This window comes from Micromonospora sp. NPDC050686 (genome assembly GCF_040654475.1).
Lineage (GTDB): Bacteria > Actinomycetota > Actinomycetes > Mycobacteriales > Micromonosporaceae > Micromonospora.
Genome location: NZ_JBFAID010000029.1, coordinates 1 through 57,671, shown reverse-complemented (window position 1 = coordinate 57,671; position 57,671 = coordinate 1). Strand labels below are relative to the sequence as shown.

Below are 57,671 nucleotides of genomic sequence, written 5' to 3'. Positions count from 1 at the left end.
ACCAGCTTCGGCGACAACCCGGGCCGGATGCGCACGCACATCTAAGTGCCGGACTCCCGCCCGGCCCGGCCGGCCACCGTGGTCGCCATGCACGGCTGCGGCGGGTCGGGCCCCGGCTTCTATTCCGGTAGCGAGTTCGCCAGCCTGGCCGACCGGTACGGGTTCATCGTGATCTACCCGACCGCGACCCAGCAGGCCGGCTTCGGCAACTGCTTCGACGTCTGGTCCGACGCCGCCAAGCGCCGCGGCGGCGGCAGCGACCCGGTGTCCATCATCTCCATGGTCCGCTACCGGAATGCGGGCCAGTGCTCCGCCCTTGAGCTTGAGGGCGGGGGTGAAGGCCCGCGCTGGGAGGGCCGCCAAGGCCCGAGCAGTGCCTTAATCCGGTGCATTCTCTCTTTGCTCGGCCACGGGAACCGGCACGATGGCGGCGACCCGGCGGCCGTTACGGGTCACGTAATAGGTCCGTGCGTGGACGGCGGTGTCGTTCAGGATCTCGGCCAGGTTCTTACGCAGGTCAGCGACGCGGATCTCGTGCGTGTCGGTCATGACGGAGATCGTACATTGCTGTACGCTGGTGTACGTGCAGCTCCGATACAACTTCCGCGTCTACCCGGCGCCTGGCCAGCAGGAAGCGCTGGCGCGGGCGTTCGGGTGCGCGCGGGTGGTGTTCAACGATGGGCTGCGCGTGCGCCAGACGGCGCGGGAGAGCGGTCTGCCGTACGTGCCGGACGGCGACCTGTCCAAACAGGTCATCACGGAGGCGAAGAAGACCGAGGCCCGCGCCTGGCTGGGCGAGGTGTCGGCGGTGGCCGTTGCAGCAGGCCCTCGCGGACCTGAACACCGCGTACCGCAACTACTTCGCCTCGATCTCGGGCAAGCGCAAAGGCCGCAAGGTGGCCTCGCCCCGGTTCCGGTCCCGCAAGGACAACCGGCAGGCGATCCGGTTCACCGCCAACGTCCGGTTCAAGGTGCTCGACAACGGCCGGCTCAGGTTGCCGAAGATCGGCGACCTGGACGTGCGCTGGTCCCGCGACCTGCCCTCAGCCCCGTCAAGCGTGACGATCATCAAGGATGCGGCGGGCCGGTACTTCGCCTCGTTCGTCGTGCAGACCAGCCAGGACGAGACGCTGCCGCCGGTCGAGCGGGAGGTGGGCATCGACCTGGGCCTGACGCACTTCGCGGTGCTGTCGGACGGCACGAAGCTGGCCGCGCCGAAGTTCCTGCGCCGGGCCGCGCGCAAGCTCAAGCGGTTGCAGCAAGACCTGTCCCGCAAGCAGCGGGGCAGCAACAACCGGAAGAAGGCCGTCGTGAAGGTCGCCAGGGCGCACGCCCGGGTGGCCGACACCCGACGGGACTGGCAGCACAAGCTCTCCACACGGATCATCCGCGACAACCAAGCGGTGTACGTCGAGGACCTGTGCGTGACCGGTCTCAGCCGGACCCGGCTCGCCAAGAGCGTCCACGACGCCGGGTGGGCCAGTTTCACCGCCATGCTGAAATACAAGGCCGCCCGGCACGGGCGAACCTTCGCAAAGATCGACCGGTTCGCGCCCACGTCCCAGACGTGCTCGGTGTGCGGCCGGATCGACGGACCGAAGCCGCTTTCCGTCCGGTCGTGGACCTGCCCGTGCGGGGCCGTCCACGACCGGGACGTCAACGCGGCCATCAACGTGCGCGCGGCGGGACGCGCCGAGAGCCTAAACGCCTGTGGAGCGCAGGTAAGACCGGCACTCGTGCCGGCACCGCGCCGTGAAGCAGGAATCCGCCCAGGCGTTGTGCGCTGTCCCGCGCGCAGCGCGGAGGGAACCTCCGTCCTCTAGGGCGGAGAGATCGTCAAGCCCAGCAGCAGTACGGCGTGGGGCGACGCGGTCCGCCAGGCGTACCCCGGGCTACGCCGGTCCCCGGCCGCGGGTGCAGTTGTGGCACGGCACCAACGACACGCTCGTGCCGTACTCGCTGCTGCAGGAGACGATCGAGCAGTGGACCAACGTGTTCGGGCTCAGCCAGACCCCGACCTACAGCGACACGCCGCAGGCCAACTGGAACCGCCGCCGGTACGCCGACTCCGGCGGCACCGTCCAGGTGGAGGCGTACAGCATCCAGGGCGCCGGACACAGCCTGCCCGCTGGAGGCATGGCCGCAGCCGCCGTGCAGTTCTTCGGCCTGACCAGCCCGCCGAGCACCTCGCCCAGCCGGACCATCTCGCCCAGCACGAGCACGCCGCCCGGCTCCGGCGGCTGCCCGGTGACCGTCACCGTCAACGCCTGGAACACCGGGTTGACCGAGGACATCACCGTCACCAACACCGGCGCCGCCATCAACGGGTGGTCCCTGGTCTTCACCCTGCCCGCCGGGCAGACGATCACCTCGGGGTGGAACGCCACCTACCCCCCAACCTCCGGGCAGGTGACGGCCAGGAACGTCGGCTACAACGCGACGATCCCCGCCAACGGGTCGGTCTCCATCGGCTTCCAGGCCACCCACACCGGTAACACCGCCCGACCGAGCGCGTTCACCCTCAATGGCGCGTCCTGCACGATCGCCTGACGACAGCGGGCTCCGGGGGCCGGCACACCCGCGATCCCCGGAGTGCCGCGCCGGTCAGCGCAGCCCGGCGAACAGATCGTCCTCGGGCGTCGGCGCACCGGTGCTGTCCCGGACCCGGACGAACGTCTCCATCCCCATCAGGTCGGTGAACCGCTCCCGGCCGAGCTGCAGGAAGAAAATGTTCTCGGCCTGGCTGGCGTGTGCGGCCAGCGACTCGAACTTCTGCCCGCCGTAGGCGCTGGTGTCCACCCAGGTGGTGATCTCGTCGTCGGGCAGGCCGAGCTCCGGCATCTCGTCCGACGGCCCGTCGGGCTCCGGGAACTCGACGCCGATCTCCTTCATCACCCGGCCGAACTCCTCAAACGCGCTGCGCGGCACGGTGGTCCAGTAGACCTTCGCGGGGATGCCCGTGCGCTCGACGGCGGCCATGGTGACCCGGTGCGCCTGGATGTGATCCGGGTGGCCGTAGAAGCCGTTCTCGTCGTAGGTGACGACGACGTCCGGGCGGTAGCGCCGGATCAGCTCGGCCAGCCGGTCGGCCGCCTCCCCCACCGGGGTGTTCCAGAACGCGCCCGGCGCGTCGTTGGTCGCCCAGCCCATCATGCCGGAGTCGGCGTAGTCGAGCGTCTCCAGGTGGGTGACCTTCAACGCCGCGCAACTGGCCGTCAACTCGGCCTGGCGTAACGCCACCACGGCCTGCGGGTCGTGGCCGGGATCGCCCGGCTTCAGCCCACCGGGCCCGTCGCCGCACCGCCCGTCGGTGCAGGTCACGAGCACCGTCGTGACCCCCTCCGCCGCATATCGGGCCAGCACACCGCCCGTGCTCGTCGCCTCGTCGTCGGGGTGGGCGTGCACCGCCATCAACGTCAGACCTCGCTCAGCCACGTCCCCACCCTACGACGAAGGTCCGACACGCCGGCGTTGCCTCGATCGCACACGAACGAGCCCCGGTCGATCAGCGATCGACCGGGGCTCGTCGGTTCGGCCGGATCAGGCCAGGTCGAACCGGTCGAGCTCCATCACCTTGGTCCAGGCGGCGACGAAGTCGCGGACGAACTTGTCGCGCGCGTCCTGGCTGGCGTAGACCTCCGCGAGGGCCCGCAACTGGGAGTTGGAGCCGAAGATGAGGTCGACCGCGGTGGCGGTCCACTTCACCTCGTCGGTGGCCACGTCCCGGATCTCGTACACGTGCTCCTCGGACTCCGACGCCCTCCACCGGGTGCCCGGGGAGAGCAGGTTGGCGAAGAAGTCGTTGGTGAGCACGCCGGGCCGGTCGGTGAGCACGCCGTGCGACGTGCCGCCGACGTTGTTGCCGAGGGCACGCAGGCCGCCGATGAGGACGGTCATCTCGGGCGCGGTCAGGTCGAGCATGTAGGCCCGGTCGACGAGCAGCACCTCCGGCTGGGTCTTCTCACCCGGCCGCAGGTAGTTGCGGAAGCCGTCGGCGCGCGGCTCCATGACCCGGAACGACTCGACGTCGGTCTGCTCCTGGGTGGCGTCGGTGCGGCCGGGGTGGAACGGCACGGTCACCTCGACGCCGGCGTCCCCGGCCGCCTTCTCCACAGCGGCCGAGCCGACCAGCACGATCAGGTCCGCGAGCGAGATCTGGGCGCCGCCGGCGGCGTTGAACTCCCGCTGGATGCCCTCCAGAGTGGCCAGGACCGTGGCGAGCTGCTCGGGCTGGTTGACCTCCCAGTTACGCTGCGGCTCGAGTCGGATCCGGGCGCCGTTGGCGCCGCCGCGCTTGTCGGTGGAGCGGAAGCTCGCGGCCGAGGCCCAGGCGGTGGAGACCAGCTGGGCGGTGCTGAGGCCGGAGTCGAGGACCTTCGCCTTGAGCGCGGCGACGTCGGCGTCACTGACCAGCGCGTGGTCGACGACCGGCACCGGGTCCTGCCAGAGCTGGGGCTCCGGGACCCACGGCCCGAGGAAACGGCTGACCGGGCCCATGTCGCGGTGCAGCAGCTTGTACCAGGCCTTGGCGAACGCCAGCGCGAACTCGTCCGGGTGCTCCAGGAAGCGGCGGGAGATCTTCTCGTACGCCGGGTCGACCCGCAGCGACAGGTCGGTGGTGAGCATCGTCGGCTTGTGCTTCTTGGCCGGGTCGTGGGCGTCCGGAATGATCGCCTCGGCGTCCTTGGCGACCCACTGCTTGGCGCCGCCGGGGCTGGTGGTGAGCTCCCACTCGTAGCCGAAGAGGATCTCGAAGAAGCGGTTGCTCCACTGCGTCGGCCGGTCGGTCCAGGTCACCTCGAGGCCGCTGGTGATCGTGTCGCCGCCCTTGCCGCTGCCGTGGGTGCTCAGCCAGCCCAGGCCCTGCGCCTCCAGCGGGGCGCCCTCCGGCTCCGGGCCGACGTGGTCGTCGGCCACGCCGGCGCCGTGGGTCTTGCCGAAGGTGTGGCCACCGGCGATGAGGGCGACGGTCTCCTCGTCGTTCATCGCCATCCGGCGGAAGGTCTCGCGGATGAAGTTCGCCGCCGCGGCCGGGTCGGCGTTGCCGCGGGGACCCTCCGGGTTGACGTAGATGAGTCCCATCTCGGTCGCGCCGACGCCGGCCGTCATCTCCTTTTCGGAGGCGTAGCGCTCGTCGCCGAGCCAGGCGTCCTCCGGGCCCCAGAAGATCTCCTCGGGCTCCCAGACGTCCTCCCGGCCGAAGCCGAAGCCGAAGGTCTTGAAGCCCATCGACTCCAGGGCGACGTTGCCGGCGAGCACCAGCAGGTCGGCCCAGGAGATCTGCTGGCCGTACTTCTGCTTGACCGGCCAGAGCAGCCGGCGGGCCTTGTCCAGGTTGGCGTTGTCCGGCCAGCTGTTCAGCGGGGCGAAGCGCTGGCCGCCGTCGCCGGCGCCACCGCGGCCGTCCTCGATGCGGTAGGTGCCCGCGGCGTGCCAGCTCATCCGGATCATCAGGCCGCCGTAGTGGCCGAAGTCGGCCGGCCACCAGTCCTGCGAGGTGGTGAGGGCGCCGGTGATGTCCCGCTTGAGGGCCTCGACGTCGAGCTTGGCGAACTCCTTGGCGTAGCTGAAGTCCGGCCCCAGGGGGTTGCCCTTGGGCGACTGGGCGTGCAGCACCGAGAGGTCCAGCTGGTTGGGCCACCAGTCCCGGTTGGTGCGCGGCCGGCCGCCGGTCTTCGGGGTCGGCGAGTCGATCGCCGGGTTCTCGCTCTCGCTGCCGTGCGCGGTCACCGAGTCGTGCGCGACCGGGCAGCCGGCCGCCGCCTTCTGGTCCACGCCCTGCGCACTGGACGGGGCGTTGTCCTGGGTGTCGCTCATGTGTTTCCTTCCGAGCTGGCGGATCACTGGGACGTGCGGGCGGTCGCGCAGTCGGGGCAGGTGCCCCAGTAGACGACCTCCGCCTCGTCGACCACGAAGCCGTGGTCGTCGGAGGCGGTGAGACAGGGTGCATGGCCGACGGCGCAGTCGACGTCGGCGATCGCGCCGCAGCGGCGGCACACGACGTGGTGGTGGTTGTCGCCCACCCGCAGCTCGTACCGCGCGGTGGCCCGGGCGGGCTGGATGCGCCGCACCAGCCCGGCGTCGGTGAGCGCGCGCAGCACGTCGTACACCGCCTGGTGGGATACCGTGGGATGATTCGCCCGTACCAGGGCGATCACCGCGTCGGTGTCGGCGTGCGGGTGGTCGCGCAGCGCGGCGAGCACCGCCAACCGGGGCCGGGTCACGCGCAACGAGACCGCCCGGAGCTGGGTCTCGAAGCCGGACGTCATGCCACGAACATAGCCCACTCTTTTGGAATCGATCAAGTTTTCGGCGGATCTCGGCGGGTCCGGACCCTCGTCGCACCGGCGCGACCGCACACCGGATGCCGCCGTATCCTCCTGGCGTGGGACTATGCTTCGCGACCCGCCCGTCCGACTCCGCCTGGGTCGACAGGGTGTGGACCTGCACCAGCGACCGGGTCGCGGAGATGACCTCCGTCGCGACGGCATGCTGGGGCCTGGTGTTCTGGTGGCGCGAGGGCCGGGCGTACGCGGCGGTCTCCGGCCCGGAGACCAGGACCCGCACGGCACCGGTGCCGGAGGGCGCGACCTTCGTCGGCATCGAGTTCGTGGTGGGCACGTCGCCGCGGGCCGTTCCCACGCCGCACCTGGTCGACGCCGGCACCGAACTCCCCGACGTCACGCGCCGGACCTTCGGGCTGGGCGGGGACCGCTGGGAGACGCCCGGCGCCGACGACGTCGAGGCCCTGGTCGACCGGCTCGTCCGGGCCGGCGCGGTGGTCCGTGACCCGCTGGTCGCCGAGCTCCGCCGGGGCCACCGGCCCGCGGTATCGACGCGTACCCTCGAACGCCGGTTCCGCGCGGCGACCGGCCTGACCCAGGGCGCGGTACGGCAGATCGAACGCGCCCGCGGCGCGTCGGCGCTGCTGGCCGCCGGGGTCCCGGTCGCCGACGTCGTCGCCCGGCTGGGGTACTTCGACGAACCGCACCTGGCCCGCGCGCTGCAGCGGTATGTCGGACGTACGGCGGGGCAACTGCGCGCGGGCGACGGCGGTGCGCTCGGCCTGGACCTGGGTCAGCCGACCACGTCGTAGATCAGCTTGACGATGCCGTTCGGGTAGGCCGCGGACTCCCGCAGGCTCAGCATCTGCTTGTCCTTGTCCGCGTCGCTGAACAGGCCCTTGCCCGCGCCGAGCAGGACGGGGAAGACGAGCAGGTGGTACCGGCTGATCAGGCCGGCGTCGGCCAGCCGGCGGGCGAGCTCCGCGCTGCCGTGAATGAAGATCGCCCCACCCGCGCTCTTGCGGAGCGCGACGACGTCGTCGATCGAGCGCAGGATCCTCGTCGGCCCCCATCCGTCGACCAGGGCGTCCTCGGGCAGGGTGCGCGAGACCACGTACTTGGGCAGTTCCTTGTAGTCGGCGTGGTCCGCCGAGTCGCGCCAGATCGGGGCGAACGCCTCGTAGCTGCGGCGGCCGAACATCAGCGCCGTGGTCTCCGCGAGCTCCTCCCCCTTGAGCGCGAAGGCCTCGGGCAGGAACTCGACGTCCTTGACCACCCAGCCGCCGCTGCGATGCTCCTCGCCCGGCCCACCGCCCGGCGAGTCCACCACGCCGTCGAGCGACATGAACCCGGTGTAGACCAGATCACGCATATCTGTTGTTCTCCTCCATGCCAGGCGACAGGGTTCGCCGAGGTTGATCGACAAGCCGGCCGGCACGCCACGAGGCCCACCCGTGGCGGTGTCCGGGCCGATGCCGATGCTAGGGATCGCCCGGCCCCGCCGTCTTGTACGGAAACGACGGCGGCCCTTCGTCTCGCCGTCCCCCTCAGGGCAGGGGAACCACGTAGGAGTCGACGCGGGCGATGCGTCCGGCGCGGAAGGTGAACAGGTCGTTGAAGGCGAAGCGGAACGGCCCGTGGTCGACGCTGGCCCCACGGCCCTCGCCCGTGGCGACGACGACGCGGCCGTCCTCGTGGACGCGCGCGCCGCACCGCCACGTACGGGCGAGGCGGCCGGTCGGCCTGCCCCCGCCCGATCCACTGCCAGCTGGGGTAGACGACATGCCGCATTCCGTCGCCGGGGTGGCGCCCGGAGTTCACGGTTTGCGGGCGACGACCCCGACGAAGGTGTGGTAGGTGTCGGTCTGCTCCGGAGCGGCCGTGCCCGGCTCCGGGCGCCACTCGGCCAGAGGCACCAGCCCGGGCTCCACCGGCGTCAGGCCGTCAACAAAGGCGAGGATCTCCTCGTCGGTGCGCCAGCGGCCGGTGCCGAGCGACTCGTTGAAGATCCGCTCGACCTCGCGTGCCTTCCGGGAACCATCCGGGTCCCGCGCACCCGGGTCCCGGAAGTGGGAGATCGCCACGTAGCTGCCGGACGGCAGGGCGTCGATCAAGGATGCGGCCACCGCTCGCGGGTCCTCGTCGTCACCGACGTGGTGCAGGATCGCGAAGAGCAGCAACCCGACCGGCCGGTCGAAGTCGAGGAACCGGCGTACGTCCGGGTGGTTCAGAATCTCCTGTGGTGACCGGATGTCCGCCTGGATCACCGTCGCGATGCCGTCCGTGGCGAGCAGGGCCCGCCCATGCGCCAGGACGATCGGGTCGTTGTCCACATACACCACCCGGGCCTTCGGGTTGTGCTCGGTGGCGACCTCGTGCACGTTGCCCTGGGTGGGCAGCCCCGACCCGATGTCGAGGAACTGGTCGATGCCTGCCTCGGTGACGAGGAACCGGATCACCCGACGCAGGAAGGCCCGGTTCGCCTGGCCTGCTGCCGGCCCGTCCGGTGTGATCCGCAAGGCGTGCTCGGCGACCTTGCGGTCGATCTCGAAGTTGTCCTTGCCGCCCAGAAAGTAGTCGTACACCCGGGCGACGCTGGGGACGCTGGGGTCGATGCCGGGCGGTGCCGCCTTGTCACGGGTCACAGGGCGTCTCCATTCAGGTCGGTCGGCGCCCGTCGGAACCTGCGGACGGTTCCGGCGGTGCGGGCAGTGTATCCATCTCCGCCGCTCCGTTGGCACCGCTCCCAGCCGGCCTCGGTGACCACGGCAGTTGCCGACCGGTACGCCGATCCGCCGACGCGACGGCGGCGACAACCGACGGGGGCGGCTGTTGCCGCCCCCGTCGGCGGTGCGGTTACCGGGCCGCGCAGGTGAGGGTGGGTGTGGAGTTGGTGCCGCTCCAGGCGCCGTTGAAGCCGAAGCTGGTGCTGGCGTTGGCGCTCAGGGCGCCGTTGTAGCTGACGTTCGAGGCGGTCACCGACGATCCACTCGAGGTTATCGACGCGTTCCAGGAACTGGTGATGCTCTGGCCGTTGGGCCAGGTCCAGTTCACCGTCCAACCGGAGATGGCGGCGTTACCGGCCCGCACGGTGACCTCGGCGCCGAAGCCACCGGACCACTCGTTGGTCTTGCGGTAGGTGGCGGTGCAGGCCCCGTTGCCGGCCGGCGGCGGGGTGGTCGGCGGTGCAGTCGTGGGGGGCGGAGTGGTCGGCGGCGGAGTGGTCGGCGGCGGAGTCGTGGGCGGCGGAGTGGTGGGCGGCGGGGTGCTGCCACCACCGAAGATAACGTCGCTGCACAGGTAGTACGACTGGTCGAGGTGGGACGCCTGCCAGATCGTGTAGACGACGTGCCGCCCGGTGCGGTTGCCCGCGTTGACCTGGGCCTCGTACAGCCCGGTCGTCGGGTAGCTGCCGGTGCGCAGCACCAGTTCCAGGCTGTTCCAGGTGAGCGGTTGGGTGGCCGGATCGAAGCCCTGCTTGGTGATGTAGATCAGCAGATAGTCGGCGCCGTGCTTGGCCCCGTCGGTCAGCGTCAGCTTGAAGTTGTTCGGCATCGGCTTCGCGGTCCACGCACCGACCGCGTCCAGCGAGCCGTACAGGCCGCCCTGGGTACGACCGCCGCTGCACAGCTGTCCGTCCGGGGTGGCTGCCTGGTGGTTGCCACCGACGCCCTCGCGGAACAGGCCGTTCCAGTTCCACATGGTGTTCGGGTTGGCCTGCCAGGCCTGCCAGCACATCGGATCGCTCTGGGCCATGGCGGGGTTGAGGTGGTCCGAGCCCCAACGTTCCCAGCAGCCGTAGTTGCGCGACGGCGGGTTGGTCACGGATCCGTGCGCCGAGGCCGGGCCGGCCTGGTTGACGACGACCATCGTGAGCGCGGCGACGAGCACGGTGACCGCGCCGAGCCCTAGACGGCGTACTGTTCGTGAGAGTGTCATAAATGCTCCAGCTGGTCCGCCGACGCCGGTTTCGCTCGCCGGGATGCCCAACCCGTCGAGGAGCCCACGCCGATCGGTTTCGGATGGAAAATGGCGGGTGGCACTGCTGTGCTGCCCGCGACGACCTGACGGCTCCCAGCCGCGATCGTACTCGATTGATCGGGATGCGTCGATATGGCCGAACCATCGGACGGTGCCGGCGTCGACCAACCGCGCGACGTGCCGGGCCGCCGACCGGCGGAGCCGCGGCCCGTGACCGGCCGCCGAGACGGAGGCCCGGTCCCGGCGTGCGCCAGTCCGAAGATCAGTTCCCGCACTTCCGGATCACCAGCAGGGTGGACGGTTTCTCAAGCCGATCATGGTCGTCCTCCGTCGCGTGCGGGCCGGCCGACGCCGGGCGACGTCAGCCAGGACCGGGCAGCGGCGCCGGACGTGACGGGCCCTTCCGGTCACGGACCACGCGCGGTGTCCGGGCTCAGACCCGGATGGGTACGGCGACTCAAACGGCGACGACGGGCCGCCAATACGTAGGCCCATGACTGAAGCCCTGGGCCGTGGCCGCGCACGGCTGCCGGAGACCCGACGCGGCGACCTCGACCGCAGCCTGATCGGAAACGGTCACACGCGGTTCGCCGGCCGCCACTGCCCGGGTCGGAAAGCTCCGCTCCGGAGGCACCGGTTTGCGCGCGCGGCATGGCGTTCCCATTCCGGTCACCGACGGCCGGTTCCGCTGGGGCCGGTCGGGATGGCGCCGGTCGCGCGAGAGACTTGTCGAATTCGGTTGGGGTGGCGCGGACCTGGCCTGGGCGCAGGACGTGCACGGCGAGATGGTCGGCGCCGGGCTGGCCGAGGTGGCCACGATCACCCACTCGCAGAGCTGGCCCGGTGGCTCCCCCGGGGCGTCGCTGTACGAGACGAACTCCCGCCGGCTGGAACCGCAACTGCTCGACGCGGGCCTGTCGCCGGGGCAGCTGGACGGGTTCCGCCGGCTGCAGCGGGACCCGGCGTTCGGCGTGATGTCGTACCAGTTCGTGTCGACACGGGGCCGGCGACCGGTGGCGTGGTCGTACCCGTGACGCGGGAGCACAAGGCACGGAGACGCGACCCGTGGGCCGCCGAGGTGCTGGTGTCGCATCGGCACCTCGGCGGCTGCGGGAGGCTCAGGCGCCGCCGGCGAGGTCGCGTCGGCGGAACGCCGTCGCGGCGACCTGGACCAGCAGCGCCGCGAGCAGCGTCAGCACCACGACCGCGACGGCGTTGATGTCCTCCAGCGGGTACGCGCCGATGTGCTCGAACGGTGAGAGGCGCAACGCGGCGTCGGGGATCTCCAGGATCGGAGCGAAGTAGCCGGCGATCAGCCCGTAGCCGGGGACCACCCAGATCACCGGCAGCGCCCTCGGTGCGACGGCGTAGAACAGCGCCGCGGCGGCGAGGACGAGCCAGACCGCCGGGGTGTGGGCGAGGTGGCCGAGCAGCAGTTGGCCGATCAGCCCCGCGTCGCCCGTACTCGCCGCCGCCCCGACGCCCATGCCGAGGCCGGCGGTCAGCAGCAGCCACGGCACGCCCAGGGCCGCCACGGCGACGTGGCTGCCGAGCCACGCCCGGCGGCTCACCGCCGTGGCGAGGACCGGCTCCACGCGGCCCTCGGTCTCCTCGCTGCGCAGCGCCTGCACGGCGAGCACCGCGTAGACCCCGACGGCGAGGGCCATGGTCAGCCCCATGGTGCCGAGGTAGCCGGCGAGCAGATTCGCCGAGCCGCCCATGACGGCGAGCAGGTCCTCGGGTGCGTCGGCGAAGCCGTCGAGCAGCGGCTGGGTGAACGAGCCGTAGGCGAGGCCGGCGACCAGCAGCGCCGCGCTCCAGCCGATCAGGCTGGCCCGGTGCAGCCGGAACGCCAGTGCGAGGGGGCTGGCCAGCCAGGCGGCGGCCCGGGGCGGGCCCGGGCGGGGCGGCACCAGACCGGCGCCGAAGTCCCGGCGGATCGACAGGGTGTAGCCGGCCGCGCTGGCCGCCACCGCGAACCCCAGCGAGATCGCCAGCGGCCACCAGCGGTTGTGGACGTACGGCGCGGTCTGCTGGGACCAGCCGATCGGGGACAGCCAGGACAGCCAGGACGGGCCACTGCCCTGCACCGCAGCCATGTCCCCCAGGCCGCGCAGCACGAAGGCCGCTCCGAGGGCGGCTCCGGCCGTCCCGGAGGCGGCCCGTGGATACTCCGACAGTTGAACGGTGACCGCGGCGATGCCCGCGAAGGCCAATGCCACCGCGGCCACGGAGACGCCGAAGAGCAGGGAACCCCGCACGCCGAAGCCCCGGCTGGCCATCATCGCGCCGATCAGGACCGCGACCAGCACCGCCATCACCGCGGTGAGCGTCAAGGCGGCGGTGAGCTGGGCGTGCCGGCCGACCACACTGGCCCGGATCAGCTCGGCTCGGCCGGACCGCTCCTCGACACGGGTGTGCCGCACCACGGTGAGCAGGCCCATCAGGCCGGCGCCGATCGCCACGTAGAGGCCGTACTGGCCGGCGAGGAAACGCTCGAGGGTCAGGTCGTCGAAGCCGAAGCCCGGTCCGCCGAACAGCGCTCCGGCCGGGCTGCCGGAGAACGCGGTCAGCCCTCGCAGATCCTCCGGGCTCTGCACGATGGCGTCCAACGCGCTGGCGAAGTACGTCATCAGCAGCGTCAGGCCCAGCGTCCACGCGGGAAAGCGAATCCGGTCGCGGCGCAGCATGAACCGCAGCAGGGTGCCGGTCCCGGTGACGGCCATTCCCCGGTCGGCGAGGGCGGGCTTCGGGCGGCTGATCGTCGTCGCGCTCATCACGCCACCTCCGCCGGGGCGTCGTGCGTCCGCTGGTTGCCGTAATGACGCAGCAACAACTGCTCCAGGGTCGGCGGCCGGACGGTCAGACCCTGCACGCCGAGGTCGCCGAGTTGGCGTACCACGGTGGCGAGGTGGTCGCCGTCGACCTCGAAGCGGACGTGGCCGTCCCCGGTGTGCAGGCCGTGCACGCCGGGCAGGCCCGCGAGGGCGTCGGCCGGGCGGTCGGTGATCGCATCCACCGAGGTCCGGGTCAGGTGCCGCAGGTCGGCCAGCGAGCCGGTCTCGACGATCCTGCCCTGGCGGATGATCGAGATCTGGTCGGCGAGCACCTCGACCTGGGCGAGGATGTGGCTGGACAGCAGCACGGTGCGGCCGGCGTCCTTGGCCTCGCGGATGCACTCCTGGAACACCGCCTCCATCAGCGGGTCCAGTCCGGCGGTCGGCTCGTCGAGCAGGAGCAGCTCGACGTCGCTGGCCAGCGCCGCGATCAGGGCCACCTTCTGCCGGTTGCCCTTGGAGTAGGTACGGCCCTTCTTGCTCGGGTCGAGGTCGAAGCGTTGGCACAGGTCGTCCCGGCGGACCGGGTCGGTGCCGCCGCGCAGCCGGGCGAACAGGTCGATCGCCTCGCCGCCGGTCAGGTTGGGCCACAGCTCCACATCGCCGGGCACGTAGGCGAGCCGGCGGTGCAGGGTGACCGCGTCCGCCCACGGGTCACCGCCGAGCAGCCGAACCTGGCCGGCGTCGGCACGCAGCAACCCGAGCAGGATCCGGACGGTGGTGGACTTGCCGGCACCGTTGGGGCCGAGGAAGCCGTGCACGGTGCCGGTGTCGACCCGCAGGTCCAGCCCGTCCAGCGCTCGTACCCGGCCGAAGGATTTGTCGACGTGTTGGATGTCGATGGCAGCAGTCATCGTCGTAGACCTCGTTCGAGGAAAGCCCAGCCCGGGGCTGGGGTCCGATGTCGTCGAATCGCGAAGGCTCGCGGAAGAGGAAGGGGCCACGCGGGGGCGTGGTGACTAGCGTGCGGCGTCGGCCGCGTCGTCACCCGGTGGCGGGTCCGGGACGTACATCAGGTACTCGTCGAGCATCGACCGGTCGACGAGCAGCCCCTCGGTGAACAGTTCCAGAGCCGGCAGCGCGAGGTCGTCGATGTAGCGGCGGAACAGGGCCGCAAACTCCTCCGGCGTGGCGTCGGCCCCGTGCAGGGTGAACCACAGCACCATGCTGCCGGTGGCCTGGTAGGCCAGGTAGCGCGTGCGGGCGGCCCGGTCACGGCTGGGCCGGAGCACCCCGGCCGCCTCACCGGCCGCCAGATACGCCTCGGCGTCGCTGATCATGTGCTCGACCAACGTGGCCGCCAGCTCGCCGCCGGCCTGCATGCTGCGCAACAGGTACTGCACCATCGGCGCGTACCGCTCGACCTGGGCCAGCTGTGCCAGCAGCGTCGTGCCGGTGCCGTCGGTCAGCGCCTTCGCCTTCTCCCCGCGGACCACCGCAAGCACGTGCTCGTCGCAGGCGCGCCGCAGCCCGTCCTTCGAGCCGAAGTGGTGCACGATCAGACCGGCGGTCACCCCGGCGTCGGCGGCGATGGTCCGCAACCCGACCCGAAAGCCGTCGCGGGCGAATCGGGTGATGGCGGCGTCCCGGATCCGGCCCACGGTGGCGAACTCGCCCCCGCGACCGACCGAAGCCACGCCTGCCGACGTCATGACACCAGATTAAACACTCGTTCAACCGGGGCGCAAGACGCGCGGATGCCGACGCCGGAGGAGCGGGCGCCGTGCGTGGGCCGGCCGGCCTGATCCTGGTGGTGCGCAACGTCGGAGACGTCCGGCGGCGACATCGCCGCGACAATGGCAGAAACGCCGACGAAAGGGCGACGTCAGGTGTCGCGGATGAAGGTTCCCTTTCTCGACCTGCGGGCGCCGTACGTCGAGCTGCGCACCGAGATCGACGCGGCCTACGCGCGGGTGATGCAGTCGGGCTGGCACGTGCTCGGGCCCGAGGTGGCAGCCTTCGAGGCCGAGTTCGCGGCCTACTGCGGGGCGGCCCACTGCGTCACGGTCGGCAACGGATGCGACGCGCTGGAGTTGACGCTGCGCGCCCTCGACATCGGACCGGGTGACGAGGTGCTCGTGCCGGCCCACACGTTCGTCGCGACGTGGTTCGCCGTGACGGCGGTCGGCGCCCGGCCGGTCCCGGTCGAGCCCGACGAGAAGACGTTCACCATCGACCCCGGGTGCGCCGAGGCGGCCGTCACCTCGCGAACCCGGGCGATCATCCCGGTGCACCTGTACGGCCAGCCGGCCGACCTGAGTTCGCTGCGCGCCGTCGCGGCCCGGCACGGCCTGGCGGTGGTCGAGGACGCCGCGCAGGCGGCAGGGGCCCGCCATCGGGGTGACCGGATCGGCGCCGGTTCGTCGGCGGTCGCCTTCAGCTTCTATCCGGCCAAGAACCTGGGGGCCGCCGGTGACAGCGGCGCGGTGGTCACCGACGACGCGGCGCTGGCCGACCGGCTCCGGCTGGTGCGCGGCTACGGCGCCCGGGAGAAGTACCGGCACGAGGTGATCGGCACGAACTCCCGGACCGACGAGCTGCAGGCGGCGATCCTGCGGGTCAAGCTGCGCCGCCTGGACGACTGGAACGCCCGTCGGGCCACGGTCGCGCAGCGCTATCTGGACGAGCTGGGCGGGGCCGGCGACCTGCTGCTGCCGGCCGTCGCCTCGTGGGCGGAGCACGCCTGGCACCTGTTCGTCGTGCGCACCGGCCGGCGGGATGAGCTGCGCGGCCGGCTCGCCGCGGCCGGCGTCGAAACGATCATCCATTACCCGACGGCGGTGCACCGCTGCGCGGCGTACGCCGAGCTGGGCTGGCCGCCGGGGGCCTTCCCGCTCGCCGAACGCCTGGCCGCCGAGGTGCTGAGCCTGCCGATCGGTCCGCACCTCTCCGGCGAGCAGGCCGGCGCCGTGATCTCCGCCGTCCGCCGGGCCTGCTGACACCCGGCGGACGGCGGTCGGCGCCCCGACTGCCGCCAGCGGTCCGGTGACTATCGCCAGACGCCGACGAACAGCCCTCGGCCCGACGGTCCGCCGTCGAGGTACTCCACGGTGCCGCCCGCGCGACGGAAGGCGGCCTCGTACTGCTCTCGGGTGAAGAGCGAGATGATCAGCTCCTCGGTGAAGTGGCGCAGCCCGGCCTCGGCGTCGGCGACGGTGAAGTGCGCCGAGACGCGGGACGCGGCGCCCTCGCGGCTGGAGTGGGACACCCGTCCGATCACCCGCCCGTCGGTGTGGATCACGTCGCCGGTGACGTAGCCGTCGGCGAAGGTCTCCGGGAACCACCACGGCTCGACGATCACCACCCCGCCGGGGTGCAGGTGAGCGGCGAAACAGGCCAGGGTGGCGTCCAGCTCGGCGGGGGTGCGGGCGTGGCCGATGGAGCTGAACAGGCAGGTGATCGCGTCGAAGCGGCGGTCGAGGTCGAAGGAGCGCATGTCGGCCTGGTGCATCGTGAGCCACGGTGACCTGCCGCGCCCCGCCGCGATCATGTCGCCGGACAGTTCCAGGCCCTCGACGTGATCGAAGAGGTCGTCGAAGTGGCGCAGATGTTCCCCGGTGCCGCAGGCGACGTCCAGCAGCGAGCCGGCGTCGGGGTGACGCTCGTGGATCAGCCGGGCCACGCCCTGCGCCTCGGCGGCGTAGTCCCGGCCTCGGCCCCGGTAGATGGTGTCCCAGATCTCGGCCACTTCACTGTCGTACATGTCGCGACTCCCGCTCGGCGTCACAGTTGCTCGAAGGTAATGGCGATTGCAGGATATCGATGACGGGACCCGTGGTATTCGGGTGCGGGCGGCATTCCGTGTACAGCGCATTCTGGGAGAAGGTCGCGCCGCAATCATGGAGATGTGCGGCCACGCCGGCCATGCCAGGCTCGGATGAGCTGACGTGTCAATTGCCGCCTTCGGCGGTCTCTCCACATTCCAGGAATCCTTGAGGGAGTCGACCGTGACAACCAGCCAGACACCGACGACAGGGGATCTCGTCCGCCGCGCCGCAGAGCTGGTTCCGCTGCTGCGGAAGCGGGCGAACTGGATGGAGGAGAACCGCCGGTTGGCGGACGACGTCCTGGAGGCGCTCGCGGACGCGGGTGTGTTCAAGATGCGCGTTCCCGTCCGCTACGGCGGCTACGAATCCGACGTGCGCACGGTCTCCCAGGTGGTCGCGGAACTCGCGCGCGGCGACGGTTCCGCCGCGTGGACCGTGGCCGTGTGGAACATCAGCACCTGGATCGCCGGCATGTTCCCGGACGCCACGCAGGACGAGATCTTCTCCGGCCCGGACGTTCGGGTGTGCGGCATCCTGAGCCCGACCGCCACCGCGGTGCCGGTCGACGGCGGCATCGTCGTCAACGGCAAGTGGGCCTTCAACTCCGGAGCCCAGCAGAGCCACTGGAACACCAACGCGGTGATCCTGCTCAAGCCCGACGGCCAGCCCGAGCCGATCATGACGGCCATCCCGATCAAGGAACTGGAGATCGTCGACGACTGGTACACCTCGGGCCTACGCGGCTCAGGCAGCGTCAGCACGGTCGCCAAGGACGTGTTCGTACCCCGGGAGCGGGTGCTGTCGATGGGCCCGGTGCTGCGCGAGCAGTACTCCTCCGAGCGCAACGCCGACTCCCCGATCTTCCGGGCGCCGTTGCTGCCCACCGCGTGCTCGACGGTCAGCGGCACCGCCCAGGGCCTGGCGAAGGCGGCCATCGAGGCGTTCCACGAGCGGCTGCCCGGCCGGAAGATCTCCTACACCGCCTACGCCGAGCAGCGCGAGGCGCCGCTGACCCACCTGCAGGTCGCCGAGGCCACCGTGAAGTCGGACGAGGCCGAGTTCCACGCCCAGCGCGCGGCGACGCTGGTGGACGTCAAGAGCCTCAACGGCGAGGAGTGGACCACGGAGGAGCGGGCCCGGGTCCGGTTGGACATGGGCGCGGCCTGCCAGCGCGCCAAGGAGGCGGTGGAGGTCCTCAACACCGCCAGCGGCGGGTCGTCGATCTACAGCCACGTCCCGATCCAGCGCATCCTGCGCGACGTGCAGGCCCTCAACCTGCACGGCGTGATGCACCCGAACACGAACTACGAGCTGTACGGCCGCGTCCTGTGCGGCCTGGAGCCCAACACCCACTACCTGTGATCGGCGCGTGAGCGACGCCCACTTCCCGGCAGCCGCCGTCCTCCGACTCTGCAGTGGAGCGACAGAATGCGTTTTCTTCCAGACGACGACCTGACCGTGGCGGTCGTCGGCTTCGGGTACGTCGGTTCGTGCCTGGCCGCCACGCTGGCCGACCGGGGTGTCGACGTCGTGGGCGTCGACACCAACGCCGGCCTGGTCGCCGAGCTCACCGCCGGGCACTGCCGGTACCGTGAGAACGGCCTCGCCGAGTTGCTCGCCCGCGGTCTCGCCGCTGGACGGCTGCGGATCACCACCAACTACGCCGCGATCCGTGCGGCGGACGTCGTGCTCGTGACGGTCGGGACGCCCGTGCTCGAGGACGGCTCGCTGGCCGACGGTCAGCTCCGCGCCGCCTGCACGGAGCTGAGCGGGCACATCCGCCCGGGCCAGCTCATCGTCTTCAAGAGCACCGTGCCGCCGGGCACCACCCGCACGATCGTCCGGCCGATCCTGGAGCGAGCCGGGATGACCGGCTCGGTGGACTTCGGGTTGGCCTTCTCACCGGAGCGCCTCTCCGAGGGCGTCGCGCTGCGGGAGCTCAACACCTTTCCCATCGTGGTGGGCGGCCTCGACCCGGACAGCGCCGCCGCCACCGCCGAGTTCTGGCACCGCACGCTGGGGGTGCGGGCCATCCCCATCGGGTCGTTGGAGGCCGCGGAGATCGTCAAGCTCGCGGACAACTGGTGGATCGACCTCAACATCGCGCTCGCCAACGAACTCGCCAAGTTCTGCGCGGTGCACGACGTGGACGTGCTCGAGGTGATCGACGCGGCCAACACCGTCCCCAAGGGCTCCAGCATGGTCAACATCCTGTTGCCCAGCGTGGGCGTCGGTGGCTCGTGCCTGACCAAGGACCCGTGGATGGTGTGGCGGTCGGCTCGGCAGCGCGGGCTGGAGATCCAGACGGTGCCGACCGGCCGCGAGATCAACGCCGGGATGCCCGATTACACCGCCCAACTCGCCCTGTCGGCCCTGGCCGAGCTCGGCAAGGATCCCGCCTCGGCCACGATCACCGTGCTCGGGCTGGCGTTCAAGAACAACACCGGGGACCTTCGGGCCACCCCGACCCAGGGCGCGATCGCGGCGTTCACCAAGGCGGGCGCCCAGGTCCGCATCTTCGATCCGCTCGTCGACCCCGGCGAGGCGGAGGAGATGTTCGGCCTGCCGCTGTCGCCGTCGCTGGAGGAGGCGGTGCGCGGCGCCGACTGTCTGGCCGTGTTCGCCCTGCACCGGGAGTTCGAGGACCTCGACTTCGCGGCGCTGCCGGTGGCCGCCGACTGCCTGGTGCTCGACGGCCGGGCCTACTACCCGAAGGAGAAGATCCAGGTGCTGCGCGACCTGGGCTACGTCTACCGCGGAATCGGGCGGTAGGCATGAGCCGTGTGCTGGTCACGGGCGGCTGCGGGTTCCTCGGCAGCCACCTCGCCGAACGCCTCGTCGAACGCGGCGACCGCGTCACCATCTTCGACACCGTGCCACCGCCGGCGGACCAGGCGACCGCCCGCGAACACGCCCGGTTCGTCGAGGGTGACATCCGCGACGCCGCCCGCCTCGCCGACGCCGCCGCCGAGCAGGACGTGATCTACCACCTGGCCGCGGTGGTCGGCGTCGATCGCTACCTGACGCGGCCGCTGGACGTGATCGACATCAACTTCTCGGGTACGAGGACGGTGCTGGAGGCCGCCCTGCGGGTGGGCGCCCGGGTGGTGCACGCCAGCACCAGCGAGGTGTTCGGCAAGAACCCCGCCGTACCGTGGCGCGAGAACGACGACCGGGTGCTCGGACCCACCTCCACCGACCGGTGGACGTACTCGTCGAGCAAGGCGCTGATCGAACACCTGGTGTTCGCCTTCGCGCGGCAGCACGGCCTGGCCGCCGCCGTCGTCCGCTACTTCAACGTCTACGGGCCGCGGCAACGCCCGGCCTTCCTGCTCAGCCGGTCGGTGCACCGGGCGCTCAACAACCGCCCCATCACCGTCTACGACCAGGGCCGGCAGACCCGCTGCCCCACCTTCGTCGACGACGCCATCGACGGCACCGTGCTCGCCGGAACCCACCCGGCGGCGGTCGGTGAGGTCTTCAACATCGGCAGCATGGCCGAGACCACCGTGCGCGAGGTCGTCGACCTTGTCGCCAAGCTCGCCGGCGGCGACGGGGTGCAGACCGTCGAGGTCGACACTAAGGTGGCGCTCGGCTCGCACTACGAGGACCTGGCCCGGCGCGTGCCGGACAGCACCAAGGCCCGGACGATGCTCGGCTGGTCCTGCCGTACGGAACTGGCCGACGGGCTGGCCCGGACGATTGAATGGGCTCGGGTCAATCCCTGGTGGCTCGCGCTGCCGGACAGCGGCGCGAGCTGACCGCCCGGACCAGAATTCGTGACGACGTCCTGGAGCCCTCAATGACCGAGCCTGTTGCCGACCCGGCCGCCCTGTTCGACGACGACTACCTCTACTTCTTCGAGGAGCGCCTGGAAGGGGTGAGCGACGCCGACACCGACCGGATCTGGAAGGTACTGGATCTCGCGCCCGGGATGGAGGTGCTCGATCTGGGCTGCGGTCACGGGCGCATCGCCAACCGGCTCGCCGAGCGCGGCTGCCGGGTCACCGGCCTGGACCTGTCCGGCACGTTCCTGGAGCGGGCCCGGGAGGTGGCCGCCGCCCGGGGAGTGACGGTGGAGTATCTCCACGAGGACATGCGGAACATGACCTGGAGCGGCCGATTCGACCGGGTCGTCAACTTCGGCAACGCCTTCGGCTTCTTCGACGACGCCGACGACCAGCAGGTGCTGGCCAAGGTGGCGGAGGCGCTGCGGCCCGGCGGCCGGTTCCTGCTGGAGACGATCAACTACCCCCGATACGTCCGCGACTGGCAGCCGTCCTCGGTGGAGGAACACCACGGGGATCTGGTGGCCGACGTGCACCGGCTGGACCCGCTGACCAACCGCAGCATCGCCACCCGGACCACCATCCGCGACGGCCGGATCCGCCGGGAACCGTCGTCGCACCGGCTGCACACCTACACGGAGCTGCGCGACTGGCTGCGCGGCGCCGGCTTCACCTCGATCGACGGCTTCGGTGAGGACGGCGCGCCGCTGACCGCCGAGCATCGCCGGCTGATGGTGGTGGCCGGGCGCTGACCACCGCCGGAACAACGCACGTCATGAGATGTGGCTGACCGACCTAGCCGGCGACACTACAGCGGGCGGGCGGCCGAACCAATCGGAACGGGCAGGAGCTGGACATGAGGATCCTCGTCACCGGTGGCGCTGGGTTCATCGGGTCGGAGTTCACGCGGGCAACGCTGCGCGACGAACTGCCGGGATCCGAGGGCGCGCAGGTCACCGTGCTGGACAAGCTCACCTACTCCGGCAACCTGGCCAACCTGGCACCGGTCGCCGACAACCCGAGGTACCGGTTCGTGCACGGCGACATCGCCGACCCCGAGCTGGTGGACGAGGTCGTCGCCGGGCACGACCTCATCGTGCACCTCGCCGCGGAGACGCACGTGGACCGCTCGATCCAGAGCGCCCGGGAGTTCGCGCACAGCAACGTGCTGGGCACGGTGACCCTGCTCGAGGCGGCGGTCCGGCACGGTGTCGGACGGTTCCTGTGCGTCTCCTCCGACGAGGTGTACGGCTCCATCCCGGAGGGCTCCTGGGACGAGGACTGCCCGGTGGATCCCAACATGCCGTACGCCGCGGCCAAGGCCGGTTCGGACCTGATGGCGCTCAGCTTCCACCGCACGCACGGGCTGGACGTGGTGGTCACCCGGTGCACGAACAACTACGGGCCCTACCAGTTCCCGGAGAAGATCATTCCGCTCTTCGTGACGAGCCTGATGGAAGGCACGCCACTGCCGCTGTACGGCGACGGTGAGAACCGGCGGGACTGGCTGCACGTCTCCGACCACTGTCGGGGCATCCAGCTCGCGATCACCGCGGGCAGCCCCGGCGGGATCTACCACATCGGTGGCGGCACTGAGCTCAGCAACATCGAGCTCACCGGGCGGCTGCTGGCGGCCTTCGGCGCCGGCTGGGACCGGGTCGAGCGGGTGCCCGACCGCCCGGGGCACGACCGCCGGTACTCGCTGGACATCACCAAGGCCCACAAGGAGCTCGGCTACGAGCCGCGGATCCCCTTCGACGAGGGCCTGGCCGAGACGATCCGCTGGTACCGGGAGAACCGCGACTGGTGGGAGCCGCTGCGCGCGCGGGCCGCCAGCTCGACGACCGCCCGGCTGGCGGTGCCGCAGGGAAAGCGGTGACGCCCGGAAACGGCGCCGCGCCGGAAGCACACACCGTTTAGGGAGGCCCTACCATGCGAGTCCTGTTCGTCGTCTGGCCCGGACCGGCGCATCTGTATCCGGTGATCCCGCTCGCCTGGGCGCTGCAGAGCGCGGGACACGAGGTGCGGATCGGGTCCCATCACGCGATGACCGCGGCCATCACGTCCCAGGGGCTGTCCGCGGTGGCGCTGGGAGACGAGGCGGCGCCGGCCACCGGGCCAGGTAAGGAGTACCCGGAGGCCGAGTGGGAGAAGCTGGAACGGGTCACCGAGACGCTGGCCCTGGACCCGACGCAGAGCGACCCCTGGGAGATCTTCCGCCACTTCCTTCTGCCCGGAGTATGGGACTTCCTGCCACCCGGCGCGGCGCCGCAGGATCCGCGACCCGGGGTCGACGACCTGGTGGCCTTCACCCGCCAGTGGCAACCCGACCTGGTTATCTGGGATCCCTGCTGGCCCGCCGCCGCGGTGGCGGCGGCCGCCTGCGGCGCGGCGCACGCCCGGCTGCTGTACTGCCAGGACTACTTCGGCTGGACGCTCGACCGCTTTGCCGAACACGGCACCCTGCAGCTCGACGACCACCCGCTGGCCGAGGCGGTCCGGCCGGTGGCCGAGCGGTACGGCGTGCAGACGGACAGCGAACTGCTCGTCGGCCAGTGGTCGCTCGACCTGCTGCCGACCGGCTTCAGCCTGCCCACCACGACCCGCAGGGTGCCCGTGCGTTGCGTGTTCACCCCCACCCAGACCGTCGTCCCGCAGTGGCTGTACGAGCCGCCCCAGCGCCCCCGGGTGGCCATCTCCCTGGGCCTGTCCCAGCGCGAGTTCATCGAGGGCGGCTGGGAATACATGCCCCACATCATGGAGGCCGTGGCCGACCTCGACATCGACGTCGTGGCCACCCTCAACTCGGTGCAGCTGGCCGACCTCGACCACCTGCCCGCCAACGTCCGGGCGGTCGACTACCTGCCCCTCAACCAGCTGCTGCCCAGCTGCTCGGCGCTGATCCACCACGGCGGCATCGGCACCTTCGCCGCCGCGGCGAACTACCAGGTCCCCCAGCTCGTCACCGACCTGATCGCACCGGTCCCGATGAAATACCCGGTCGCGACCTCCACCGCCGCGTACGTCTCGGCACGCGGCGCCGGCCTGACCCTCGACATCGAAAGCTCGCCGGACACCATGCGAAAGCAGCTCGCCCTCGTCCTCGGCGAGGCGTCCTTCCAACACGGCGCGAAACGGATCTACGAAGACCTGCTCGCCATGCCCAACCCCGCCGATCTGGTACCCGTGATCGAACGACTCACCGCACAGCACCAGACCCGCTGATGTCGTCGACCTCGCCGTCGCGGGCAGGGCAGCGGCCCGCGACGGCGAGGTCGGTGGCGCGCCATGGGCAGCGCGCCGATCACGGCTTGCGGGTGGGCGTCAACGGCCCACGAGCTGCGGCAATCCCAGAGATGCAGCGGCCGCGCCAGTTCAGAAGCATGGTGTTGCCAGCACGGTGGCGCTCCGACGGCGGACCGCTGATCCGGGGGTCGAGCTTCGCTGGCTGACGTCCGTTGTCGCGTCGTCACCCGCAACGCCGAACGGTGCGGGACCGGGTGATCGACGCCGTTCGTGCAGCGCTGGCCAGGTTCTGGCCCCTACCCAAGCCCCACAGGAGGAGCAATGGAGATCACAGAGTGCCGGATCTGCGGCAACAAGGAGCTGCCGTCGGTGCTGGACCTGGGTTCGCAGGCGATCACCTCGGTATTCCCGCGGACTCGTGAAGAGGTGATCCCCGCGGTTCCCCTCGAACTGGTCAAGTGCTCCGAGCCGGCCGGGTGCGGCCTGGTGCAACTGCGGCACACGACCGACCCCGCGCTCATGTACGGCACCGGCTACGGATACCGCTCCGGGATCGCCAAATTCATGGTCGACCACCTCGGCGGCAAGGTCGACCTGGTCCGGAAGATGGCGAACCCGCGGTCCGGCGACCTCGTGGTGGACATCGGCAGCAACGACGCCACCCTGCTCAACGCCTACCCGGCCGACGGCCCGGAGGCCCCCGAGCTGGTTGGCATCGACCCCAGCGGGGAGAAGTTCCTCGAGTTCTACCCGCGGCGCGCGCAGCTGATCCCGGAACTCTTCTCGCGACAGGCCTTCGCCGATCGGTACGGAACACGCAAGGCGAAGGTCGTCACCTCGCTCGCGATGTTCTACGACCTGGACAGCCCGACGACCTTCATGCAGGACGTCCACGACATCCTCGCCGACGACGGCATCTGGATGATCGAGCAGAGCTACCTGCCGTCGATGCTGGAGACCACCGGCTACGACATCATCTGCCATGAGCATCTCGAGTACTACAGCCTGCGGCAGATCGAGTGGATGGCCGAGCGGGCCGGCCTGGTCGTGGTCAAGGCCGAGATCCTGCCCGTCTGGGGCGGCAGCCTCAACGTGATCCTGGCCAAGCGGTCCGCGCCGTATCAGGTGGACGAGGCGGGGCTGGCCCGCATCCGGGCTCGCGAATCCGAACTCGGGCTCGACACGATGGCGCCCTACCAGGAGTTCGCCGACCGGGTCGGTCGGTACCGGGACCAACTGCGGGACTTCCTCGCCACGTCGCGCAAGGAAGGCAAGCTGACCCTCGGCTACGGTGCGTCGACCAAGGGAAACGTGATCCTGCAGTACTGTGGGCTCACCGAGGAGGACCTGCCGTGCATCGGGGAGATGAACCCGGAGAAGCACGGCACCTTCGCCCCTGGCACGGGAATTCCCATCGTCTCGCAGGAAGCGGCGAAGGCCCGCCGACCCGACCAGCTGCTGGTGCTGCCGTGGATTCACCGGGACGGTTTCGTCGAGCGGGAACGCGACTTCGTGGCCGGCGGTGGCCGGCTCGTCTTCCCCATGCCCCAGCTCAGCTTCGTGGGGTGAGCTGACGGTACGCGCAGGCACGACAGTTCGAGGCGACCGTGCACCGCACGGTCGCCGAACTCGTTGAGCCGTTGCCGGTTCCGGAGCACAGACTGGTCAGGAGGTACGTCATGCCGAAGCGCCCGGTGGACCTGCCGGAAGTCGTCTCGCGGGACGAATGGCGGGCGGCCCGTGAGCGGCTGCTCGCCCAGGAGAAGGAGTTCACCCGGGCCCGGGACGCGCTGAACGCCGAACGGCGCCGGCTGCCGATGGTCCGCATCGACAAGACGTACGTGTTCGCGGGGCCGGCCGGCGCGGCGAACCTGCTCGACCTGTTCGACGGCCGCCGCCAACTCGTCACGTACCACTTCATGTTCGATCCGAGCTGGGACGCCGGCTGCCCGGGCTGCTCCCGGCTGACCGACAACATCGGGCACCTGGCGCACCTGCACGCGCGCGACACCTCCCTGGTGCTGGTGTCGCGCGCGCCGCTGCCCAAGCTGCTGGCCTACCGGGAGCGGATGGGCTGGACGGTGCCGTGGTACTCGTCGCACGGCAGCGACTTCAACTACGACTTCCACGTCTCGTTGGACGAGTCGGTGACCCCGGTCGAGTACAACTTCCGGGACAGGGCGGAGTTGCGGCGGCTCGGCTTCGGCGTCGCCGGCGAGGCGCCCGGGGTGAGCGTCTTCCTGCGCGACGGCGACGACGTCTTCCACACCTACTCGGCGTACGCCCGCGGCACCGACCTGCTCACCGGCACCTCCAACTACCTCGACCTGACCGCCCTCGGCCGGCAGGAGTTCTGGGAGGAGCCGGCCGGGCGCGCCAACTCGCCGGCCGGCGGCTGGTGGCGGCGGCACGACGAGTACTGAACGGCCCGGTCAGCGCTGCTCGAAGACCCAGCGGGTGGAGGTCGGCGCGGCCGAGGTGCTGAGGGCGAACGCCTTCGCCGGGACCACCTCGTACACGTCGTACGGCGGATCGCCGGCCGTCGGCGCCCCGCCCTCGGACTGGAAGGCGCCGTCGTGCACCTTCACCTCCCAGCCGTACTTGTCGGCGTACGCCTGGGCCACGTCCTGCAGCCGGGCGGTGTCGCGGACCAGGACGGCCGCGCCCTCCACCACCACATCCATGCCGTCTCCCTCGGTCGAGATCGACACCTGCGGTCGTCCGGCGATGTTGCGGGCCTTGCGGGTCTGGCTGCCCGCGCTGAAGTGCAGCACGCCGTCCACCCAGACGGCGAGCACGGGCACGAGGTGCGGCCGCCCGTCCGGGCGAACCGTCGCGAGCCAGTAGGTGCTGCCGCCGGCCAGCCGCTCGCCGCCCTGCTCCCACGGGGCGGGCGCGGCATCGTCCTCGCTGATCGTCCGCGCGTCCACCGGCTTCGCGACTGTCATCTGCTGATTCCCTCCATACGACTGGTTACGCCCCGATTTTAGGGCGATACGGCCCGGAGTCACGCCCGGCACACGACGGGCCGCCCGTTTGGCGACGGTGGACGGACCGCCGAGCGCGGACGGACGGCTCCGGTCAGCCCCGGGCCCGGACGAACTCGCGGACGGAGGCGGCCACGTAGTCCATCATCTCCTCGGTGAGTCCCGGGTACACCCCGACGTGGAACGTCTGCTCGACGATGATGTCGCTGTTGGTCAGCTCACCGACCACCCGGTACGGCTGGTCGGCGTAGGCCGGGTGCCGGGTCAGGTTGCCGGCGAACAGCCGCCGCGTGCCGACCTTCCGGTCCTCCAGGAACTCCACCAGCTCCGCCGAGGTGAACGGCGCGTCCGGCGCGACGGTGAGGATGAAGCCGTACCAGCTCGGCTCGCTGTCCGGCGTGGCCTCCGGCAGGATCAGGTGCGGCACCCCGTCGAGGCCCTCGCGCAGCCGGCGCCAGTTGCGCCGCCGGGCCGCGCAGAAGTCGTCCAGCTTGGCGAGCTGGGTCAGGCCCAGCGCCGCGTGCATGTCGGTCGACTTGAGGTTGTACCCGAGATGCGAGTACACGTACTTGTGGTCGTAGCCCGGCGGCAGCATGCCCATCGTCCACTCGAAACGCTTGAGGCAGGTGTTGCTCTCCCCCGGCAGGCACCAGCAGTCCCGGCCCCAGTCCCGCAGCGACTCCACGATCCGGCCGAGCGTCAGGTTGGAGGTGAGGACGCAGCCGCCCTCGCCCATGGTGATGTGGTGCGCCGGGTAGAAGCTGATCGTGGCCAGATCACCGAAGGTGCCGGTCGGGCGGCCCTGGTACGTCGAGCCAGGGCGTCGCAGTTGTCCTCGATGAGGAACAGTCCCCGCTCCTTGGCCAGCGCCGCGATCTCCGCCACCGGGAACGGGTTGCCCACGGTGTGCGCGAGGATGATCGCCTTGGTGCGCGGCCCGATGGCCGCAGCCACCCGTTCGGCGGTCGGGTTGTACGTGCCCAGCTCCACGCCCACGAACACCGGCACCAGGCCATTCTGCAGGATCGGGTTCACCGTGGTGGGGAACGACGCGGCCACCGTGACCACCTCGTCGCCCCGGCGCAGCCGGCGCTCGCCGAGCTGCGGCGAGGTCAGCGCGGTGACCGCGAGCAGGTTGGCCGAGGAGCCGGAGTTCGTCAGGTGCGCCTTGCGCAGCCCGAGCCGCTTGGCTCGGCGTGGCCAGGATGTCCTCGTGCAGCGCGGCGGCGCCCTCGGCGAACGCCGGGTCGTCCAACACCCGCACGAGCTGCTTGCGCATCGCCTCGGCCGACGGGCGCCCGATGTCCAGCCGCAGCCCGGCGCCGCGCTGCACCACGTGCTGCGCGGTCGCCGTCGACTCGATGTGCCTGGCCGCCACCGAGCCCTCGTTGTCGCCGACCACGGCGAGCCCCTGGTCCACGTCCGAGTCGGTGATGAGCTGCGGCACGCCCAGCGCGGCGGCCGTCGCGTAGGTGCCCATCCCGCCGTGGTGCACGAGGGCGACGCAGGTGGGCAGCAGCTGGCTCAGCGGCAGGTAGTCGACCATGCGGACGTTGTCCGGCACCCGGCCCACGTCGTCGAGCTGGGCGGCGTTGAGCGTGGCGACCACCTCGACGTCCAGGTCCGCGACCGCGTCCAGCAGGCTGGGTACGTGCCCCCAGCCGCCCCTCATGTAGGTGCGCTGGGACAGGCCGAGCGACACCGCGACCCGCGGGCGGCCCGGGTCCTCGTACAGCCAGGCCGGCGCAGGGGCCTGCGCCGCGAACGGCACCCAGCGCACCGCGACGGTGCGGGTGTGCGGGGTGGGCAGCCACACCCCCGCGGGCGTCGGGTTGACGGTCCACTGACCGCGCAGCAGCTCGTCGTCCAGCGCCACCAGGTGCCGCTGCGCCACCGGGCCGACCGCCTCGACCAGCGGATGCTCGCCCAGCGTCGCCCCGGCACCGGCCCGCCGGGCGGCGAACTCGTCCAGGCCCCACGTGAAGTAGTCCTGACCCCACAGCAGCCGGGCCTGCGCGGCCCCGGCGGCGCGCGCCGCCACCGCCGCGCCGGGCCAGCACGGGTCCCAGAGGACGAGGTCGGGCCGCCAGTGCCGGGCGAACGCGACCAGATCGTCCACGCCCGGTCGCGGCTGGTCCGGTGACGCCCCGGCCGGATGGAAGTCCCAGATGGCGGGCAGCAAGAACTGGTAGAAGATGTCCCACGGGTCCCGCTGCGCCGGGTCCAACGCAAGCTGGCGGGTCACCTCGTCCAGCCGCGCCCGCTCGGCGGGGTACGGCTTACCGGGCCCCATCGCTGCGCGCCACTCAGCGGCCGGCCTGACCGGCCGACCGCTGAGGGCACCCGTCCGGACCGGTACTACCGGCCGGTGGCGGGCTCGGTGTCCCCGACGGCGGGGCGCTGCGTCGGCGCCGGCGCGGGGCCGTCGGCCTCCGCGGCAGCGCCCCGGGTCTTGCGCAGCAGCACCGCGGAGAGCACTCCGGTCGCCACGGCGAAGCAGGCGCCGACGGTGAGGGCCAGGCCCACCCCGTCGGTGAGCGCCGTCGCGGCGTCGCCGCCCTGCTCGGCCGCCCGCGCGCTGGCCGACGCCGCGAGCGTGCCGACCACCGCGAGCCCCAGTGCGCCACCGATCTGCTGGGTGACGTTGACCAGGCCCGAGGCCAGGCCGGCGCTGTGCAACGGCGCCTCGGCGGTGGCGGCGATCATCAGGGAGATGACGCTGAAGGTGGCGCCCGCCGCGGCGATGGTCAGCGGCGCGATCACGTCGGTGAGGTAGGCGCCGTTCACGTCGGCCTGGGCCAGCCAGAGCATCCCGGCGCCGGAGACCAGACCGCCGACGGCGGCCGGGATGCGGTATCCGATCCGGCTGACCACCTTCGAGACCTGGGTGCCGAGCAGCGCGAAGCACAGCGCCGCCGGCATCTGGGCCAAGCCGGCCTGCACCGGCGAGAACTCCAGTACGTGTTGCAGGTAGAGGGTCAGGAAGAAGAACATCGGCACCATGGCCCCCTGCATGAGCAGGGTGAGCGCGTTGCCGTTGCGCAGCGAGGCGATCCGGAAGATGCCGAGCGAGATCAGCGGCTCGCTGCTGCGCGTCTCGATCACCACGAAGGCGACGAGCAGCGCCGCCGCCACGGCGAACTGGATGAGCGTCGGCGCGGAGGTCCAGCCGCTGCGTTCCGCGTTGATCAACGCGTACACGGCCAGGGTGATGCCGCCGGTGAGGGTGACCGCTCCGGCCAGGTCGAAGGACCCGTGCCCGCCGTCTCTCGCCTCGGGGAGCAGCCGCGGCGCGAGCAGCACGACCGCCAGCACGATCGGGACGTTGACCCAGAACACCGCCTGCCACCCGAACACCTCGGTGAGCACCCCACCGATGATGTAGCCGGCGGCGGCCCCGGCGGCGGCCACCGAGCCCCACACACCCAGCGCCTTGTTCCGCTCCTCCGGTTTGGTGAACAGGGTCATGACCAGCGCGAGCGCCGCCGGGGAGACCGCCGCGGCGCCGATGCCCTGCACCGCCCGGGCGATGATCAGCCACAGCGGCGCGGTGGCGAGCGCACCGATCAGCGACCCCAGCGCGAACAGCGTCAGGCCACCGATGAACATCCGGCGGCGGCCCACGATGTCGCCCATTCGGCCACCGAGCAGCAACAGACCACCGAAGGCGAGGATGTAGGCGTTCGCCACCCAGGGCAGCTGGTCGAGGGTGAACCCGAGGTTCGTCTCCATCGACGGAATGGCGACGATGACGATCGCGGTGTCCAGGATGAGTACGAACTGTGTCGTGGCCAGCAGTGCCAGTGCGAGCCAGCGCCGGTTCGAGTCGAGTGATGTCACCGTGCCTCCGAGGGTGCTGAGTGGGGGCCAAATTTCTGTCCGTTTACCTCGGGACGGTACCGAGATCCGGATCCCCTTTTGTCTTCACGATTGCGGAGCAGGGTGGCGCAATCGGCAAGATGCCCCGGTGCCGGATCGTTGCGACCATATCGCCGTGACCACCTGTCGATGACAGCTCCAGGAGACCGCGTGATGTCGCGACCCAGGACCTTTCCCGAGGCGTTCCAGCGGACCGTTGCGGCGCACCCGGACGACGTCGCGCTGCGCACTCCGGACGACAGCGTCAGCCTGACCTGGCGGCAGTACGGCGACGAGGTGCGCCGGATCGCGGGCGGACTGGCCGCGCTCGGGCTGCGGCGCGGCGACACGTTCGTGGCGATGCTGACCAACCGCCCCGAGTTCAACCTGACCGAGGTCGCGGCCTCCCATCTCGGTGCGGCCACCTACTCCGTCTATCCCACCAGCTCACCCGAGCAGATCAACTATCTGCTCACCCACGCCGACTGCCGAATCGGGGTGTGCGAGAAGCAGTTCGCCGACCGGATCAGGGCCGCCGGGGCACCGCTGGAGCACCTGCTGATCGTCGAGGACGGCGACCTGGAGCGCCTCGCGCCGGCACCGGACTTCGACTTCGAGGCCGCCTGGCGTGCCGTGCAACCCGACGACCTGCTCTGCCTGATCTACACCTCGGGCACGACCGGACCGCCGAAGGGGGTCGAGCACACCCACCGCGGCTGGCTCCGGCTGATCGACGCGGTGGCCACCGTCTGGCCGATGGAGGCGGGTGACACCGCGATCTCCTACCTCCCGTCCAGCCACTCCGGGGACCGCTTCTACCGCCACTACTACCCGGTCGTCCGGGGAGCGCAGGTCACCTGCCTGGCCGACCCCACCCAGCTGCCGGACGTGATCGCCGCGCTGCACCCGACCACCTTCGCGGCCGTGCCACGGACCTGGGAGAAGCTCAAGGCCGCCGTGGAGCGGCAGGTGCGGTCCGACGAACGGACGGCGGCGGCGTTCGACGCCGGCGACCCGGCGGTCCTCGACGCGATCCGCGCCCAGCTCGGGTTCGACCGGCTGAAGTGGGCGCTCACCGGCACCGCGGCGATACCCCGGCACGTCTACGCGTTCTGGCAGCGCCTCGGGCTGCCGCTCGTCGTGGGCTGGGGCATGACGGAATGCGGCCTCGGCACCGCCGCGCCGCCGGCGGAGTCCCAGATCGGCACCATCGGGAAGGTCGCCCCCGGCGCCGAGGCACGCATCGCCGAGGACGGCGAGCTGCTGGTCCGCATGCCGTGGCTGATGCGGGGCTACCGCAAGGACCCGGCGGGGACCGCGGCGGCGGTCGACCCGGAGGGGTGGCTGCGCACCGGCGACCTCGCCACGGTCGACGCCGACGGCACCTTCACCATCATCGGCCGGAAGAAGGAGTTGATCGTCAACTCCGGCGGCAAGAACATGTCGCCGAGCAACATCGAGCACGCCATCACCGCCGGCTCGTCGCTGATCGGACCGGTGCTGGCCTTCGGCGACGACCGGCCGTACAACGTGGCGCTGGTGACCCTCGACCGGGACGCGGCCGCGGCGTACGCCGCCCGGGCCGGCATCGAGACGGACCCGGCCGTGCTGGCCCGGGACGAACGGGTGCTGCGGGAGATCGAAGCCAGCGTCGCCGCGGGCAACCGGCGGCTCTCCCGGATCGAACAGATCAAGAAGCTCACCGTGCTGCCGACCTTCTGGGACCCGGGCGGCGACGAGTTGACCTCGACGATGAAGCTCAAGCGCCAGCCCATCGCGGCGAAGTACGCGGACGAGATCGACGCCCTGTACGCCGATCACGCGCCCGACCGTGCCACCGCGGCCATTCGAGTGATTCGGAGCCAGCCGTGACGACAACCAGCCCCGTCGCGCCGAGCACCGGCGCCGGCGTACCGCCCGGCCTGCTGCGGGACCGAACTCCGGAGGAGACCTGGGAGCGCGTGCGGCCCAAGATGCGCGATCACGGGATCACCCGGGTCGCCGAACTCACCGGCCTCGACACCATCGGCATGCCGGTCTACATGGCCGTGCGGCCGCTCGCGACCACCGTGGGAGTGAGTCAGGGAAAGGGCGCCACCGACCTGCTCGCCCGGATATCGGCGGTCATGGAGGCCATCGAGCTGGGCATCTGCGAGCGGTACTTCACCACTCCCGACGCCTTCGTCGCGACCGCGGCAGAGCTCGACCTGCCGTACACGACCACGGAGGTGACCCCCACCGAGCGGGCCGTCATCTCCGACCTCTTCCCGCTGCGCTGGGTCCCGGCGACCGCCCTGGGCGACGGGGCGCGGACCTACGTCCCGCTCCGCTCGGTCGCCATGGACGGGGTCTGCGACGGCACCTGGCGGCCACCCACCCAGTTCTGCTCCTCCAACGGCCTGGCCAGCGGGAACACGCTGCCCGAGGCCACCATCCACGCGCTGCTGGAGGTGATCGAGCGATACTCGACGGCCGGGATGGCCCACACGCCCATCCGGCAGCGGAGGGTGGTGGAGCTGAGCACCCTGCCCGACTGCTGGAGCCGCGACCTCATCGAGCACCTGCGCGCCACCGGGTTCTGGGTGGAGGTCGTGGACTGCTCGACCGTGCCGGCCGCGCCGGCCTTCGCCGTCTTCCTCTGGCGTTCGGACATGCCGAGCCTGTACGCGGGCGCCGGGAGCCACCTGCTGCCCGAGGTCGCCCTGCAGCGCGCCCTGACCGAGGCGATCCAGAGCCGGATGTCGGTGATCAGCGGCACCCGCGAGGACATCGGAAGCGTGTCCTACCGGGGCGTACGGTATGCCGCCCCACCGCCGGTCGTCGAGCCGAACCACTCCTGGGCCGAGGTCGGCGCCCCGCTGCTGGACGTCGGCCTGCCGAGCGAACAGCTCGTCGCCCTGCTGTCGGATCAGGTGAGCGCGGTGACGGGGCGCGCGGTGCTCCGGGTCGACCTGACCCCGCCGGGCGAGCCGTTCCATGTCTGCAAGGTGGTCGCTCCCGGCCTGCCCGAGGGCCATCACGAGGCCAACGAGGAGCTGCCGCGGCGCCCCGATCCCACCGAGACGGAGCATTCATGACCATCCACGTCTTCGCCGGGCCCTCGCTGTCCCGCTCGCCGGTGCTGGCGCTCGACGGGGTGTGCCCGCACCCGCCGATCGCCCACGGCGACCTCTACCGGCTTCGCCTCTCGGGCGAGGACACCGTCCTCATCGTCGACGGCGTCTACCAGCACACCGCACCGATCCGGCACAAGGAGATCCTCGAGCTGTACGCGGCCGGTGTCCCCGTCTACGGCACGGCGAGCCTCGGCGCCCTGCGCGCCTGCGAGCTGCACGGGCACGGCATGGTCGGGCTGGGCACCGTCTACGCCTGGTACCAGGACGGCCGGGTCATCTCCGACGCCGACGTGGCGCTCACCCACGGGGACGCCGACATCGAGTTCCGGGCCTTCACCCACGCGCTCGTCAGCGTGCTCAGCGTCACCGACCGCCTGGTCGCGGCCGGCCGGCTCGACGCGACCGCCGCTTCGGACGTCGTGGAGCTCGCCCGCGAGGTGCACTTCAGCTCGCGCACCAACGCGGCCCTGCTCGCCGCGGCCGACGAGCGCGGGACGGGCGCGGCGATGCGGCTCGTCGTCGACGAACTGCGCGGCGACCGGCTCGGCGACATCAAGCGCATCGACGCCGAGGCGGCCGTACGGGACCTGCTCGCCGGGGCCGCGCCGGAGCCACCGGCCGGCGACGTGACGGTCCCGCTCACCTCCTACCGGCGGGAGTGGCGGCTGCAGCACACGCCGGCCACCGCCGATCCCGACGGGCCGACCGAGCGCCAGGTGCTCGCGTACGCGCAGCTGTTCCTGCCCGACTTTCCCGACCGGCACACCGCGCACGTGCTCGGCAACCTCCGCCCCGAGTATCCGGAGATCGGCTTCGACGACCTCCCGCCGGCCTGGATGGACGGGCTGTCCCCCGACGAGCTGGTCCGCCGCCGGATCCTGGCCCCCGGTGAGCGGGACACCCTCGACGAGAAGGAGCGCGCCCTGCGGGTGCTCGTGCGCACGTTCCGGCGGCGCTCGGGCCGGCTCGTCTACGAGGAGATCCCGCCCGAGCTGGCCGCCGACCTGCCGGAACTGACCGGCCAGAGTGCCCGGCTGCTGCGGCTGACCGAGCGGGCGATGTGGGTCAACCCGAAGTTCCACCCCGGCGACGTCCCCACCCAGCAGCTCGACGACACCTTCGCCGCGCTGTGGCGCACCGACCACCTGCCCACCGCCGTGCTCGACCGGGGTTTCCGCTCGCTCGGCGAGTTCCGTGAGCAGGCGCGACCGTACTTCATGGCCGCCCGGGCCGTCGTGGCGATGAACGACGCGCCGCGGCCGGCCGACGCGGCCCTATGAGCACGCGCGGTCTCACCCAGGTGGAGGCGGCCCGCCGGGCCGCCCTGCTGTCGGTGCGGCACTACGACCTCGCCGTCGACCTCACCGCCCTGCTCCGCGGGGCCGAGCTGCGCTGCGTGTCCACGGTGACCTTCGGCTGCGCGGAACCGGGTGCGGAGAGCTTCGTGGACTGCGCCGCCGAGGTGGTGGCCGCCACGCTGAACGGCGAGCCGCTGCCGCCGGCCGCGCACGGGCGGATCCCGCTGCCCGGCCTCGCCGCGCACAACGAGCTGCGGGTCGAGACGGTCCAGTCGCGGACCACCGGCGGGGCCGGGGTGCACCGGGCCGTCGACCCGGTCGACGGCGAGGTGTACGTGTGGACCAGCTTCGAGCCGGACGCGGCGCACCAGGTGTGGGCCTGCTTCGACCAACCCGACCTCAAGGCGACGCACGCGTTCACCGTCACCGCGCCGGCCGCCTGGACGGTCACCAGCAACAGCGGGGGTCCCCGGGTGGAGCCGCTCGGTGACGCGCTTCGCTGGACCTTCCCGGCCACGCCGCGGCTGTCGCCGTACAACACGGTGGTGAACGCCGGGCCGCTGCACGAGATCCGCCGCTCGGCCGGCGGGTACGACCTCGGCATCTTCGCCCGCCGTTCACTGGCCGGGGTGCTCGAGCGGGACGCCGACGAGATCTTCACGGTGACCGCCCAGGGCCTGGCCTACTTCGGCGAGGTCTTCGGCATGCCGTTCCCGCAGGCCAAGTACGACCAGGTGTTCATGCCCGAGTTCGGCGGCGCGATGGAGAACTACGGCTGCGTCACCTGGTCGGACGCGTGGCTGCGCCGCTCCCCGCCGACCCCGGCCGAGCGCGAGCGGCTGGCCACCGTGCTGTTGCACGAGATGGCGCACATGTGGTTCGGCAACATCGTGACCATGCGCTGGTGGGACGACCTCTGGTTGAACGAGGCGTTCGCCGAGTTCGCCTGCTACTGGGCGGCGACCTCGGCCACCCGCTACACCGAGGCGTGGGCCGGTCTGCTGGCCGGGGACAAGCTGCGCGCGTACCTGGCCGACCAGAGCCCGGTCTCGCACCCGATCCGCCAGCCGGTACGCGACGTCGCCGAGGCGGCGTCCATCTTCGACGCCATCACCTACCCCAAGGGCGCCGCGGTGCTGCGGCAGCTCGTCACCTACGTCGGGGAGGAGAACTTCGTCGCCGGGATGCGGCGCTACTTCGCCCGGCACGCCTGGGGCAACACCACGTTGCAGGACCTGATCGACGCGCTGGCCGAGGCGTCCGGCCGGGACCTGGACGCGTGGCGGGCCGGCTGGCTCGACACCGCCGGCACCGACCGGCTGACGCTGGAGTCCGGCGCGGGCGGCCTGGTGCTCGCCGGGCGCGGCCCGGACGGCCCGCCACGCCCGCAGGTGCTCGCCGTGGGGGCGTACGTCCGCGGCACCGGCGGGCTGGCCCGCACCGGGCTGGTCGAGGTGGATGTGCGGGGCCCGTACACCCCGGTCGCCCTGCCGGCCGGCGCCGACCTGTACCTGGTCAACGACGAGGACCTGACCTTCGCCGTCACCCGCCCGGCCGGCGGCGTCGAGGCGCTGGTCGCGTCGGCCGGCGAGCTGCCCACCGCGGTGTCCCGCGGTGTCGTGGTGGCCACCGTCTGGGACATGCTGACCACCGGGGAGGCGACGGCGGACGACGCGGTGCGGTGCCTGACGTCGGTGCTCGCCGTCGAGACGTCGGACGCGGTGATCGAGCCCTACCTGCGGCTGGCCGGCAACGCCGCCGAGCTGTGGGCCGGTGACGACCGGCGCGACCGGCTGCTGGCGGCGGTCGCCGCGACCTGCGCCCGGCTGGCCGAGGATCCCGGCCGCCGGGTGGTGGCGCTGCGCGCCCTGGCCCGCGTCGCGGGTGACCTGACCGCGGTCGACCGGCTGCGGGACGCCGCCGGCGACGACGTCGACCTGCACTGGCGGGCCCTGCAACGGCGGGCCGAGCTGGGCGGCGACACCGCGGAGGCGGTGCCGGAGCTGCTCGCCCGCGACCCCGACCCGGACGCCCGGTTCCGGGCCCTCGCGGTACGCGCGGCGGCGCCGGACGCCGAGCAGAAGGCGACCGTCTGGCGGACGCTGGCGGTCGACCGGGCCGTACCGATCGGCTCGCTCACCGCGGTCACCACGGCGTTCTGGCGTCCCGGCCAGGACGCGCTGCTGGCCGGCCACGCCGAGGCGTACCTGAGGCTGCTGCCCGAGCTGGGTCGCGCCGGGATGATCCCGGCGATGGCCTACGCCCAGCGGCTGTTCCCGGTCTTCGCCGGCGGCGCCGACTTCCCGGCCCGGGCCGACGCGGCTGCCGTCGGGACCGCCCCGGTGGTACGCAGGTCGGTGCGGGAACGCGCCGACGAACTGCGCCGGATGCTGCGCTCGCGGCAATCCACAAGATGCAGCGGCACCGCCGCTTGAGAAACATGGTGCTGCGAGCACGGTAGGCCCGAAAGGGGGCGACGTGAAGCGTGACCTCACTGATCTCGCGTTGTTCGGTGGACGCCCGGCGCTGTTGCATCCGCTGCACACCAACCAGCCCAACACCGTCGACCGGACCCGGTTGTTCGACCGGCTGACCTGGGCGCTCGACAACCAGTGGCTGTCCAACGGCGGACCGCTGGTGCGGGAGTTCGAGGACCGCGTCGCCGAGCTGGCCGGTGTCCGCAACTGCGTCGCCACCTGCAACGCCACGACGGCCCTGCAACTCCTGATGCGCGCCGCGGACCTGTCGGGCGAGGTGATCGTGCCGTCGCTGACGTTCGCGGCGACGGCACATGCCGCCCGCTGGCTCGGCCTGGAACCGGTGTTCTGCGACATCGATCCCGCCACCGGCTGCCTCGACCCCGAGCGGGTGGCCGAGGCGATCACCCCGCGGACGTCCGCCGTCATCGGCGTGCACCTGTGGGGGCGGCCGTGCGCGGTGCACCAGCTGGGCAAGGTGGCCGCCAACCACGGCATTCCGGCCTTCTACGACGCCGCGCACGCCATCGGCTGCACGTCCGACGGCCGCCCGGTCGGCGGCTTCGGCGTCGCCGAGGTCTTCAGCTTTCACGCGACGAAGGTGGTCAACGCCTTCGAGGGCGGCGCGATCGTCACCGACGACGACGAGTTCGCCGACCGCGTTCGCGCGCTGCACAACTTCGGCAAGGGGCTCGCCGCGATCAGCGAGGCGGGCGGCACGAACGGCAAGATGAGCGAGGCCTCGGCCGCCATGGGCCTGACCTCTCTCGACACGTTCGACGACACGGTCCAGCACAACCGGGCCAACTACGACGCCTACCATGCCGAGCTCGCCGACCTCGACGGCATCACCTTCTTCGCGCACGACGTCGAGGAACGCCACAACTTCCAGTACGTGATCGTGGAGGTCGACGAGGAGACGACGGGGCTGGACCGAGACCTGCTACTCGACGTCCTGCACGCGGAGCACGTCATGGCGCTGCGCCCGATCGGATCTCCCGCGTGCCACCAGCTCGAGCCCTACCGGTCCGGGCGACCGGTGAGCCTGCCGCACACCGAGCGGCTGGTCGCGCGGGTCATCTCCCTGCCCAGCGGCACGACGGTGAACCGGGAGCAGATCCGCCGGATCTGCTCGATCATCCGGTTCGCGGTGGCACACGGCGCCGCCGTGACCGCCCGCCGTCGGCAGGGCTAGCCGAACTCGACGAAAGGCCGGCAATGACCGACGTAGCGCATGGCCGAACGGCCACGTACCCGGATCCGCCGACGGTGGACCCGGCGGACCCCTCCGCCGCTCACCTGGCCCGGCTGGTCCAGCGGTACGGCCGCAGTCCGTTCACGCCCCTGGAGACCGTCCGCCACGAGCTGGGGGTCGACCGGGACACCTTCGCCCGCCTGCTGGCCACCGTGCGGCGGCGGCCGGACCTGCGTGCGGCGGTCACCTCCGGCCCGTCCGGGCAGTACTGGACGAAGACGATCCTGCCGCTGGAGCGCGACGGCGTCCTCGACAACGTGCTGGCCCGGAAGGTCGTCTATCCGCACATCATCGCCCTGTACCCGGGCCCGACGTGCATGTTCCGCTGTCACTTCTGCGTCCGGGTGACCGGGGCCCGCTACCAGCAGTCGGCGCTCGCGGACGGCAACGCCATGTTCGCCTCGGTGATCGACGAGGTACCGCCGGACAATCCGTTCGCGATGTACGTCTCGGGCGGTCTGGAACCGCTCACCAATCCGGGCCTGGGCGAGCTGGTCAGCCGCGCCGCCGGACGCGGGTTCAAGCTCGTCCTCTACTCCAACTCCTTCGCGCTGACCGAGCAGACCCTGTCCCGCCAGCCGGGCCTGTGGGACCTGCACGGCCTGCGCACCTCGCTCTACGGGCTCACCGACGAGGAGTACGAGGAGACCACGGGCAAGCGGGCCGCCTTCGGCCGGGTGAAGGACAACCTGCTCCGCTTCCAGCGGCTGCGCGCCGACCGGGACCGTCCGGTGCGGCTCGGCTTCAGCTACCTCGTGCTGCCCGGTCGGGCCCGGCGGCTGCTGCACCTGGTCGACTTCATCGCCGAGCTCAACGCGGCGGCGCCGGACTACCCCATCGACTTCCTGGACCTGCGGGAGGACTACAGCGGTCGCCCGGACGGCAAGCTGTCCGCGGCGGAGCGCGCCGAGCTCCAGGACGCGCTGGGCGCCTTCGCCGACCGGGTGGCCGAGCGGACGCCCACGTTGCGGGTCGACTACGGATACGCGCTGCAGGGCCTGAAGGCGGGCATCGAGTCCGAGCTCATCCGGGTCGACCCGGCCGGCATGCGACCGACAGCCCACATCCAGGCCGGCGTGCAGATCGACGTACTCGGCGACGTCTACCTCTACCGCGAGGCCGGGTTCCCGGGCCTGCCCGGGGCGCAGCGCTACATCGCCGGTCGGGTCGGTCCCGGCCGGAGCCTGGCGCAGGTGGTCGAGGAGTACGTGCACAGCGGCGCCGGCGTCGCCGCGGTCCCCGGCGACGAGTACTTCATGGACGGCTTCGACCAGGTGCTGACGGCCCGGTTGAGCCAGCTCGAGGCCGACATCGCGGCCGGCTGGCGGGACTTCCGGGGGTTCCTGCGGTGACCCGGCCGGCGGTGGCCGCGCTGGCCGCCGCCGACCGGTCCGGTCGAGTGCCCTACAGCGGGCCGCGACCGGCCCGCAGGAGCAGCAGTGCCAGCTGCACGCCCTCGCTGCCGATGCCCTCACGGAAGCGCCGGAGCACCTGCTGCTCCCGGCTCAGCACCAGCCGGGTGCCGCCGGCGGCGAGCCGGGCGGCGCCGATGCGCCCGGACAGCCGGGCCCGCTCCCGCCACAGCGACATCATCGCCTGGTCGATCTCGTCGATCCGCTGCCGCATGCCGCCGATGTCCCCGTCTCCGGTCGCGTCGAGCGTGCCGCGCCGAACCTTCGTCTGAGTCATGTCATTCATCGAGTGCCCCTTCGCGAAAACCGCCCGAATGAAGGCCGCACTAGCCCCCGCAGAAGGCAGTTGTGACTTAGTCAGAGAAACGCACGTCGCCAGATTCGTCCGGCCGGGCGCGCACCGGCATCTTCCGTAGTGCTGCGCTTTCCCAATCAATTCTTCACCCTTGCTGCCCTTGCCCTCGCCGCCGTTCTTGCGGCGGTGAAAGGCCGATACTGGCAATTCCAGGGGAAGGGAGATCCCATGATCGCCGGTCGGGTCGCGGCCTCCGCCGTGCAACGTCAGGTCCGTCACGTCGCGCCCGTTCCGACGGCGACCGCAACCGGCCTGGTCGGCAGGGCGTACGCCCAGGTCGCCGAGGAGATGCGGCTGGTCGTCCCGCCGGCCATGATGCATTCACCGTCGCCGCGGGCGCTCGCCGCCTACTGGATGCTGGTGCGCGAGTCGCTGCTGGTCAGCGGGGCCGCGGACCGGGCCAGCAAGGAGGCCGCGGCCGCGGCGGTCTCGGTCGCGACGATCTGCCAGTACTGCGTGGACATGCACTCGGTGAGCATGTACGAGCTGACCGGCGAGCACGACGCCGAGCGGCTGGCCGCCGACCGGGTCGACGACATGCGGTCCCCCGGCATCCGGGAGATCAGCGCCTGGGCCCGTACCGCGCACGAGGCGCCAGGCGGCCGGCCCGTCCCCTCCTGGCTCACCCCGGCGCAGCGGGCCGAACTCGTGGGCACCGTGGTGAGCATGCACTACCTGACCCGGGCGGTGAACGTCTTCCTGTCCAACTTCCTGCTGCCGCCGGGCGTCACGGGGCGGGCCCGACGCCGCATGAAGCAGGGCATCGGCCGGCTGTTGCGCGCGTCGCTGCACGCCCGCCGGGAGCCGGGCCTCTCCCTCGACCTGCTGCCGGCCGCCCCGCTGCCCTCCGACGCCGGCTGGGCCGCGGCCAACCCGGGGATCGCCGGCGCGATGGCCCGGGCGCACGCGACGTTCGACGCGGCCGGTCGGCAGTGGCTCTCGCCGGCAGTCCGCGCCGTCGTGCACGACCACCTGGACCGGTGGCGTGGCGAGGAGACCGGGATCTCAACGGCGTGGTGCGACGACGCGCTGGCCGGCCTCGGACCCCGCAACCAGGCGACCGCACGGATAGCGCTGCTCACCGCCGTGTCGTCGCACCAGGTCGGCGACGACGCCATCGCCGAGTTCCGCCGGTACCTGCCCGCCGACGAGGCACTCGTCGAGGTGGTCGGTTGGGCCGCCTTCGAGGCCGCCCGGCGGATCGGCGCCCGGCAGCGGGTCGCCGCGGACGGCGCACGACAGGAGACGCGTACCTGAGGCGTTTCGGCACACGATGAAGTGGTCCTCGGGAATGTCAGGAGCGCCAATATGTCCACACTGCTCGGATCCCTGCGCCGACTCGTGCTGAGCCCGTCGCTGACCGACGTGAGCTTCGCGACCCGCGGCTTCCCGGTGACCCCGACCGACGCCACCCGAGCACTGGAGGCCATCCCGCAGGCGGTGGTCTGCGGCTTCGAGTGGGGCATCGACTTCCGCCGGCTGGCCGACCTCACCCGGCGGCTGGACATGGTGGACGCCGAGCTGCGCGGTTTCGCCTACGAGGGGGCGACGATGGCGCTGACCGTACGGGACGCGATGGCCGCCGGTCGCGGAAGGCGGACGCGCGAGCTGCTCACCGGTCCCGGGCGCCCGCACACGTTCCTGACGTACATCGGGATCGGCTTCGCCATGGCGCGGCTGCCGCGACCGCTGTGGCGCGGGGTGCTCCCCGACCTGACCGGCGAGCCGTACCACCCGACGATGAGCTGGCTGGCCGTCGACGGGTACGGCTTCGACCGGGCGTACTTCGACACCGACGCCGTGGTGACCCGGCAGCGCCGGCTCGACCCGTACCCCTGGCAGGGCCGCGCGGACTACTTCCCGCGCGCCGTCGACCAGGGCGTCGGCCGTGCGCTGTGGTTCATCCACGGCGGCGTTCCGGACGCGGTCGGGGCCGCGGTCCGCCGCTTCGCCACCGACCGGCACGCCGACCTGTGGAGCGGGGTGGGTCTCGCGGCCACCTTCGCCGGTGGCTGCGACGAGACCGGACTCAAGGCGCTGCGCGAGGACTCCGGGGCGCACTGGCCGCACCTGGCCCAGGGCGCCGTGTTCGCGGCCAAGGCCCGGGACTTCTCCGGCTACGTCGCCGAGCACACCCGCAGCGCGCTGCACGTACTGGCCGAGCTGTCGGTGCCCGCGGCGTCCGCGCTGGCCGACGACGTCAGCCTGACCACGACCAGCTCCGGCGAACCCGATTACGAGTCCTGGCGGCGACAGGTCCGCCAGCACCTCGACCGGCCCTGAGACCGAACACCGACCACTGGTTGGAGGCCCGAATGCAGAAGTGGCACGCGCTACGACGACGAATCCTGACCCCGGACGTCGCCGAGACGAGCGTCGCCGTACGGGGATTCCACGTGAAGTCGCCGGCGGCGGTGGAGCGGCTGGAGACGGTCGGCCGGTCCTTCCTCGCCGGCTACGGGGCCGCGGCGGCCACCGGCCGGCCGGCCGACGTCGAGGCGGAACTGGCCGCGCTCTCCGACACCTACCGCGGTTTCGCGTTCGAGGGTGCCGGCATGGCGATGGGCGTGCTGGACGGCCTGCCGGTCGGGCACGGCCACCACGTGCGGGACTTCCTGACCGGTCCGGGCGACCCGCACATCTACATGGTGTACGTCGGGGTCGGCTGGGCGATGGCCCGGCTGCCCCGGTTCCGCTGGTCCCGGCTGTACGCGCCGGACCCGCTGCTGCGCTGGCTGGTGCTCGACGGGTACGGCTTCCACCAGGCGTACTTCCACACCCGCCGGTACGTCCACGAGCACTTCCGCGAGGAGCACTTCGGCTGGCCCGTCGACGGCCCGTCCTGGCACGCCAGCCGGGTGATCGACCAGGGCATCGGCCGGGCGACGTGGTTCGTCGGCGGCGCCGACCCGGAACGCGTGGCCGCGCTGCTGAACGGGTTCCCGCCGCAGCGGCGGCCCGACCTCTACAGCGGCGCGGGGCTGGCCGCCACCTACGCCGGTGGGGTGACCCGCCAGGAGCTGGAACGGTTCGCCGAGCTGGCCGGTCCCTGCCGGGGCGCGGTCGCCCAGGGTGCCGCGTTCGCCGCGGCGGCCCGGCTGCGGGCGGGTCTGGTCGTCCCGCACAACGAGTTGGCCACCCAGGTGCTGTGCGGGAGCGACGTTGCCGGCGCGGCGGCGGTCACCGACCGCGCCCGGGAGGGCCTCACCGACACCGACGTTCCCGCTTACGCCACCTGGCGCGAGCGCATCACCGCGGCCTTCGCCGCGCACATCAGCTGACCGCCATCGTCACGAGATCGCCCGCTCTTTCGCCGACTCCGGCCGGACGTCGCAGGGCAGCTCGCCATGGAAGGAGTCACCGATCCGCATGACTAGAATCGCCCTGGTGGGTATGGCCTGCCGCTACCCGGACGCCACCAACCCGAAGGAACTGTTCGACAACGCGATCGCGGGTCGACGGGCGTTCCGGCGCCTCCCGGACGTACGGATGCGCCTGGCGGACTACTGGGACCCCGACCCTAGTACCCCGGACCGCTTCTACGCCCGCGAGGCCGCGGTCATCGACTCGTACGAGTTCGATCGGGTGGCGTACCGGGTGGCGGGCAGCACCTATCGCTCGACGGACCTGACGCACTGGCTGGCGCTGGACATCGCCGCCGGGGCGCTGGCCGACGCCGGCTTCCCGATGGCCGAGGGACTGCCCCGGGACCGCACCGGCGTGATCGTCGGCAACACGCTGACCGGTGAGTTCTCCCGCGCCAACCAGCTTCGCCTGCGCTGGCCGTACGTGCAGCGGACGGTCAGCGCGGTGCTGCGCGAACGCGGCTTCGGCGACGACGAGCTCGGCACCCTGCTGGACGACCTGGAGCGGGCCTACAAGAGCCCGTTCCCCTCGATCGACGAGGACACCCTCGCCGGTGGCCTGTCCAACACCATCGCCGGGCGGATCTGCAACCACTTCGACCTCAAGGGCGGTGGCTACACCGTCGACGGCGCCTGCTCGTCCTCCCTGCTGTCGGTGGCCACCGCCTGCAAGGCCCTGGCCGACGGGGAGCTCGACGTCGCGGTGGCCGGTGGGGTGGACCTGTCGATCGACCCGTTCGAGATCATCGGGTTCGCCAAGACGGGCGCGCTGGCCACCGGCGAGATGCGCGTCTACGACCGCGGCTCCAACGGCTTCTGGCCGGGTGAGGGCTGCGGGATGGTCGTGCTGATGCGCGAGGACGACGCCCGCCGCGGTGGGCACCGCATCTACGCCTCGGTGGCCGGCTGGGGTATCTCGTCCGACGGCAGGGGCGGCATCACCCGGCCGGAGACGCGCGGCTACCACCTCGCCCTCGACCGGGCGTACGCGCGGGCGGGGTTCGGCATCGACACCGTGTCGCTGTTCGAGGGCCACGGCACGGGCACCAAGGTCGGCGACGCCAACGAGTTGACGGCGCTGAACCAGAACCGGCTGGCCGCCGATCCGGCGGCCGCGCCGGCCGCGATCAGCTCGGTCAAAGCGATGATCGGCCACACCAAGGCCGCGGCCGGCATCGCCGGGCTGGCCAAGGCGTCGATGTCGTTGCGCAACGAGGTTCTGCCGCCGGCCATCGGCTGCGTCGACCCGCACGACATCTTCACGGCCGACCAGACCGCGCTGCGGGTCCTGCGCAAGGCGGAGCCGTGGCCGGACGGGCAGCCGCTGCGGGCCGGCGTGACCGCGATGGGCTTCGGCGGCATCAACACCCACCTCGTCCTCGACAACGGCGAGCCGGACCGCCGGGTGCGCTACGGGACCCGGATCCACGCCATCGCGGCCGGGGCGCAGGATGCCGAGCTGCTGGTGTTCGACGCGCTGACCCCGCAGGAGCTGCGGCAACGGATCGACCGGACGGCCCGGTTCGTGCCGGGGGTCAGCTACGCCCAGCTCAGCGACCTCGCCGCGACGTTGCACGGCGAGCTGCGCGACCTCGCCTGGCGGGCCGCGGTGGTGGTCCGGTCGCCGAGCGAGGCGAGCGAACGCCTGGCCGCGGTGCTGGCCGCGATCGACGCCGGTGAGACGTGGCTGCACGCCGACGAGGGCCGGACGTCCTTCGGGCAGGTCCGCGAGGGCCGCATCGGCTTCCTGTTCCCCGGTCAGGGATCCGGGCGTGGGGTCAGCGGCGGCGCCCTGCGTCGCCGCTTCGCCGAGGTGGACGAGGTCTACCGGCGGGCCGCCCTGCCGGCCGGCGGCGACACCGTCGCCACCCAGGTGGCCCAGCCACGCATCGTCACCGGCTCGATCGCCGGGCAGCGGGTGCTCAGCACGCTCGGCATCGAGGCGCAGGTCGCCGTCGGGCACAGCCTGGGCGAGCTGTCCGCGCTGCACTGGGCCGGCGCGATGGACGCCGAGGCGCTGCTGCGGCTGGCCGAGCGGCGGGGCCGCGCGATGGCCGAGCACAGCTCTTCGGGCACCATGGCGAGCCTGGCCACGGGCACGGCGGAGGCGGAGCAGCTGATCGCCGGGTTGCCGCTGGCCGTCGCCGGCCACAACGGCCCGGCGCAGACCGTCGTCGCCGGCACCGCGGAGGCGATCGAGGAGGCCTGCCGACGCGCGGAGGAGGCGTCGGTCGGCGCCGCCCGACTGGCCGTCTCCCACGCCTTCCACTCCCCGCTGGTCGCCGACGCGGCCGGGGCGTTCGGCGAGGTGCTCCGCGAGGAGCGGTTCGACCCGGTGCGCGGAAAGATCGTCTCGACCGTCACCGGCGAGCCGCTCGGCCCCGAGACCGACCTGGCCGGGCTGCTCGAGCGGCAGATCACCGAACCGGTGTTGTTCGCCGACGCCGTCGCGCTGGCCGCGAAGGACGTCGACCTCTTCGTCGAGGTCGGCCCGGGCCGGGTGCTGAGCGGGTTGGCCCGGGCCGTGGCCGACGTGCCCGCGGTCGCGCTGGACACCGACGACGAGTCGTCGGCCGGTCTACTCCGGGTGCTCGCCGCCGCGTTCGTCGTGGGCGCCACCACCATCGAGCCCCTGCTCTTCCACGGCCGCCTGCTGCGCCCCCTCGCGGTGGGCGCCACCTTCGGCTTCTTCTCCAGCCCGTGCGAGCAGGCGCCCGAGGTGCCGGCGCACCGGTCGGGCGGCCCGAGCGGTGCCGAGCCGGCGCCGTCCGGCCCGGCCGACGAGGCGCGGGCCGCGCGCGGTGACGAGGCGGTGCCCGAGCTGCTGCGGCGGATCGCCGCCGAACGGGCCGAGTTGCCGGTGGACCTGGTCACCATGAACAGTCGCCTGCTCGACGACCTGCACCTGAGCTCGATCACCGTGGGTCAGGTGGTCAACACGGTGGCCCAGCGGATCGGGATCGAGCCGAGCGTGACCCCGACCAACTTCGCCACCGCGACTCTCGGCGAGTTGGCCGAGACCCTTGAGGGGCTGCGCGGCTCGACGGAGGCGGACGCGCCGACGGCGGCGCCGGTGGTGACCGGCGCGGCCGACTGGGTCCGGGCCTGGCGGATCGACCTCGACGAGCGCGCGGCGCCGGAGGCCGCCGGGTCCGAGGAGCGCGGCGCCTGGAAGGTGTACGCGCCCAGCGGGGAGGGCTTCGCCGGGGCGCTCCGCTCGGCGCTCGAGGGGGCCGGGGTCGGCACCGGCATCCTCGTCGTGCTGCCGGCGGACTGCACCGAGGCCGACCTGGCCATGGCGCTGACCGGCGCCCGGACCGCGGCGACCGAGGCGGACGGCGGACGGTTCGTGCTCGTCCAGCACGGCCGCGGCGCCGCCGGCCTGGCGAAGACCCTGCGCCTGGAGGCACCGGGGGTACGCACCACCGTGGTGCACACCGCCCCGGAGCCGGGGGCGGTGAACCGGATCGTCGCGGACGTCGCGGCCACCACCGGATTCTCGGAGGTCTGGTACGCCGCCGACGGGACCCGGCGGGTGCCGGTGCTGCGGCCACTGCCGATCCGGGCCGGGCGTACCGAGGCGGTGCTGGGCGGGGACGACGTCCTGCTGGTCACCGGCGGCGGCAAGGGCATCACCGCCGAGTGCGCGCTCGCCGTCGCCGCGGACAGCGGCGCCCGGCTGGCCCTGCTCGGCCGCTCCGACCCGGCGGCCGACGCCGAGCTGACCGCCAACCTGGCCCGGTTCGCCGAGCACGACGTCACCGTCGCCTACGAGCGGGCCGACGTCACCGATCCCGTCCAGGTCAAGGCGGCGGTCGAGAAGCTCACCGAACGGCTGGGCGGACCGGTCACGGCCGTCCTGCACGGCTCCGGACGCAACGAGCCGGCGGCGCTGACCGCCGTGCACGCGGACACGCTGCGGGACACCCTCGCGCCCAAGGTCGCCGGCCTGCGGCACGTGCTGGACGCCGTCGACACGGACCGGCTGCGCCTGCTCGTGGCGCTGGGCAGCATCATCGGCCGGGCCGGCCTGCGCGGCGAGGCGCACTACTCGGTCGCCAACGAGTGGCTGGAGGACCTGGTCACCCGCTTCGGCGCCGAGCACCCCGGGTGCCGCACGCTCGTCCTCGAATGGTCGGTCTGGTCCGGTGTCGGCATGGGCGAGCGGCTGTCGGTCGTCGAGGGGTTGAACCGCCAGGGCATCACCCCGATCACGCCGGACCAAGGGCTGGCGGTGCTGCGGCGGTTGCTGGCCGACCCGGAGACGCCGTCCACGGTGGTCATCAGCGGGCGTACCGGCGAGATCGACACCGTCGAGCGGGACAGTGGGCCGTTGCCGCTGCTGCGTTTCGTGGATCGGCCGCTGGTGCGCTACCACGGCGTCGAGCTGGTCGTCGAGACCGAGCTGAACGCCGGCACCGATCCGTACCTGACCGACCACCTGCTCGACGGCAACCTGCTCTTCCCCGCCGTGCTGGGCATGGAGGCGATGACGCAGGTCACCGCCGCGCTGACCGGGTGGACCGAGCCGCCGACGATCACCGACGCGGTGTTCGACCGGCCGATCGTCGTGCCGCCGGACGGGTCCGTCACCATCCGCATCGCCGCGGTACGCACCGACGACGACGCGGTGGACGTGGTCATCCGCAGCGCCGAGACGGGGTTCACGGCCGACCACTTCCGGGCCCGGCTGCGCCGCTCCGACGAGGGCACCGCCGACGGGCCGCCCGAGCAGGTGGCGGACGACCTGCCGCCGGTGCCGCTCGACCCGGCCGCCGAACTCTACGGCGATCTGTTGTTCCAGGGCGACCGGTTCCAGCGGCTGCGGGGTTACCGACGGGCCGCGGCCCGCGACGTGGACGCGGTGGTCGAGGCGCTCCCCCGGACCGGCTGGTTCGCCGGTTTCCTCCCCGGTGAGCTGCTGCTCGGCGATCCGGGCGTGCGGGACGCGCTGATGCACGGCAACCAGGTCTGCGTGCCGGACGCCACGCTGCTGCCGGTGCGCATCGACCGGATTCAGCCGGCCGGCGACCGGCTGTCGCACGAGGGTGAACTGCGCTTCTGCGCGACCGAGCGCAGCCGCGACGGCGACACCTACGTCTACGACATCGCGCTGCGCGACGCGACCGGCTCGGTCGTCGAACGCTGGTCCGGCCTGCACCTGCGCGCGGTGCGCAAGCGGGACGGCCGGGGTCCGTGGCCGCCGGCGCTGCTCGGCTCCTATCTGGAGCGGGGCCTCGGCGACGTGGCGGGGATCCGGACGGCGGTCGTGGTGGAGCCGGACGACCCGGGCGACGAAACGGGCGACGAGGTCACCATGCGACGCCGGCGCACCACCCGGGCGGCCGGCCGGGCGCTCGGCCAGCCGGTCGAGGTGCGGCATCGCGCCGACGGGCGGCCCGAGATCGCCGGCCGGTCGATCAGCGCGGCCCACGGTGCCGGGCTCACGCTCGCGGTGGTCGGCACCGGCGTGCTCGGCTGTGACCTCGAACCGGTCGCGCCCCGGCCCGCGCAGGCGTGGCAGCAGCTGCTCGGGCGTCACCAGGCGCTGGCCGACCAGATCGCGGCGGCCCACGCCGAGTCGCCCGACCTGGCCGGCACCCGGGTCTGGGCGGCCACGGAGTGCCTGCGCAAGGCCGGGTTCTCGGCCGACGCGCCAATCATGCTCGGCTCGGCCGACCGGCCCGGCTGGGTGGTCCTGACCTCCGGCGAGGCCCGCATCGGTGTGCTGGCGACGACCGTGCGCGGTGACGGGTCCGACTCGCCGGTGGTGTTCGCAGTACTCGCGGAATGAGTGGGTGACATGAACGACTACTTCGAGTACCGACACGTCGTGGGGTTCGAGGAGACCAACCTGGTCGGCAACGTCTACTACGTCAACTACCTGCGCTGGCAGGGCCGGGCCCGGGAGCTGTTCCTCAAGGAGCGGGCCCCCGAGGTGCTGGCCGACCTGCGGGACGACCTCAAGCTCTTCACGCTCAAGGTGGACTGCGAGTTCTACGCCGAGATCACCGCCTTCGACGAGGTCTCGATCCGGATGCGGCTGCTGGAACTGGGCCAGACCCAGCTCCAGTTCGGCTTCGACTACGTACGGCTGGACGCCGGCGGCGGCGAGACGCTGGTGGCCCGGGGCATGCAGCGGGTGGCGTGCATGCGCGGCCCGAACACACGGACCGCGCCGGCGCGGGTGCCGGACCCGCTCGTGCGGGCGCTCGAGCCGTACACCCACCTGCCGGTGCGGGCGCGGTCATGACCAGCGTGCGGGCCGGCATGCCGATGAGCCAGGTGCAGGACACGACGCTGCTGCGGCGGACGTTCGGCGCCTTCTGCACCGGCGTCACCGTGCTCACCGTCGGCGGGGAGCAGCCGCGGGGCATGACGGCGAACAGCTTCACCGCGGTGTCGCTCGACCCGGCTCTCGTGCTCGTCTGCGTCGCGCGGGACGCCCTCATGCACGAGGCGCTGCTGCGGGCCGACGCGTTCGGCATCTCGGTGCTGAGCGCCGGCCAGGAGCGGGTGGCCCGGCACTTCGCGGGCCGGCGGCCACTCGGCGCCGAGCAGTTCGCGTTCGTCGACTGCGAGACCGGCGAGCGGTCCGGCGCCCCGTTGATCGCGGGCGCCGCGGCGCACCTGGAGTGCGCGCTGTGGAACACCTACGACGGCGGCGACCACACCATCTTCGTCGGCCGGCTACTGGCCGTGTCGGGGAGCGAGGACGACGTCCTGATCTTCCTGCGCGGCTGTTTCGGGAGGGCATGATGGCCATCACCACGACGACGTCCACCGCCCGGACCCCGCCGGGCCCCTCCCGCGCGGCCGCCCTCAGCATGCTGCTGTTGCTGAACCGGGACCGGCTGGCCATGATGACCGGCGCGGCGCGGCGCTACGGTGACGCGTCCCGCCTGCCGGTGGGGCACAAGACGCTCTACTTCTTCAACAATCCGGCGCACGCCAAGCACGTGCTGGCCGACAACGCGGCGAACTACCACAAGGGGATCGGTCTCGTGCACGCCCGGCGGGCGCTGGGCGACGGCCTGCTGACCAGCGAGGGCGACCTGTGGCGGGAGCAGCGCAAAATCATCCAGCCGGCGTTCCAGAGCCGGCGGGTCGCCCAGCAGGCCGACGCGATCGCGGTCGAGGGGTCCCGCCTGGTCGACCGGCTGCACGCTCGGATCGGCACGGGACCGGTGAACCTGGTTGACGAGCTCACCTCGCTGACGCTGGGCGTGCTCGGGCGTACGCTGCTCGACGTCGACCTGCACGCGTTCGCCGGCATCGGCCGTGACTTCGCCGCCGTGCAGGACCAGGCGATGTTCGAGCTGGCCACACTCAGCATGGTGCCGATGTGGATTCCGCTGCCGCATCAGCTGCGTTTCCGACAGGCGCGGCGGCGGCTGGGGCGGGTGGTCGGCCGGCTGGTGGCCGAGTCGCGGGGACGGGCCGACGGCACCGACGACCTGCTGTCGCGGCTCGTCGAATCGACCGGCCGGGAGGCTGATCCGCGGGTCGGGCAGGCCCGCCTGCGCGACGAACTCGTCACGCTGCTGCTGGCCGGGCACGAGACGACGGCCAGCACGCTGAGCTGGGCCCTGCACCTTCTCGACCGGCACCCGCAGGTGTGGGAACGGGTGCACGCGGAGGCGGTCGGCGCGCTCGGCGACCGGCGGCCCGGCTACTCGGATCTGTCCCGGCTCCCCTACACCAACGCGCTGATACAGGAGGCCATGCGCCTGTACCCGCCGGTGTGGCTGCTGCCCCGGATCGCGGTGCACGAGGACGTCGTCGGCGGCTACCGGGTGCCGGCCGGGGCGGACGTGCTGATCTCGCCGTACACGCTGCACCGCGACTCGCGGTTCTGGGATCGGCCGGACCGCTTCGATCCGGACCGGTTCGCCCCCGGCGCGAGCACCGACCGGCCGCGCTATGCCTACATCCCGTTCGGCGCCGGCCCCCGGTTCTGCGTCGGCAACCACCTCGGCATGCTGGAGGCGGTCCTCGTGCTCGCCATGATCTGCCGGGACCTCCGCCTGGCCGGCCTGCCCGGCCGGCCGGTGGTCGCCGAGCCCATGCTCTCGCTGCGCATCCGCGGCGGCCTGCCGGTGACCGTGCATCCCGCCTGAGGCGGCCCGGGCGGCCGGAAGATCCCGCCGAGAGCGCATCGCACGAGAAGCAAACATCCCCCCGGCGGGCTGACGATGAGAGGGACCGCCGCCGGTGTCCGCTCCCGGGCCGGTCAGCTCTCCGAAATCCGCGCCCTGACGGTCATGCGCGTCCATCTGAAGGGGGAATCTTGCCAACGCAACCCGCCGGACTCGTACGCCGGCTACTGCCCTCGATTTTCGTTCTCGTGCTGGTCGGCGCGCTGTACGTGGTGTCGCAGCCCCCCTCGGCCTCGGCGGAGCAGCGCGCGGAGATCGCGTCCCGTTACCGGTTCACCGAGCTGCCCATCGCGCTGCCCCCGGGCCTCGCGCACCGCACCGTAAGGCCGGTGAACCGGGACTACGAGCACATCCGCGCGTGGGTCTCGTCGGTCGGCGCGGCCATCGCGGTCAACGACCTCACCGGCGCGGGCGTCGCGCAGGACCTGTGCCTGGTCGACACGCGCAGCGACTCGGTCGTCGTCACCCCGGTCCCCGGCACCGGTGACCGCTACCAGCCCTTCGTGCTCGACCCGGCGCCGCTGCCCACCGGCCCGGGTGTCGCGCCGATGGGCTGCAACCCGGGCGACTTCAACCAGGACGGCCGGATGGACCTGCTCACCTACTACTGGGGACGGACACCCATCCTCTTCCTCAACAAGCAGACCACCCCGGGCGGGCTGAGCAAGGCCAGCTACCAGCCGACGGAACTGGTGCCGCAGGCGCCGTCGTCCGACGGCACCTACCACGGTCCACTCTGGAACACCAACGCCGTGGCGGTGGCCGACTTCGACGGCGACGGCGGCCCGGACATCGGCGTCTTCAACTACTTCCCGGACAGCGGCGTGCTCGACCCCGACTCGCCGGCCAACGTCGAGATGAACCACTCGATGTCCCGGGCCGAGAACGGCGGTGGCGCGCACATCCTGCGCTGGACCGCCGCCACCGGCGGGGACCAGCCCTCGGCGAGCTACCAGGAACAAGCGGGGGCCATCGACCCGCGACTGGCCACCGGGTGGACGTTGGGCTCCGCCTCGGCCGACCTCGACGGCGACCTGCTGCCCGAGCTGTACCTGGCCAACGACTTCGGCAACGACCGCCTGCTGCACAACGTGTCCACGGTCGGCCGGATCAAGTTCTCCGGCACCTCCGGCCGCCGCGGCGTGGCGACGCCCAAGTCGATGGTGCTGGGCCACGACTCCTTCAAGGGCATGTCGGTGGACTTCGGCGACCTGACCGGCACCGGGCGCTTCGACATGTTCGTCAGCAACATCACCACCTCGTGGGGCATCGAGGAGAGCAACTTCCTGTGGAAGAACACCTCGACCTCCGCACGGGACGCCCGGGCGAAGCTCAGCTCCGGGGTGGCCCCGTTCGACCAGAAGGCGGCCGACTACCACATGGCGTTCACCGGCTGGGGCTGGGACACGAAGATGGCCGACTTCGACAACAGCGGCCACCCCGCGGTCGTGCAGGCCGCCGGCTTCGTCAAGGGCAGCATCAACCGCTGGCCCTGGCTGCAGGAGCTGGCGATGGGCAACGACCTCATGCTGCAGAACCCCGGCATGTGGCCCAACGCCGAGCCCGGCGACGACATCTCCGGCCACGAGACACTGGCGTTCTGGGCCCGCGACCGGGACGGCAAGTACCTCAACATCAGCAACGACCTCGGCCTGGCCGTCCCGGTGCCCACCCGGGGCGTGGCGGTCGGTGACACCAACGGCGACGGCGGCCAGGACTTCGCCGTGGCCCGCCAGTGGGACTCCCCCGCCTACTACCGCAACGACAACCCGGGCCAGGGCGCCTTCGTCGGCCTGCGGCTGCACCGCCCGGCGCGCGGCGACGCCACCGGCGCCGCGACCACCCCGGCGTACGGCGCCCAGGTCCGCCTGACCACGGCGGACGGGCGTACCCAACTGGCCCAGCTCGACGGCGGCGGCGGCCACAGCGGCCGGCGCAGCTTCGACGTGTTCTTCGGGCTCGGCGCGAACGGCGACAAGCCGGTCAAGGCCGAGATCAGCTGGCGCGACCTCGACGGCGGCCGGCATGTCCAGACGCTCGACGTGACCCCGGGGTGGCACGACCTGATGCTCACCGGGCAGGCAACGGAGGTACCGGCACGATGACCGACGTAGTCCAGGAAAAGACGATCCCGGACCAGCAGGCCGCCGAGCGGGTGGCCCCGCAGTCCCCGGCGGTGACCGCCACCCGGCCGTTCCCGCCCCGGATCGACCGGACCGACCCCCGGTACAAGGCGCTGCGCAACTTCGCCATCTCGATGAGCGTCTTCAACATCCTCGGGTACACCGTGCTCGGCTTCGAGCAGCCCTGGTCGTGGCCCCTGCTCGCGCTGGCCGTCGGCTACGCCGCGGAGATCGCGATCGAGCTGGTCGCGGCCTGGTCGCAGGGCCGCCGGCCGGCCTTCGCTGGCCACGGCGCCTGGGGCATGTACACGTTCCTGCTGCCGACGCACATCACCGCGCTCGCCTGCAACATGCTGCTGTACGCCAACGTGCACTTCTGGCCCATCGCATTCGCCGTCGTGGTGGCCATCGGGCAGAAGGCCGTCTTCCGCGCACCGATCAACGGGCGGATGCGGCACTTCCTCAACCCGTCGAACTTCGGCATCACGGTGACCCTGCTGGCCTTCTCGTGGGTGAACATCGCGCCGCCGTACCACTTCACCGAGAACGTCCCGGACGCGATCCGGGTGATGGTCCCGTTCGTCATCCTGACCGCCGGCACGGTGCTCAACGCGGTGCTCACCAGGAAGGTCCTGCTCATCATGGGCTGGGCCGGTGGCTTCGTGATCCAGGCGCTGATCCGGCACTGGGTGTGGGACGTGTCGTTGTGGGGCGCGCTGGTGCCCATGACGGGTGTGGCGTTCGTGCTGTTCACCAACTACATGATCACCGACCCGGGCACGACACCGTCGAAGGGCCGGGCGATGTTCATGTTCGGCGCCTCGGTGGCCATGGTGTACGGCGTGCTCATGGTCTTCAACGTCGTCTACACGCTGTTCTTCGCGGTGACCATCGTGTGCGTCGCCCGCGGCGCCTACTGGTGGATCCGCGAGCTGCTCGACCGGCGGCGGCCGGCGGCGCTCGCGGCCGGCGTGCCGGCCCTCGCGACGGCCGGGCGGTGACCGCCGTGCAACCGAGGACGGTCGAGCTGGACGAGTGGGAGACGATGACCATCGAGGCGTTCGCCGACACGGTCATCCCGGGCGAGCGCCGGTCCCCGGACGACCGCGCGATCGCCGGCGCGGCCGAGGGCGGCGGCGCGGTGACCTCGGGCGCGCTCGCCCTCCTGACATCGGAGGAGGGCGGCTTCGCCGGGCTGCTGTCGACCCTGGTGGTCGGGCTCAACGACCACGCGCAGGCGTGGGCCGACAAGCGGGGCATCGCGCTCGACAGTGATGTCCCGCCCTTCGTCGCGCTGGGCTTCGCCGATCGCACCCGCCTCGCCGCCGAGCTGATGGGGCCCGGGCACCCGGAGCAGGAGCTCTGGGTGCCGCTGGCCATGTTCAGCTTCATGGCCTGGGACACCGGGGCCGACCGGCACACCGTGGAGGCCATCGCGGCCGGGCACCCGGGGTTGACCGCGATGGGGTTCGCGGCACCCGGGCCGGACGGCCTGTGGCGGTTCCCCGAGTTCTCGTACCGCCGCGAACTGGCGGCGGTCCATCCGCTCACCACGCCCTCGGGAGACCCGGCATGAACGCGGACAGCACGGACGTCGTGGTGATCGGCAGCGGCTTCGGCGGCGCCATTCCGGCGTATCGGCTGGCGGCCGGCGGCGCGCGGGTGACGGTGCTCGAGCGGGGGCCCTGGCTGACGGGCGCGGACTTCGACCACGACTTCGCGTTCGGCAGCGCGGCCACCCGGGCGTTCGAGTTCACCCTGGGCGACGGCATGAACGTCCTGGGCGGCAACTGTGTCGGCGGCGGCAGCGTGGTCTACTTCGCGGCCACGCCCCGCGCGCCCCGGCACACGTTCGAGCGGCAGGGCAGCATCGGCCGCCGGATGTGGCCCCGCTCGATCGACCGGACCGCGCTCGACCCGTTCTACGACATGGTGTCCGAGTCCCTGCCGGTCACCCCGCAGGGATGGGACGACGTCACCTACTCGGGCGGACTGTTCGCCGCGGCCTGCGCGCACGCCGGGCGGACCGCCAACCCGGTACCGGCGGCCATCGACGGCGAGCAGTGCACCAACTGCAACTGGATGATGTCCGGCTGCCGGTTCGACGCCAAGCGCTCACTGCTGCTGAACTACCTACCGGCCGCGGTGGCGCACGGCGCGCAGATCCGGCCGCTGCACGAGGTGCAGCGGATCACCCGCACCGACGACGGCTACCGCGTGCACTACAACACCGTGGACGAGGTGGACTACCGGGTGGTCACGGGGGGCGGCACGATCGACTGCCGGCTGGTCGTCGTGGCCGCCGGCGCGGTCGCCACCCCGGTCATCCTGCAGCGCTCCGAGGAGGACCTCGGCGAGCTGCCGCACGCCGTCGGCCGGTACTTCTCCGGCAACGGCGAGCGCCTGAACACCGCGGTCGTCGACGAGGGCAGGGCGCGCGACCTGCTCGGGCTGAGCCGCCCGGACGGGCGGGCGTACGAGGCGTACCAGATCGGCAAGGGGCCGGTCTGCGCCAGCTGGGACCGGCTCGACGGCGCCCTGCCGGAGTTCAGCCGGCACTCCCTGGAGCAGCTCTACTTCCCGCCCGGCTTCGGCACGATCCTCGCCCAGGTGGCGGACGCGGACGGGCCGAGCTGGTTCGGCGTGGACAAGAAGGAGATGCTGCGCCGCTGGCAGTCCTGGCTGACGATCTTCATCATGTCGGAGGACGACAACGAGGGTGTCTTCGGTCCACCGCCGGAGACCGGCCACGCCGACCGGGTGTCACAGCAGATGCTCAGCCGTGGGGCACTGCGCTACCGCCCCACCGAGAACACCCGGGCCGGCTGGGCACGGGCCGACGCCGACGTGCGCGACATCCTGGAACGCGACGGCCTGTCCACCGTGATGCCGTGGACCGACGACGTGATCGGCGCCTACACCGTGCATCCGCTGGCCTCCTGCCGGATCGGTGACGACCCGGACACCTCGGCGCTGGACGACCGGCACGAGCTGCGCGGCCACCCCGGCATCTTCGTCACCGACGGGTCCGCGGTGCCGGGCGCGCTGACCGTCAACCCGGCCCTGACGATCGCCGCGCTGGCCGAGCGGGCCGTGCCCGGGATCGTCGAGGCGGCCCGCGCGCGCGGCGTGCCGGTCCGCTACGTCGCCGACCCGCCCGAGCACCGGAGAAGCAGCAGTGGGTTCCGCCTGCCCGCCCATGCCTAGGCCCTGTCCTGTCGATCATGTGGGTGCGAGGCGGAGTCCAGGCGGCGGTCCGGCAAGGCGGAGGTTCGTCCGGATACCGGTGTTGCCGCCACCGAGACGCTGGCCCGCCGCGGCCAGGACGACGAGGCGCTCACCTTCAGCCTCTGGGCCCGGCAC

44 protein-coding genes and 6 pseudogenes (1 of these 50 running past the window's edge) are annotated in these 57,671 nt (G+C 72.0%); 32 read left to right on the top strand and 18 right to left on the bottom strand.

Going from position 1 to position 57,671, the window contains the following annotated elements; translation table 11 throughout:
- Positions 1 to 291, top strand: a pseudogene (locus AB0H57_RS19360) (PHB depolymerase family esterase); its annotated part reaches 108 nt to the left of the window's first position; the annotation flags it as partial.
- An 87-nt stretch (positions 292 to 378) separates the two neighbouring features.
- On the opposite strand, the gene AB0H57_RS19355 reads toward AB0H57_RS19360, so the two are convergent.
- The gene (locus AB0H57_RS19355; RefSeq protein ID WP_357508242.1) at positions 379 to 549 is read right to left on the bottom strand and encodes a type II toxin-antitoxin system prevent-host-death family antitoxin; all 171 of its coding nucleotides are present in this window, start codon (positions 547 to 549) and stop codon (positions 379 to 381) included.
- Here AB0H57_RS19355 and AB0H57_RS19350 point away from each other — a divergent pair.
- From AB0H57_RS19350 to AB0H57_RS19340, 3 genes and pseudogenes are all read left to right on the top strand, one after another.
- Positions 548 to 655, top strand: a pseudogene (locus tag AB0H57_RS19350) (helix-turn-helix domain-containing protein); the annotation flags it as partial. The gene AB0H57_RS19355 and the pseudogene AB0H57_RS19350 sit on opposite strands and share 2 nt — an antisense overlap.
- Positions 656 to 815: 160 nt before the next feature.
- Positions 816 to 1,823: a transposase gene (locus AB0H57_RS19345; protein ID WP_357508240.1), complete on the top strand. Its 1,008-nt coding sequence runs from the start codon at positions 816 to 818 to the stop codon at positions 1,821 to 1,823.
- 36 nt (positions 1,824 to 1,859) lie between these two features.
- Positions 1,860 to 2,550, top strand: a pseudogene (locus AB0H57_RS19340) (cellulose binding domain-containing protein); the annotation flags it as partial.
- 54 nt (positions 2,551 to 2,604) lie between these two features.
- On the opposite strand, the gene AB0H57_RS19335 reads toward AB0H57_RS19340, so the two are convergent.
- The 3 genes from AB0H57_RS19335 to AB0H57_RS19325 all read right to left on the bottom strand — a co-directional run bounded on the left by AB0H57_RS19335 (position 2,605) and on the right by AB0H57_RS19325 (position 6,269).
- Positions 2,605 to 3,435 carry a PIG-L family deacetylase gene (locus tag AB0H57_RS19335; RefSeq protein ID WP_357508238.1) on the bottom strand — a complete coding sequence of 277 codons (831 nt, stop codon included), beginning with the start codon at positions 3,433 to 3,435 and terminating at the stop codon, positions 2,605 to 2,607.
- Positions 3,436 to 3,540: 105 nt separating this feature from the next.
- On the bottom strand, positions 3,541 to 5,817 hold the full coding sequence (gene katG, locus AB0H57_RS19330; RefSeq protein ID WP_357508236.1) for a catalase/peroxidase HPI: 2,277 nt from the start codon (positions 5,815 to 5,817) through the stop codon (positions 3,541 to 3,543).
- Between the two features lie 23 nt (positions 5,818 to 5,840).
- Positions 5,841 to 6,269 carry a Fur family transcriptional regulator gene (locus AB0H57_RS19325; protein ID WP_357508234.1) on the bottom strand — a complete coding sequence of 143 codons (429 nt, stop codon included), beginning with the start codon at positions 6,267 to 6,269 and terminating at the stop codon, positions 5,841 to 5,843.
- Between the two features lie 116 nt (positions 6,270 to 6,385).
- Between AB0H57_RS19325 and AB0H57_RS19320 the strand changes: the two genes are divergently transcribed.
- Complete coding sequence (locus AB0H57_RS19320; protein ID WP_357508232.1) at positions 6,386 to 7,096, top strand: helix-turn-helix domain-containing protein; 711 nt, start codon at positions 6,386 to 6,388, stop codon at positions 7,094 to 7,096.
- Here the strand turns inward: AB0H57_RS19320 and AB0H57_RS19315 are convergent.
- The 4 genes from AB0H57_RS19315 to AB0H57_RS19300 form a co-directional block, all read right to left on the bottom strand.
- Positions 7,078 to 7,656 carry a dihydrofolate reductase family protein gene (locus AB0H57_RS19315; RefSeq protein ID WP_357508230.1) on the bottom strand — a complete coding sequence of 193 codons (579 nt, stop codon included), beginning with the start codon at positions 7,654 to 7,656 and terminating at the stop codon, positions 7,078 to 7,080. The genes AB0H57_RS19320 and AB0H57_RS19315 overlap by 19 nt on opposite strands.
- Before the next feature lie 175 nt (positions 7,657 to 7,831).
- Complete coding sequence (locus tag AB0H57_RS19310) at positions 7,832 to 8,068, bottom strand: hypothetical protein (protein WP_357508228.1); 237 nt, start codon at positions 8,066 to 8,068, stop codon at positions 7,832 to 7,834.
- 33 nt (positions 8,069 to 8,101) lie between these two features.
- Entirely contained in the window at positions 8,102 to 8,929 is an 828-nt protein-coding gene (locus AB0H57_RS19305; protein WP_357508226.1) for an SAM-dependent methyltransferase, read from the bottom strand.
- A 211-nt stretch (positions 8,930 to 9,140) separates the two neighbouring features.
- On the bottom strand, positions 9,141 to 10,223 hold the full coding sequence (locus AB0H57_RS19300) for a lytic polysaccharide monooxygenase (RefSeq protein ID WP_357508223.1): 1,083 nt from the start codon (positions 10,221 to 10,223) through the stop codon (positions 9,141 to 9,143).
- A gap of 680 nt (positions 10,224 to 10,903) precedes the next feature.
- Between AB0H57_RS19300 and AB0H57_RS19295 the strand changes: the two genes are divergently transcribed.
- Positions 10,904 to 11,299, top strand: a complete 396-nt coding sequence (locus tag AB0H57_RS19295) for a hypothetical protein (RefSeq protein WP_357508221.1) — start codon at positions 10,904 to 10,906, stop codon at positions 11,297 to 11,299.
- An 84-nt stretch (positions 11,300 to 11,383) separates the two neighbouring features.
- Here the strand turns inward: AB0H57_RS19295 and AB0H57_RS19290 are convergent, their stop codons facing one another.
- The 4 genes and pseudogenes from AB0H57_RS19290 to AB0H57_RS19275 form a co-directional block, all read right to left on the bottom strand.
- Positions 11,384 to 13,042: an ABC transporter permease gene (locus AB0H57_RS19290; protein WP_357508219.1), complete on the bottom strand. Its 1,659-nt coding sequence runs from the start codon at positions 13,040 to 13,042 to the stop codon at positions 11,384 to 11,386.
- Positions 13,042 to 13,956, bottom strand: a complete 915-nt coding sequence (locus AB0H57_RS19285) for an ABC transporter ATP-binding protein (RefSeq protein WP_357508217.1) — start codon at positions 13,954 to 13,956, stop codon at positions 13,042 to 13,044. Before AB0H57_RS19285 ends, AB0H57_RS19290 begins: the two co-directional genes overlap by 1 nt.
- 105 nt (positions 13,957 to 14,061) lie before the next feature.
- Positions 14,062 to 14,538: a hypothetical protein gene (locus tag AB0H57_RS19280; protein ID WP_357508270.1), complete on the bottom strand. Its 477-nt coding sequence runs from the start codon at positions 14,536 to 14,538 to the stop codon at positions 14,062 to 14,064.
- Positions 14,539 to 14,568: 30 nt separating this feature from the next.
- Positions 14,569 to 14,754 (bottom strand): annotated as a pseudogene (locus tag AB0H57_RS19275) (helix-turn-helix domain-containing protein); the annotation flags it as partial.
- A gap of 186 nt (positions 14,755 to 14,940) precedes the next feature.
- On the opposite strand from AB0H57_RS19275, the gene AB0H57_RS19270 reads away from it, so the two are divergent.
- Entirely contained in the window at positions 14,941 to 16,041 is a 1,101-nt protein-coding gene (locus AB0H57_RS19270; RefSeq protein WP_357508215.1) for a DegT/DnrJ/EryC1/StrS family aminotransferase, read from the top strand.
- Positions 16,042 to 16,091: 50 nt separating this feature from the next.
- On the opposite strand, the gene AB0H57_RS19265 is transcribed toward AB0H57_RS19270, so the two are convergent.
- The gene (locus AB0H57_RS19265) at positions 16,092 to 16,805 is read right to left on the bottom strand and encodes a class I SAM-dependent methyltransferase (protein ID WP_357508213.1); all 714 of its coding nucleotides are present in this window, start codon (positions 16,803 to 16,805) and stop codon (positions 16,092 to 16,094) included.
- A gap of 244 nt (positions 16,806 to 17,049) precedes the next feature.
- Between AB0H57_RS19265 and AB0H57_RS19260 the strand changes: the two genes are divergently transcribed.
- The 8 genes from AB0H57_RS19260 to AB0H57_RS19225 all read left to right on the top strand — a co-directional run bounded on the left by AB0H57_RS19260 (position 17,050) and on the right by AB0H57_RS19225 (position 26,326).
- Positions 17,050 to 18,231: an acyl-CoA dehydrogenase family protein gene (locus AB0H57_RS19260; RefSeq protein WP_357508212.1), complete on the top strand. Its 1,182-nt coding sequence runs from the start codon at positions 17,050 to 17,052 to the stop codon at positions 18,229 to 18,231.
- Positions 18,232 to 18,297: 66 nt separating this feature from the next.
- Entirely contained in the window at positions 18,298 to 19,641 is a 1,344-nt protein-coding gene (locus AB0H57_RS19255; RefSeq protein WP_357508210.1) for a nucleotide sugar dehydrogenase, read from the top strand.
- Positions 19,642 to 19,643: 2 nt separating this feature from the next.
- Positions 19,644 to 20,630: an NAD-dependent epimerase/dehydratase family protein gene (locus AB0H57_RS19250; protein ID WP_357508208.1), complete on the top strand. Its 987-nt coding sequence runs from the start codon at positions 19,644 to 19,646 to the stop codon at positions 20,628 to 20,630.
- Positions 20,631 to 20,671: 41 nt separating this feature from the next.
- A complete protein-coding gene (locus AB0H57_RS19245) occupies positions 20,672 to 21,409 on the top strand; it encodes a class I SAM-dependent methyltransferase (RefSeq protein ID WP_357508206.1) in 738 nt (245 codons plus the stop codon).
- 104 nt (positions 21,410 to 21,513) lie between these two features.
- A complete protein-coding gene (gene rfbB, locus AB0H57_RS19240; RefSeq protein ID WP_357508204.1) occupies positions 21,514 to 22,536 on the top strand; it encodes a dTDP-glucose 4,6-dehydratase in 1,023 nt (340 codons plus the stop codon).
- A 53-nt stretch (positions 22,537 to 22,589) separates the two neighbouring features.
- Positions 22,590 to 23,882: a nucleotide disphospho-sugar-binding domain-containing protein gene (locus AB0H57_RS19235; RefSeq protein ID WP_357508202.1), complete on the top strand. Its 1,293-nt coding sequence runs from the start codon at positions 22,590 to 22,592 to the stop codon at positions 23,880 to 23,882.
- A 342-nt stretch (positions 23,883 to 24,224) separates the two neighbouring features.
- The gene (locus tag AB0H57_RS19230; RefSeq protein ID WP_357508200.1) at positions 24,225 to 25,472 is read left to right on the top strand and encodes a class I SAM-dependent methyltransferase; all 1,248 of its coding nucleotides are present in this window, start codon (positions 24,225 to 24,227) and stop codon (positions 25,470 to 25,472) included.
- A 125-nt stretch (positions 25,473 to 25,597) separates the two neighbouring features.
- Positions 25,598 to 26,326 (top strand): DUF899 domain-containing protein, encoded by a 729-nt coding sequence (locus AB0H57_RS19225; RefSeq protein ID WP_357508268.1) that lies wholly within the window; start codon positions 25,598 to 25,600, stop codon positions 26,324 to 26,326.
- A 9-nt stretch (positions 26,327 to 26,335) separates the two neighbouring features.
- On the opposite strand, the gene AB0H57_RS19220 is transcribed toward AB0H57_RS19225, so the two are convergent.
- The 4 genes and pseudogenes from AB0H57_RS19220 to AB0H57_RS19205 form a co-directional block, all read right to left on the bottom strand.
- Entirely contained in the window at positions 26,336 to 26,851 is a 516-nt protein-coding gene (locus AB0H57_RS19220) for a pyridoxamine 5'-phosphate oxidase family protein (RefSeq protein WP_357508198.1), read from the bottom strand.
- A 133-nt stretch (positions 26,852 to 26,984) separates the two neighbouring features.
- Positions 26,985 to 28,063 (bottom strand): annotated as a pseudogene (rfbH, locus tag AB0H57_RS19215) (lipopolysaccharide biosynthesis protein RfbH); the annotation flags it as partial.
- Between the two features lie 247 nt (positions 28,064 to 28,310).
- Positions 28,311 to 29,183 (bottom strand): annotated as a pseudogene (locus AB0H57_RS19210) (nucleotide disphospho-sugar-binding domain-containing protein); the annotation flags it as partial.
- Between the two features lie 65 nt (positions 29,184 to 29,248).
- The gene (locus tag AB0H57_RS19205; RefSeq protein WP_357508196.1) at positions 29,249 to 30,730 is read right to left on the bottom strand and encodes an MFS transporter; all 1,482 of its coding nucleotides are present in this window, start codon (positions 30,728 to 30,730) and stop codon (positions 29,249 to 29,251) included.
- Between the two features lie 192 nt (positions 30,731 to 30,922).
- Between AB0H57_RS19205 and AB0H57_RS19200 the strand changes: the two genes are divergently transcribed.
- Genes AB0H57_RS19200 through desII form a run of 6 tightly spaced genes read left to right on the top strand, consistent with a single transcriptional unit; the run spans position 30,923 to position 40,246 of the window.
- Entirely contained in the window at positions 30,923 to 32,620 is a 1,698-nt protein-coding gene (locus AB0H57_RS19200) for a long-chain fatty acid--CoA ligase (protein ID WP_357508194.1), read from the top strand.
- On the top strand, positions 32,617 to 33,825 hold the full coding sequence (locus AB0H57_RS19195) for a YcaO-like family protein (RefSeq protein ID WP_357508192.1): 1,209 nt from the start codon (positions 32,617 to 32,619) through the stop codon (positions 33,823 to 33,825). The genes AB0H57_RS19200 and AB0H57_RS19195 overlap by 4 nt, the downstream gene beginning before the upstream one ends.
- Positions 33,822 to 35,144, top strand: a complete 1,323-nt coding sequence (locus AB0H57_RS19190; protein WP_357508190.1) for a TfuA-like protein — start codon at positions 33,822 to 33,824, stop codon at positions 35,142 to 35,144. The genes AB0H57_RS19195 and AB0H57_RS19190 overlap by 4 nt, the downstream gene beginning before the upstream one ends.
- Positions 35,141 to 37,597: an aminopeptidase N gene (gene pepN, locus AB0H57_RS19185; protein WP_357508188.1), complete on the top strand. Its 2,457-nt coding sequence runs from the start codon at positions 35,141 to 35,143 to the stop codon at positions 37,595 to 37,597. The genes AB0H57_RS19190 and pepN overlap by 4 nt, the downstream gene beginning before the upstream one ends.
- Positions 37,598 to 37,640: 43 nt before the next feature.
- Complete coding sequence (locus AB0H57_RS19180; protein ID WP_357508186.1) at positions 37,641 to 38,834, top strand: dTDP-4-dehydro-6-deoxyglucose aminotransferase; 1,194 nt, start codon at positions 37,641 to 37,643, stop codon at positions 38,832 to 38,834.
- A 23-nt stretch (positions 38,835 to 38,857) separates the two neighbouring features.
- Positions 38,858 to 40,246 (top strand): dTDP-4-amino-4,6-dideoxy-D-glucose ammonia-lyase, encoded by a 1,389-nt coding sequence (gene desII, locus AB0H57_RS19175; protein WP_357508184.1) that lies wholly within the window; start codon positions 38,858 to 38,860, stop codon positions 40,244 to 40,246.
- Positions 40,247 to 40,298: 52 nt separating this feature from the next.
- On the opposite strand, the gene AB0H57_RS19170 is transcribed toward desII, so the two are convergent.
- Entirely contained in the window at positions 40,299 to 40,592 is a 294-nt protein-coding gene (locus AB0H57_RS19170; protein ID WP_357508182.1) for a chorismate mutase, read from the bottom strand.
- Positions 40,593 to 40,829: 237 nt separating this feature from the next.
- On the opposite strand from AB0H57_RS19170, the gene AB0H57_RS19165 reads away from it, so the two are divergent.
- The 11 genes from AB0H57_RS19165 (at position 40,830) to AB0H57_RS19115 (ending at position 57,515) form a co-directional block, all read left to right on the top strand.
- A complete protein-coding gene (locus tag AB0H57_RS19165; protein WP_357508180.1) occupies positions 40,830 to 41,918 on the top strand; it encodes a carboxymuconolactone decarboxylase family protein in 1,089 nt (362 codons plus the stop codon).
- 51 nt (positions 41,919 to 41,969) lie between these two features.
- Complete coding sequence (locus tag AB0H57_RS19160; protein ID WP_357508178.1) at positions 41,970 to 42,944, top strand: DUF1702 family protein; 975 nt, start codon at positions 41,970 to 41,972, stop codon at positions 42,942 to 42,944.
- Positions 42,945 to 42,976: 32 nt separating this feature from the next.
- Entirely contained in the window at positions 42,977 to 43,942 is a 966-nt protein-coding gene (locus AB0H57_RS19155) for a DUF1702 family protein (protein ID WP_357508176.1), read from the top strand.
- Between the two features lie 88 nt (positions 43,943 to 44,030).
- A complete protein-coding gene (locus AB0H57_RS19150) occupies positions 44,031 to 49,820 on the top strand; it encodes a type I polyketide synthase (RefSeq protein ID WP_357508174.1) in 5,790 nt (1,929 codons plus the stop codon).
- 9 nt (positions 49,821 to 49,829) lie between these two features.
- Complete coding sequence (locus tag AB0H57_RS19145) at positions 49,830 to 50,279, top strand: acyl-CoA thioesterase (RefSeq protein WP_357508172.1); 450 nt, start codon at positions 49,830 to 49,832, stop codon at positions 50,277 to 50,279.
- Positions 50,276 to 50,785: a flavin reductase family protein gene (locus tag AB0H57_RS19140; protein ID WP_357508170.1), complete on the top strand. Its 510-nt coding sequence runs from the start codon at positions 50,276 to 50,278 to the stop codon at positions 50,783 to 50,785. Before AB0H57_RS19145 ends, AB0H57_RS19140 begins: the two co-directional genes overlap by 4 nt.
- 5 nt (positions 50,786 to 50,790) lie before the next feature.
- The gene (locus AB0H57_RS19135) at positions 50,791 to 52,146 is read left to right on the top strand and encodes a cytochrome P450 (protein ID WP_357508266.1); all 1,356 of its coding nucleotides are present in this window, start codon (positions 50,791 to 50,793) and stop codon (positions 52,144 to 52,146) included.
- Positions 52,147 to 52,316: 170 nt separating this feature from the next.
- Positions 52,317 to 54,290, top strand: coding sequence for a CRTAC1 family protein (locus AB0H57_RS19130; RefSeq protein ID WP_357508168.1), 1,974 nt, complete (start codon positions 52,317 to 52,319; stop codon positions 54,288 to 54,290).
- On the top strand, positions 54,287 to 55,309 hold the full coding sequence (locus AB0H57_RS19125) for an enediyne biosynthesis protein (RefSeq protein ID WP_357508166.1): 1,023 nt from the start codon (positions 54,287 to 54,289) through the stop codon (positions 55,307 to 55,309). Before AB0H57_RS19130 ends, AB0H57_RS19125 begins: the two co-directional genes overlap by 4 nt.
- A gap of 44 nt (positions 55,310 to 55,353) precedes the next feature.
- A complete protein-coding gene (locus AB0H57_RS19120; RefSeq protein ID WP_357508264.1) occupies positions 55,354 to 55,884 on the top strand; it encodes a DUF5987 family protein in 531 nt (176 codons plus the stop codon).
- Positions 55,881 to 57,515, top strand: a complete 1,635-nt coding sequence (locus AB0H57_RS19115) for a GMC family oxidoreductase (RefSeq protein WP_357508164.1) — start codon at positions 55,881 to 55,883, stop codon at positions 57,513 to 57,515. The genes AB0H57_RS19120 and AB0H57_RS19115 overlap by 4 nt, the downstream gene beginning before the upstream one ends.
- The last annotated feature ends 156 nt before the right edge of the window (positions 57,516 to 57,671 follow it).

Coding starts and splice junctions, on each gene's coding strand:
- AB0H57_RS19355 (WP_357508242.1), bottom strand. CDS start 549: ATGACCGACACGCACGAGATCCGCGTCGCTGACCTGCGTAAGAACCTG.
- katG (WP_357508236.1), bottom strand. CDS start 5,817: ATGAGCGACACCCAGGACAACGCCCCGTCCAGTGCGCAGGGCGTGGAC.
- AB0H57_RS19325 (WP_357508234.1), bottom strand. CDS start 6,269: ATGACGTCCGGCTTCGAGACCCAGCTCCGGGCGGTCTCGTTGCGCGTG.
- AB0H57_RS19315 (WP_357508230.1), bottom strand. CDS start 7,656: ATGCGTGATCTGGTCTACACCGGGTTCATGTCGCTCGACGGCGTGGTG.
- AB0H57_RS19310 (WP_357508228.1), bottom strand. CDS start 8,068: ATGTCGTCTACCCCAGCTGGCAGTGGATCGGGCGGGGGCAGGCCGACC.
- AB0H57_RS19300 (WP_357508223.1), bottom strand. CDS start 10,223: ATGACACTCTCACGAACAGTACGCCGTCTAGGGCTCGGCGCGGTCACC.
- AB0H57_RS19290 (WP_357508219.1), bottom strand. CDS start 13,042: ATGAGCGCGACGACGATCAGCCGCCCGAAGCCCGCCCTCGCCGACCGG.
- AB0H57_RS19285 (WP_357508217.1), bottom strand. CDS start 13,956: ATGACTGCTGCCATCGACATCCAACACGTCGACAAATCCTTCGGCCGG.
- AB0H57_RS19270 (WP_357508215.1), top strand. CDS start 14,941: ATGAAGGTTCCCTTTCTCGACCTGCGGGCGCCGTACGTCGAGCTGCGC.
- AB0H57_RS19265 (WP_357508213.1), bottom strand. CDS start 16,805: ATGTACGACAGTGAAGTGGCCGAGATCTGGGACACCATCTACCGGGGC.
- AB0H57_RS19255 (WP_357508210.1), top strand. CDS start 18,298: ATGCGTTTTCTTCCAGACGACGACCTGACCGTGGCGGTCGTCGGCTTC.
- AB0H57_RS19250 (WP_357508208.1), top strand. CDS start 19,644: ATGAGCCGTGTGCTGGTCACGGGCGGCTGCGGGTTCCTCGGCAGCCAC.
- AB0H57_RS19245 (WP_357508206.1), top strand. CDS start 20,672: ATGACCGAGCCTGTTGCCGACCCGGCCGCCCTGTTCGACGACGACTAC.
- rfbB (WP_357508204.1), top strand. CDS start 21,514: ATGAGGATCCTCGTCACCGGTGGCGCTGGGTTCATCGGGTCGGAGTTC.
- AB0H57_RS19235 (WP_357508202.1), top strand. CDS start 22,590: ATGCGAGTCCTGTTCGTCGTCTGGCCCGGACCGGCGCATCTGTATCCG.
- AB0H57_RS19230 (WP_357508200.1), top strand. CDS start 24,225: ATGGAGATCACAGAGTGCCGGATCTGCGGCAACAAGGAGCTGCCGTCG.
- AB0H57_RS19220 (WP_357508198.1), bottom strand. CDS start 26,851: ATGACAGTCGCGAAGCCGGTGGACGCGCGGACGATCAGCGAGGACGAT.
- AB0H57_RS19200 (WP_357508194.1), top strand. CDS start 30,923: ATGTCGCGACCCAGGACCTTTCCCGAGGCGTTCCAGCGGACCGTTGCG.
- AB0H57_RS19190 (WP_357508190.1), top strand. CDS start 33,822: ATGACCATCCACGTCTTCGCCGGGCCCTCGCTGTCCCGCTCGCCGGTG.
- pepN (WP_357508188.1), top strand. CDS start 35,141: ATGAGCACGCGCGGTCTCACCCAGGTGGAGGCGGCCCGCCGGGCCGCC.
- desII (WP_357508184.1), top strand. CDS start 38,858: ATGACCGACGTAGCGCATGGCCGAACGGCCACGTACCCGGATCCGCCG.
- AB0H57_RS19170 (WP_357508182.1), bottom strand. CDS start 40,592: ATGAATGACATGACTCAGACGAAGGTTCGGCGCGGCACGCTCGACGCG.
- AB0H57_RS19165 (WP_357508180.1), top strand. CDS start 40,830: ATGATCGCCGGTCGGGTCGCGGCCTCCGCCGTGCAACGTCAGGTCCGT.
- AB0H57_RS19160 (WP_357508178.1), top strand. CDS start 41,970: ATGTCCACACTGCTCGGATCCCTGCGCCGACTCGTGCTGAGCCCGTCG.
- AB0H57_RS19155 (WP_357508176.1), top strand. CDS start 42,977: ATGCAGAAGTGGCACGCGCTACGACGACGAATCCTGACCCCGGACGTC.
- AB0H57_RS19150 (WP_357508174.1), top strand. CDS start 44,031: ATGACTAGAATCGCCCTGGTGGGTATGGCCTGCCGCTACCCGGACGCC.
- AB0H57_RS19145 (WP_357508172.1), top strand. CDS start 49,830: ATGAACGACTACTTCGAGTACCGACACGTCGTGGGGTTCGAGGAGACC.
- AB0H57_RS19140 (WP_357508170.1), top strand. CDS start 50,276: ATGACCAGCGTGCGGGCCGGCATGCCGATGAGCCAGGTGCAGGACACG.
- AB0H57_RS19125 (WP_357508166.1), top strand. CDS start 54,287: ATGACCGACGTAGTCCAGGAAAAGACGATCCCGGACCAGCAGGCCGCC.
- AB0H57_RS19120 (WP_357508264.1), top strand. CDS start 55,354: ATGACCATCGAGGCGTTCGCCGACACGGTCATCCCGGGCGAGCGCCGG.
- AB0H57_RS19115 (WP_357508164.1), top strand. CDS start 55,881: ATGAACGCGGACAGCACGGACGTCGTGGTGATCGGCAGCGGCTTCGGC.